We start from the raw sequence: 57,671 nt of genomic DNA on the forward strand, positions 1-57,671 counted from the left end.
ATATTAGAAATCGCAATCAAGAATTTGAGGGTCACGGATTTTTATTAGGGTTTTTAGCAAATTTTAGTCATCTCCACACGATAGATATTGACCTTGACTTGTCTACTGAAAATTCATGTGTTGTTTTCCTTGTACATCGTCAAGAAGAGAGAGAAAACATTCCTATCGTTATTAAGGATGGAGGACGCCTTCTGGTGCTGCATTAAATCGCGCTAGAGGTAATGCTAAGAGATTACATACTTCTTCATTTATACCTGTTCATACTGAATCAGGATATGCTGTTTGTGTTGGATTAAATTTTAATCCATATATAGATCTAGATCCTTTTAGTGTTGATACAGTAGAACTTCAACAGGATAGATTTCCTTTAGTAGAAAAATTATTTGAGCGTGTACGAAATAGACAAGACAGACAAATTCAAGAGGAAACTAGAAATTTTTTACTACATCATCTTCCACGCGAAATACCAATAGATGAAGGTAATCGCGATAGGAGATTTGATTATATGACTGGTTTTGCTTTTGGGAGTAGTGCTTTTGATATACACCCTGTACGACTAGAAGAAGATGATGAAGCATATGTAACAAAATACATATTTAGATACAATAATCAGAATTTAAGAAGAAGCGTTTTAACTATGGTCTTGCATGCTCAAGATTCTGATGTAGTTATACTTCATATTAGAGCCAGCAATGATATACAACTAGAGGCAATCCGTTTACCACAAGATAATATTGCTGCTGTGGGTGTAGTGACATACACACTTAATGATCGATCTGGAATAAATTCTAATGCAGTTAGATTTAATACACCGGAAGATTACCTGCTGGGGAATAGAGGTGATTTGCTTGGTGATCAGCTTGTAGAAATTCCCAATGCTGAAAATGTACATGGTATTTTAGAGGGAGTTATGAATGATGACTGGCAAGATGGTGCTCAGCACGGAGAACTATTTACGGCTATTTCCAGAGTATTAATGCCAGAAGATATGAATGGTAATGCAATAATAGATGTAGATAGCGAGGACAAGTTTCGGTCTATATTGCATGGTGTATTTTATACTTGTGACAATCCTGATAAAGTGATTGCTGGGTACAAGGTAGGTCAAACATATAGTTCCGATATAAGAATGGTAGGAGGAATAGTGGAGCGAGCAAATACAAGAGTTGCAGAGCATAGATTAGATCTCCTATTATTAAGGCAACCTACAGAGAATGATTCAGATACCATACGCGTCAAGTTAAGGAAATAAAGGTATGAAAGAGATAGAATAATAAGGTATAAGTTCTCCCAGATATACTTTTAGTGAGAGAACCAATGAATAAAATAACTTGCTTATCAAAAAAGCTCAAAGAAATTTTTAATGAAAAAGCAGAGAAAATCTCAATTACAACAAGGTTTATAAAAAGAAAGAGAAAGCTAAAAGGTTCATCATTCGTAAAAGCCATGGTCTTGGGTAATATAGGAGTTGATAATTGTAGCGTAGAAACAATGTGTCAATTACTAAACGAGGACTCGATAGATATAACAAAACAAGGTTTGGATTTTAGATTTACTGAAGAAGCAGTGGAATTTATGAAAAGGATGTATAATGAATCTGTGATTCTCTTTAAAAATATCTTGCAAGTTGATTGCAAAATCTTACAGCAATTTAATAGTGTTAAATTATTGGACAGTAGCTATATTACTCTACCTAACAGTATGGAAGAGATGTATAAAGGTTATGGTACTAGCTACAGTGGCTATGAAAGCAATACTAAGTCTGGAATAAAGTTACAATTAGTTTTCGACTACATGAATCAGATAATAGACCAACTTAATTTAACGGAGGGGGTAAGATCAGACCAGGGATATAGGAAACATTTAAGTAATATATTAAGCAATGATTTGCTAATATCTGATCTCGGTTATTTTGTGCCAAGTTCTTTTAAACAAATCAATGAAATAGGAGCTTATTTCATAAGTCGTTATAAATCCGATACCAACATATATGATGTAGAAACAAATCAAAAAATGGAGTTATTAGAATGTTTAGAGGATAAGTTATTTTTAGAAAACGAGGTATTGTTAGGAAAAGAAGCAAAAATTAGAGTAAGAATTATATGTCAGAAACTAACTGAAGAACAGTCTATGGCCAGAAGAAGGAAAGCTAATAGATTAGCAAGATCGCAGGGATATACATCCTCTAAAAGAAATCAAAAATTGTTGAACTGGTCAATATTTATAACTAATGTTCCAGAAAATAAAATTAGTGCTGAGCAAGTATTAACGATTTACAGAGTAAGGTGGCAAATTGAGTTATTATTTAAATTGTATAAAAGCCATATCAGGCTTGATAAGCTAAAAGGAAAGCCATGCAGAGTATTATGTGAACTATATGCTAAATTGTGCGCAATTCTTATATTTCACGGCATAGTTGGTTGCACAGAAGTGAAAAAGAATACAGAACTTAGCTTAACAAAGGCATTTATTGAGCTAAAAAGGCGGGTTAGAGAGTTATTTTTAGTATTAACCAAAATTAATAGTTTAAAAGCATTTCTTAAAAAACTCACTATAACTTGGTCGCGATTTTCATTAAAAGACAAACGTAGAAGGGCTAGAGTATCCACTTTAACCTCTCTAAATTTGCTCACAATCTCTTAACTTGACGCGTATGGTTATTATAAGCTTACTATTACCCACAAATATAAATGTTTGTTGCATAGCTCTTAATGGCATAACTTTTGCTTGAAATAACTGTTTATATGGTGCAATTTACAGCTTTTAGTTGCTAAAATTATAACTCTTAGTTTAATAATTTTAATCTAATAAGCTTTCAGGTTAATAAAATTAAATTATTTGAGTAAATACAATACTATGTTTTTATTTGTGGGTAATAGTAAGGTTATGATAAGGGGGCTGGCGGAGTTTGTCAAGGAAGTTTTTTTGTTTCTATTCCCAATAAAAGTTTGTTATATGGTTATGCAAGAAGTCTAATATTAAAAATGACACAACAACATAATTAAATTAGACTACTTTATTCTCTTAGTTACTTGCTTTTCTCTTGCTATTGCAAGGCTTTTTTCTGGTACATCCTCAACTATAACACTACCTGCTGCAATTACAGATTCATCATGAATATTAAGCGGCGCAATTAGTGAGCTATTGGCGCCAACAAAGCAATTGCTCCCTATATTCGTTTCATGTTTATTTTTCCCATCATAATTACAAACAATAGTGCCTGCTCCTATATTACTCTCCTGCCCTACTTTAGCATTTCCTATATAACTTAAGTGTTTTATTCTAGTGTTTTGACCAACTTCACTTGTTTTCACTTCCACAAAATTTCCTATTTTTGCCTTATTACCAATTGTTGTGTTTCCGCGTATTCTGGTAAATGGACCGACCTCAGCATTACTTTTAATTAAGCAGTTTTCTAAATGCGAAAATGGCAGTATTTTCGCACCAGACTCTATTTTCACTCCAGTACCGAAAAAAACATATGGGTAAATAACTGAATCTCTGGCAATTTGCGTATCAAGAGAAAAGAAAACAGTCTCTGGTGCAACAAGCGTTACTCCGGAGTCGGTAAAAATTTTTCTTTTATTTTCTTGAAAGTAAAACTCAGCTTTTATAAGGTCATTTCTGTTATTTATTCCCGTTGCTTCTTCTCCACCGGTAATAACGTAACCGACATTTAAATTACTCTTCACTGCAATGGAAACTATATCGGTCAAGTAATATTCATGAGTTGAGCTATTGCACTCTATTTTCTCCACCAATTCACGTAAATTCTTTGCACATGCAACCATTATTCCAGCATTTGCAAGAAATTCTTCATGATTATTTTTATCACTCTTTGCTTCTACGATTTCTCTTAAGGAACCATTCTCAATAATTAACCTACCGTATTCTTTATTGCTTGTCCTAAAACCTAGGCAAACTAGAGCCTTGCCTTCTAAATAACTAATCATTTTAGTTATTGTGCTGCTTTTTATGAGCGGAGTATCCCCATACTGCACAACAACTATGCTTGAATCTGGCAATTCTCTTAGGTTTCTCATCGCAGTTTTGACCGCATCTCCCGTGCCAAGTGTTAATTCTTGTGTAATTAACTGTATATCCTTAAAACACTTTAGTCTTTCAATTAAAGGCTGATCAACTACAACAGCAATATTTTCAGGATTTAACTGTTTTGCATTGTAAATGACATGCTGGAGCATGGAAAAACTGCCTATTTTGTGTAGGACCTTAGGCAAATCTGAATTCATCCGCCTGCCATGCCCTGCAGCAAGTATAACGAACGTATGAGTTTTACTTATCACTTATCTTAAAGATGAAAAATGAAAACCGTAATGATCAAGCCAGCTGATTTTGTTGTCATAAAAGCTCCTCAAGTCGCTAATTTGATATTTTAGCATTGCAAGCCTTTCTATACCAATGCCAAACGCAAAACCGTTGTATTTAGTATGGTCTATTCCAACATTTTGAAATACATTTGGATGCGTCATACCGCATCCCAGTACTTCTATCCATTTACTACCTTTATAACTTATGTCCACTTCCGCAGAAGGCTCGGTAAAAGGGAAAAAACTATTACGAAAACGTATCTTCAGCCCTTTATCGCCAAAGAACTTATTAAGGAAGTGATGAATAGTAAATTTTAACTGGCCCATATTGACATTCTCATCGACATATAACCCCTCTATTTGATGGAACATAGGGGTGTGAGTTGCATCAAAGTCGTTTCTGTATACTCTACCTGCGGCTACTATTTTAATTGGGAATTTTTTTGTTTTTTCCATGGTTCTAATCTGTACAGATGAAGTGTGAGTGCGCAGTACCATTCTTTTATCGTTTATTTTATTCTTTAAGTAGAAGGTATCTTGCTCCTCTCGTGCAGGATGATGACTTGGAGTATTCAGTGCATCAAATACATGAAATTCATCTTCAATATCAGGGCCATCAACTGCTTTAAAACCCATATGTGCAAAAATAAGCTTTACTTCATTTATAACCTTACTGAGTGGATGGACCTTGCCCATTTTTTCTGGTCTAACGGGCAACGTGATATCAACTGCCTCGTTCTGCAATTTAAAGTTAACTTCTTCTGTTTTTAGCACATTTTCCCTATTCATGATAAGATGATCTATCTTATCACGTAAAGCGTTAATCACTGCACCTAAATCACGCTTTTTCTCTGCATTTTCTATCTTTTTTAAGTTATCAAAATACGCTCTAACTACACCCTTTTTTCCCAAATATAATAGCCTAACTTTTTCTAAATCTTGCAAAGAAGAAGCATTCTCAATTTCGGAAACTGCTTTATCTTCAAGTGAAAGTATGTCATCTAATAACTCTTTATTCATCTTAAAAACGCTGGCTTAAACTTTCATTATAGTGAAATTTTAAATATCATCAACAATCCGAAAAATTGCCCTATTCTGATTATTAATTTATTGACTAATTAATCTTTTTTATTTACCTTTGCGTTGATGAATTTGCTGTATCAACTATGCACAACAGTAACACTGAAACTAAGAATAAGTATAAAATAGAGGATTTACCTAAGCTCTTTAAGGAAAAATCCAGAAACATAAGTAAAGCATTTTCTAGCGAAACAATTAAGATCAGTGCTATTCGCTCGAGAAGTATTGAAAGCAATATACAAAAATTTTCATTTGAGCTAACAGCAACAGATAAAGACACCTTTAATATAAGATTATTTCGAATAAACCCTTTAATTGATTTTTTCAAAATCTGCCTTTCCCGGGAAAAAAAATTTACAGCCAACATAAAAGTGCCCAAAGAAAGCAGTGAACTATATAATAACTACTGTAAAACTAACAGTTATAAAACTGTAGAAGAATTCGTAAATAGTGCTCCGCCTCAAATCCTTCTGCAGGGCACAACGATAACGCTACAAACAGACGTTGAAAACATTAACCTGGACAACTTGTACCAAATCGAGTTATTTCTAAATGAAAAGCTACAACATGCAGAAAAAACTGAAAATGAAGACAAAAAAGAACAGAGTGAAACTAACCAAAAAAATGCACAAAATAAACAAATCGTACCAGTTACAGGCCTGTTTGGCTATAATTTAACAAGTAGTAAAAAGCAAGTGATGCGGGTTCCAATAGTTGTTGCTGCAATGCGTGACAATTTTTTTTGGTTTGGATCTTCTTTTCGGCTATCCAATTTTTTTAATACAATACAATTCTTCTTTCAACAGCCACCAAAACTGTCCATACGAAACCAGAGGGCTTTGACTTACCATCCAACACTTCAAGAGACAAAACAGGACAAGGTAACACAAAAAGATGGAATCGACGAAAGAAGAATAGAAGACGTCACAATGCTTATTTCTGATTTCGGTCAAACTACTTCGCACACAGAGTATTTTAAGGCTAACAGAAAAAAGAAGTCAAAAAAGCAGACCAAAGAACTATCAGAGAAAGAAAAACCATTAGCCATAAAACAAGCACAAAATGATGCTAGAGTAGCTATGATAGATAACCAAATTGAGCACAGGGGGAAAAAACTCGATAAAATATTTATTGAAGTGATGAGTGGATACAAAAATCAAGATCCAGAAACATTTTGCAATATTTTCAGCTCAGTATTCAATATTGTTTACTTTCAAGATAAACAATTACATGCAATATTAGAGCCAGGCGAAATATCAGAAGTATTACAGATACTCGAAAGGCCACAACCTCTTAGTAACTCACTTTTAGGTAAAGAATATTTACAAAAACAAGTATATAGAAAAAAAGAGCAATTGCTTAAATTAGTTTCAGGTGTTTATATACAACAACCTTCTCCACAACATGAAAATACTCCTCATAAATCTACAAACCCTTTACCAATTAAAGATCTTTCACCAGCAACAAATGAAGCTAAAACTCTACCACCTACTAACATTACACTCAAATCACCGTTAAAAACTGTATTTTCCTCAAAAAAGGCTTATTTTTGTCTATTTATAATAGTAGCATCTGCATCAACACTTTGCTTATGGCATTTTCCATTAGGAAAAGTGTCAATGTTAAAAGGATTAGTGCCACCAGAAAAAAGGGAAAGTATTGGGTTAGCATTGAACATAGGGTTGCCAATATTAATCGCGCTGTGTATTTTGAATTTAGCTCGCTTTATATATTCTGAATATTCTATAGAATCTATTGAACAGAACAAATCTCCTTCTCGCATTTAAACTTACCCAAAATGTAAACAAGTTGTCCTAAGAGATCTTTCATGGTAAAATTATTTATTTTCACCATATGTTTAAAGGAATTATCACGGATATCGGGACTATAACTGATACTACCACTCACTCCAACTCTGATCAAATTTTCCATATCAAGACACAAAATTTATCCTCTATAAATAAAGGAGATTCAATAGCTTGCTCTGGTGTGTGTTTAACTGTTGTTGATATAATGAGCGATATATTTACAGTCCAAGCATCTCAAGAAACTATGAAGGTTGCTAACTTAAATACGTGGAGAATAGGAAAAAAAATAAATCTCGAACAAGCAATGAGATTAAGCGATAAGATCGATGGCCACCTGGTTCAGGGTCATGTTGATGGGATAGTAAAATTTTTAACAATTAATCAAAATTTAGATTCTCATGAAATCAAACTATCGTGCCCACAAGAATTAATTAAATTTGTTGCAAAAAAAAGCTCCGTTACACTAGATGGGGTTTCCCTCACAGTGAATTCAGTTATTAATCAGGAATTTACAGTAAATATCACTCCCTATACATGGGAAAATACAACTTTTCAGTACAACAAAGTAAATGATTATTTGAATTTAGAAATTGACATGATCGCTAGGTATTTAGATCAATTGATGCAGCATAAATACAATTAATTTTACAACCTTGTTATTTACAACTATTATATCTTGAAAACCATATAGATATAAAACATGCTTTTCGATAGCCTAATTATCTTCATTGTTGTTCTATGCGTAATAATCTCGGTAACTAGAGGCTTTATAAAAGAGCTATGCGCACTAATGTTTCTATTTTTATCGGTCTTTCTGACAGCTAATCACTATGATTTTTTCACTCCAAATTATAGTAAATATTTTGATTCTAAAGTTACACTAAACATACTTTCTACAATCTCTGTATTTATTATACTTAATCTTATATTCATGATAATAAATAACTGGCTAATGTACATATTATTACCCATAAGGTTGGGGTTTATCGATAGAGTTACTGGAATCTTTCTCGGAGTGCTTAAAGGAATATTGCTCTCTTATGTATTATTTTTTGCTGTGCACTTATATTGCTACACAGTATATGACAAAAAAGAGGGAGAGTATAAAATAGAAGCAGAAGACATATTGCCTAATTGGATAATAAATTCACACTCTTATCAGGCTTTATTTGTGACAGCAGAAGAAGTAATTGACATGTATGTACCAGAGTCGTTGATACTAAAAATAAAAGAGATCGGTGGAGAAATGGTTGATCAAGAAAAACCTAAAAACAATAAAAAAGAAGAGTAAATATTTATTTATAAATATTTTCATTGGGAGTATTCAAAAAGCCATATGTGTCAGGTTAAGAGCACAGAATTTTTTACTGGAAATATTAATTTTGTTTTAGCAATAAATCAACTTAAGGTCATAATATCTTGACATTTATTTAATGTTGCTATATAATGGCTATGTACATTTTGTGTACTATAGCAATAAAATTACCTTGTAATAGGTGTATTGGACCCGAGGGCAGTACTCGGCGCCTCCACCATGTTTTTTAATTATACGGGGGCGATTAAGGATCGACATGCATAGTAAAGATGGTAGCTTTGCTCGGTTAGACACCACCGCTAAGAGTTCATAATTTAAATGCAAACGATAATTTTGCTGCTGAAGAATATCGTGTTGCTGCTTAATTTAGCACAACCGGTTTATTACTAAAGCACGGTTTAGGGAACGCCGGGTAACAGAAGTTCCCCCAAAATTTACGTATGTGAAAGTTATATGGAGCAAACAGATTACAAAAAACTGCTTAATTCTGCTAAGTTTCAAGTTATCAAAAAGACTTTAGATGTTATATCAGGTAATGGTTTTATCCCTCACTTAGAAATATTATTTTTCACATATTTTAATGGTGTGACCATGCCAGATCGTTTGAAAAAGTCATACCCTACTCAAATGCTTATTATATTACAGCATCAATTCTATGATTTAAAAGTTTCTGAGGATAAATTTAGCGTCAGTTTGAGTTTTCAAGGAAAACAAGAGCGAATTACTATACCGTTTTTTGCTATTAGTGAGTTTCGTGATAAAATTTCAGGAGATGTTTTAATATTTGACAAAATCAGTATCGACTCTGATAAAGAATACAAAAGTGAAAAATGTACTGAAAAACTGTCAAACGGTAGTATTATATCCATAGATCAACTGCGTGATGAGTAACTGCTCATCTTTATAAACAAAAAATATTAATAGAAAAAAGTGGTCTAACTTAAGTAATAGAATAGAGGGTAGATAAGTATGCTAAATCTTTAATTATTTATTAACGCAGGTGGCAAAATTTTTCTTACATATCATCAACTTCCTTTATTGAAAAATTCAGAAAAATGTTGTATAATTATTAGTAGACTTTGGTAAAACATATGACAGATTCAGGAATTAGTATAACTTTTGACCCAAAAACTTCACATAACCTTACTAAGTTAGCTGAAATCACCAAGGAATCCGTTCAAGAACTAGCAAAAAGGTTAGTCATCGAAGGAATCGAGTGCGAAGTAGAAGATATTGCGTTATATAAAACTATTAAGGAATGTGAGGATGTAGACTGGAACACAGTACTATCTGAAAGGGAGAGGACATAAACTGAAATACGATATTGTCTACTCAAAAAACTTTACTGAAAGAGATTTTCTAAATCTTCCAAAAACAATAAGATCAAGGATTACAAAAGCGATAAACGAGCGGCTTACAACTGATCCAATTAAATTTGGTAAACCATTACGTGGCAGGCTAAAAGGGTATAGAAGAATAAGGGTTAGTGATTATCGAATTATTTATACTGTAAATATTGCAAAACATAAGGTGTTTGTTGCTACAGCAGGACATAGAGACACCATTTATGAGAAGGCTACTTGATAAACATTAAATATATTTTTATACAGCCCTCCTTCCTTTCTTTATTGAAAAATTAAAAAAAATGTTGTATAATTATTAGTGGACTTTGGTAAAACATATGGCAAATTCAGGCATTAACATAGCTCTTAGCGAAGAAACTTTAAAGCATCTTGCTGAATTATCTGAATTTACTAAACAGCCCGTTCAAGAATTAGCAAGAAAACTATTTAGAGAAGCAGTTGAGCTTGAAATGGAGGATTTTTTAGTATCTAAAATTTCTGATGAGCGTGATGTTGAAGGTGCAGAAACAGTTGATTTTGAAGATATTAAGTGGGATTAGAGCGTTACAAGGTTAAGTCTCTAAAGAGTGTTGTTGAAAAAGATTTACCAAACCTTCCAAAGACAATAAGGCTAAAAGTTCAAAAGGCTATAAAAGAACGTCTTACAGTTGACCCAATAAATTTTGGTGAACCACTACATCATAACTTAAAAGGACGTAGAAGGCTAAGAGTTGGTGACTATCGTGTAATTTACAGAGTAAATCAATTAGATCATATAGTAACTATCACAGAGATAGGACATAGAGATGATATTTATAAGAAATAAATATCAACATTAATATATATTATACACCCCTCCTTCCTTGTCCATTCTCTACTTTAGGTGGCTTTGCGCAGCTCAAAAAATGAAGTTTTTTTTGGTTCAGCAAAAACAACATTTTGAGTTTGAAAAGGCTAAATACTTGTCTTTTATATAACTTTCGTGTAATAGATATGTATGCATCCAATCATATATCTACTCAATACGTTACTTGATCTTTATAGCTTCATTCTAATATGTTGGGTTGTCCTAAACTGGCTGGTTAAACTTAATATGGTGAACATATATAATGAAACTGTCAGTAGCATAATGCACATCTTGAACCAATTGACATATCCACCACTAAAGATTATTAGAAGATATATACCACCGTTCAACGGATTAGATTTATCTATAATGATATTGCTAATAACAATTCACTTTGTAAAATATACAGTAGCTTACTACTTTAGGTAGATGTTAAAAAAATATCTAAAATCAGCAATATATCTATCCCTTTTAATATATATATATATATCAGTTTTTAGCTATAACTATAAAGATCCTTCCTTAAACACGGCTACAAATGAGGAAGTGACAAATTTAGGTGGAATAGTAGGTTCATATTTAGCTGATATATTGGTTCAATTTCTTGGATTAACTAGTGTTACAATAGCTACAACCATAGTTTACTTGTTGATCTTCAGGCCAGCAAAAATACTGCTGAAAATTCTCTATTTAATATTAATCAATTTAGGGGTATGTGCTATATTACCACAACTTTCGCTAGGCATCACAGCAAGGTACAGACACAGTGGAATAATAGGGAATGCACTCGTTAATAACTGCCCGTTTTATGTATTTGTGATAGTAACATTAATAGGTCTTGTAGGATCTGTTGGTTGGAAGAGAACAATTTACTCTCTATTCTTCTTATGTAAAAAAATAGCTTGCTTATTTGTAAATGTTCCATTCTTCAGATCACATAAAACTGCTGAATATTCAGTTGCACCATTAGTAGTAGAAGAAAAACATAAAACTAAAATCACTACTAAACAACAACCAAAAGAAAGACAGAAAAAAGCCACCAAAGAAATTTTCAGTGAGTTCGAATTTCCAAGCATTCATTTACTTTCCAAAGCAGAGGAGTCTTTGCAGAGAAAACAGCTGAATGAAATGGAGAGCAATAAAAATTTATCTCTGCTGGAACAAGTCCTGAGTGATTTTGGCGTGCAAGGAAAAATTATCAGTGTATGCTATGGGCCGGTTGTGACTTTATACAAACTTGAACCACAAGCTGGTACGAAATCTGCAAGAGTAATTGGCCTTGCAGATGACATTGCACGTTCGATGAGTGCACTCTCTGCACGTATTTCAATAATTCGTGGGCAAAATGCTATGGGAATAGAGTTGCCGAACAAGGAACGGGAAATTGTAATGCTGCGTGATTTGCTTGAATCACCAGAATACCAAAATGCAAACTTAAATCTTCCAATTGCGCTTGGCAAAGAAATAAGTGGAAAACCAGTTATTGCAGATCTAACTAAAATGCCTCACTTGCTCGTTGCTGGAACCACAGGGTCTGGTAAATCAGTTGCGATTAACACTATGATTCTTTCACTCGTTTATCGATTAAGTCCTGACGAATGCAAGATGATAATGATCGACCCCAAAATGCTTGAGCTTTCAATATATGATGCAATACCACATCTAATAACGCCAGTAGTAACAGAGCCAAAAAAGGCTGTAGTCGCTCTTAAGTGGATAGTGAAAGAAATGGAAAACCGCTATCGCATGATGTCGTATTTGAATGTACGCAATGTTATAAACTATAATCAAAAAATCACAGAAGCGATGAATAGTGGAATAGAATTGGAGCGCGTTGTGCAGATTGGCTTTAACTCAACAACAGGCAAACCTCTGTTTGAAAAAATACCAATCAAGATGGAAACATTTCCGTATATTGTAGTGATCGTGGATGAAATGGCAGATTTGATGCTTGTTGCCGGCAAAGAAATAGAGTGCTCTATTCAACGCTTAGCTCAGATGGCTCGTGCTGCAGGAATACACATCATAATGGCAACACAACGCCCATCTGTGGATGTGATCACAGGTGTGATAAAGGCGAACTTTCCAACGAGAATCAGTTTTGCTGTTACTTCTAAGATAGATAGCCGTACAATACTTGGCGAACAAGGGGCTGAACAATTGCTCGGCATGGGTGACATGCTCTATATGGCCTCTGGTGGTAAGATCATTCGAGTTCACGGCCCATTTGTAAGTGATAATGAGGTGCAAGATATAGTTGATCATCTGAAAATGCAAGGTGAGCCAAACTACATGGAGGAAATCACTAAAGAAGATGAAAATTCTTCTACAGAGTCACACGATGAAACGGAGGATGAAGAAAATGACCTCTATAACCAAGCAGTGGCCATCATTCAAAGAGATCAAAAAGTTTCAACCAGTTACATTCAAAGGCAGCTTAGAATAGGCTATAACAGAGCAGCAAACATCGTTGAAAGAATGGAAAAGGAAGGTATTGTCAGCGCTCCAAATTACTCAGGGAAAAGAGAGATATTGGTTGAATAACAATCTTGTAATACCTTAATTTAAATTTCCGCACTTTCAAAAAGCAAGTCAAACAAAATTATTAAAAGGTCAATACATAATGACAGTTAATTTAATAATAATTTAAACATTGGGAATGTAAAATTATAATATATTAATTAACTAGGGGGTTAAAATGGTAAAAGGAATTTTGTGCAATTGGTTAGGTGTAACAGAATTGCAAGAAAGTCAAAAAATTGATGCTGAGCAGTTTGAAAAAGTTTTTGGTGCATTAAAAGAATGGCAAGAAGCTCAAAAGATAGATGTTGAGCAGTTTGAAAAAGTTTTTAGTGCATTAGAAGACAAGATTGGTACTAAGCAGTTTCAAGCTATGCAAGAGCACTTAAACGGCCTGCAAGAAAAAGTGGAAACACTTGCAGAGGCAGTAGCAGATCAACAAAAAATAATGGCAATTTGTATCATAGTCAGTGCTGTTGCCGCAATAGCAATAACTAGTTTTGTTGCATTCTGTATCTATCAGGGAGTTAAGCTTGATAAAGAGAAGAAAAACGACTTATCTAAAGATACGCCAGACGCAAAACTTAGTAATGTAGATACTACCGATGGTACTGAAAAACTACAGAATAACTTAAAAGTTGCAAACATATAGCTGCATAACACTTTTCTTGAAAAGGTGTTACGCAACTTGTAACACCTTACTCTTCTCTTAGTCTGCGTAGGTTTTTTTGATAGCAAACATATCACTTTTTAGAAAAATATTTGTATTGTAAAGTTAGTAAAGATTCTGGTTTACTTAAAGTTTGTTAATTGCTATCTTTTAAAACACGATATTTACTATAGCACCATATGCTTAGGGTTTTTTCTAAAATTTTATTTATATTAATGTTTTTGGTTTCTAGCTTTTTTACTGTGCATAGTGCTGAAGCTAAATCTAAGCTCAGTAAGAGATACATACCTCCTGGTAACCCTGGTGGTGCAAACTTTCATACAGATGAGGATTTTGCTGAGTCATATAAACTGTATGAGAAGCGTAGGGAATTGCTCAAGAAAAAAAAATTACAAGATCGAGCTATAAATAAAGAAGATCTAATCAAAAAATTAAAAGAGAAAAAAATTGCTAGTCTTGATAATGAGCCAAATGACATGGAAGCTTGCATAGTCGACGATGAAGAGAGCACTATGATAAATCAGCATGGTATTAATATCGCACGTTTAAGGGGTGCTGTATTTATAGATCAAGAGTCAGTTTTCCAGTATGAAAATAAGCAGCATGAAAGTGAACAACAAGAAGAGAAGAAAGTTACTTCAACACGAGAAAAGAAAGTTTCTCCTATAAATGTCACTATAAAAGAAACTCCATCAAGAAGAACGTGCTCACATGATTCTATTGCTAATTTGGATAACGTAGATGCTTATAGTTTGAATGGTTCAAGTTCATTTGGCAGTGTAGCTGACACAGTAAAATAGTATCACAATATTGGCCATTAATAATATGCTAGATAAAGACCTGATATTGAATGATAATACATATGAATTATCGCAGATTTCCAGGCACAAAACTCATGTTGTAGAAGTTGGAAAAGTAAAGATAGGCGGAAATAATCCTGTAGTTGTACAATCTATGGCGCTTGGTGTGCATATAGATTCTGATAATATAAAAAGTAGCGCAAAACATTATGCAAAAGAAATAACAGAACTAGCGCGTACAGGTTCAGAATTGGTGCGAATTGCCTTGAACTCAGAGGAGGTAGCAAGAGCCATACCTTATATAGTAGAAGAGATAAATAAAGAAGGTTTTGACGGTAAAATATTGGTAGGCTGTGGTCAGTATGAGCTAGATAAATTAGTTCAAGATTATCCAGACAACATCAAAATGCTGGGTAAAATTAGGATAAACCCAGGCAATATAGGTTTTGGCAACAAACGTGATGAGAAGTTTGAAAGGGTTATAGAGTATGCAATAATGCACGATCTTCCGGTTAGAATTGGGGTAAATTGGGGTAGTCTTGATAAATACCTTTTGCAAAAATTGATGGATGAAAACTCTTCGCTTAGTAATTCAAGGCCTTCTGACGTTATACTGCGCAAAGCACTTGTAATGTCTGCTCTTGATAGTGCAAAAAAAGCTGAAGAAATTGGTCTAAATTCAAACAAAATAATCATTTCATGTAAAGTTAGCAAAGTACAAGATTTAATTTTAGTTTATATGGCACTTGCAAAATCTTCCAATTATGCGCTGCATTTGGGTTTAACTGAGGCTGGTATGGGCAATAAAGGTGTGGTAAATACCGCAGCAGGGCTTACTTATTTATTGCAAAATGGCATTGGAGATACAATACGGGCTTCTTTGACTCAACGTCCTGGTGAATCGCGTACTAATGAAGTGGTGGTGTGTCAGGAAATATTGCAGTCTATAGGCTTGCGACACTTTAACCCTCAGGTTAATTCATGTCCTGGTTGTGGGCGCACGAGTAGCGATCGTTTTCGTATATTAACTGAAGAGGTGAATGGCTATATAAAAACTCATATGCCGATGTGGAAGAAAAAAAATCCAGGTGTAGAGCATATGAACATTGCTGTTATGGGATGCATAGTAAATGGTCCTGGAGAAAGCAAACACGCAAATTTGGGAATCAGCTTACCTGGATATGGAGAAAAACCTGTTTCAGCAGTCTACAAAAACGGCAAATATTTCAAAACTTTACAAGGTGATAATGTCTCTGAAGAATTTAAGGCAATTATTGATAATTATGTGAAGAAGCATTACACGTAACCTTTCACGGTTAATTAATAGATAAATCGCAAATAAAAAAGAAAATTAAACCTTGTTTTTCTTTTTTCGTTGGGAATGTTCAAAAAAGCATACGCGTCAAGTTAAGAGATTGTGAGCAAATTTAGAGAGGTTAAAGTGGATACTCTAGCCCTTCTACGTTTGTCTTTTAATGAAAATCGCGACCAAGTTATAGTGAGTTTTTTAAGAAATGCTTTTAAACTATTAATTTTGGTTAATACTAAAAATAACTCTCTAACCCGCCTTTTTAGCTCAATAAATGCCTTTGTTAAGCTAAGTTCTGTATTCTTTTTCACTTCTGTGCAACCAACTATGCCGTGAAATATAAGAATTGCGCACAATTTAGCATATAGTTCACATAATACTCTGCATGGCTTTCCTTTTAGCTTATCAAGCCTGATATGGCTTTTATACAATTTAAATAATAACTCAATTTGCCACCTTACTCTGTAAATCGTTAATACTTGCTCAGCACTAATTTTATTTTCTGGAACATTAGTTATAAATATTGACCAGTTCAACAATTTTTGATTTCTTTTAGAGGATGTATATCCCTGCGATCTTGCTAATCTATTAGCTTTCCTTCTTCTGGCCATAGACTGTTCTTCAGTTAGTTTCTGACATATAATTCTTACTCTAATTTTTGCTTCTTTTCCTAACAATACCTCGTTTTCTAAAAATAACTTATCCTCTAAACATTCTAATAACTCCATTTTTTGATTTGTTTCTACATCATATATGTTGGTATCGGATTTATAACGACTTATGAAATAAGCTCCTATTTCATTGATTTGTTTAAAAGAACTTGGCACAAAATAACCGAGATCAGATATTAGCAAATCATTGCTTAATATATTACTTAAATGTTTCCTATATCCCTGGTCTGATCTTACCCCCTCCGTTAAATTAAGTTGGTCTATTATCTGATTCATGTAGTCGAAAACTAATTGTAACTTTATTCCAGACTTAGTATTGCTTTCATAGCCACTGTAGCTAGTACCATAACCTTTATACATCTCTTCCATACTGTTAGGTAGAGTAATATAGCTACTGTCCAATAATTTAACACTATTAAATTGCTGTAAGATTTTGCAATCAACTTGCAAGATATTTTTAAAGAGAATCACAGATTCATTATACATCCTTTTCATAAATTCCACTGCTTCTTCAGTAAATCTAAAATCCAAACCTTGTTTTGTTATATCTATCGAGTCCTCGTTTAGTAATTGACACATTGTTTCTACGCTACAATTATCAACTCCTATATTACCCAAGACCATGGCTTTTACGAATGATGAACCTTTTAGCTTTCTCTTTCTTTTTATAAACCTTGTTGTAATTGAGATTTTCTCTGCTTTTTCATTAAAAATTTCTTTGAGCTTTTTTGATAAGCAAGTTATTTTATTCATTGGTTCTCTCACTAAAAGTATATCTGGGAGAACTTATACCTTATTATTCTATCTCTTTCATACCTTTATTTCCTTAACTTGACGCGTATGGATACCACTACACTGTGAATTATACACCTAGTTCATATTTTTCTACGCTTATTTTATATTCCCTAAAACAGAAAAAGCCTTCCTCTTCCTACTCTTTCTTCCTTGGCTAATCCATAGTTAGCGTCTTTTGCACATGTGCGTTGCATTTTTTAATCTTCTTTAAAAACTTGACAATACATGACAACACTGGTATGTTAAAAATATAGTTTTTGTGAGGTATTTATGGTTAACAATAAAGAAAAACATCAAATAGCGTTTTGCGTTTCAGCCGTTACATTCTTAGCTGGGTTATCATTAATCGCAACTGCAATTGCAGTGGGTACCGTACCTGCTATAGCTGCTTGTCTAGTGATAGGAGGAATTTTGACTGTCTTGTCTGGTGTGCAAGCTTACTATTACCCATAAGTATATAAATAGTAAAAAAGCTGATATTTTACTAATTCAACTTTCTATTATAAATGGATCTATGGTCTAAAAATGGAATATATGATGAAAAGAACTATAAATACTTCAACTGGCGAATGGGCAGAAAGTGAATTTGGAATTGTTAATTTTGGTGATATAAGATTAAGTAAAAGGCTTCTAAAAATAGTTAATAGTTTTGCTGAATCGCCTGAGCGTTCAATAAATCAAGCTTGTGAAGATTGGCATCAAAGTAAAGCAGCTTATAGATTTTTCCAAAACGATGCCATTTCTGAGAGAAAGATATTAGAAAGTCATATAATTAAAACTGTTGAAAGAGCTAAAGAATACTCAACTATCTTAGCTATCCAAGACACGAGTTATATCTCATATAAAAATCATAAAAAGACCGAAGGATTAGGGATTATAGCAGCAAGATTAACATCTAAAACAACTAATTTTAAAACACATGGATTAGTGATGCATACAACGTTTGCAGTTACAACAGAAGGACTGCCTATAGGATTATTGGATCAAAAAATTAGTACTAGACCCTCCTTAGCTGAAGACCTAAAAGAGTTGAAAAGAAGAAGCCATAATACTGCTGTTCCCATAGAAGAGAAAGAAAGCATACGGTGGATAGAATCACTTAAATATTCTACTAATCATCCTGGATTAAAGGATATCAAGGTAGTTACCGTCTGTGACAGAGAAGCAGATATGTATGATTTATTTGAAGTTGCTTCCACTAATCAATCTCTTTTTGTAGTAAGAGGAAATCAAAACAGAACAATAAATAAGAAGTCGACTTATTCTGAAAAAGGTGGTGAAAGGTTGTGGGATCTGATGAATCGCATGTCTTGTCAAGGAGAAATACAAGTGAATATTCCTGCTCGCAATGATAAACCTCAAAGAACAACAGTTTTAGAAGTAAAGTTTAGCAACTTTGTGATGAATGCATCAAAAAATAACGCTAGACGTAAAACCCAAAAACTTCCTAATTTAAGTTTAAATGCTGTCTATGCTATAGAAAAATACCCCCCATTTGGCGAAGAGCCTGTGAACTGGATTTTGTTGACAAATATAAATATTAATAATTTTGAAGAAGCAGTAGAAAAAATACAATGGTATTGCTTAAGATGGAGAATAGAGGTTTTTCATAAAATTTTGAAATCTGGTCTTAAAGTTGAAGAATGTAGGCTCCAAGCAGCAGATAGATTAATCCGCTTTCTTACAATAATGAGTATAATTGCATGGAGAATATTTTTTATCACACTAGTAGCTAGAACAAATCCAAATCTTTCTTGCACTTTCATACTGACTGACGACGAATGGAAGGTTTTATATACCAAAATGCTTAAGACAAAAAACTATCCTGAGACACCACCACCTATAAGAGAAATTGTGAGGTGGGTGGCCAAGTTAGGAGGGTTTTTAGCTCGCAAAAATGACTTAGAACCAGGCCCTATAGCTTTGTGGAAGGGATGGAAACGTCTCTTTGATTTAGCAGAAGGATGGAAACTTGCTCATGAATTTTATACTTGTGGGTAATAGTAAGTTGTTAGCGGGATCTAGAGATACCGCGAATGAATCGCGGCATGACGTAGGACTGCTTTCATTCCAGTGCTTGACACTGGAATCCAGCCTTTCTGCAATCTCATCGAAAACGTTGTAACCACTTTCTATGCTAGTTTGCTTGTGAGCAACCTGGATTCCAGTGGGCTTTGTTGCATAGCAACTGAAAAAATCTGGTGGCTACTGACAAAATTCATTATAAAATAGCCATTTAACCTTGAAAGAAAAAATATGCCACAAAAAATGAGGGTCAGTAACCATAGCGAATATAACAAATTTCTAGAAAAAAGAGGAAATATTTTTCATTATATCAACGAAGCCATAGAAAAGTGGTACGAGAATGGTCCAAAAATACCAGTTGGCAACAATATTTATAGCGATAAAGTTGTAATTTTGGTGCACATAATAACTTGTTTATTTAGAATAGGCCTGAGGCAAACAGTTGGGTTTATAGCAGGATACCTTGAGCAAATTGGGAAAAATTTGCAAGTTATCAGCTATTCACAATCATCAAGAAGGTTTAAGAAACTCAATATTAAGATCAATGATTGCAGAAAATAATATGGAAGATATCGAAATTGCTATAGACAGTACAGGAATTAGTATATACAACAACACTCCTGGTCATAGCAAAGAAAATAGCGAAGATAGAAAGTATCGCAGCTATGAACAGACAAGAAAATTGCATGTAATGTTGAATACAAACAGCAAAAAAGCCATAGCTGTAAAATACAGTAACGGCTGATCACTATGGAGCTTGTGATTTGCTAAAAGAAGTCGATTTTCAGTATGTCATAAAAGTACTATATGCAGATAGGGCATATGACAGAGAAAAGCTCTATAAGCTGTGTAATCAATATGGTATAAAAACGAAAATTCCTCCGAAAAACAACGCAGCAGAGCATCCAAAGTTAGACTATATGGCTGAGAGAAATGCTGCAATTAGACTAATAAAATCATGCAGCGAAGATGGAATGGAGAGGTGGAAAAGGCAAACAAACTACGGAAAAAGATCTTATATAGAAAGTTTTTTCTCGCGACTGAAACAAACATTCGGGTTTAGTTTTAGGAATAAATCTGAGACAAATAGAGAGAAGGAACTACTTGTTAAATGCTATTTGCTCAATAAGTTCACTGATATTGGTATGGCTAAATTTGAGATAGCTTCATAAATTTATTGTGCGTTACCTACTATCCGAAGAGCGATGCAACAAAGCCATTCCAGTGTCAAGCACTGGAATGACACCGTTATAAAGGAACCAGTGTCAGCTACTTGAATGACACAGTCTTTGCTTAAACCCGTAACGTTCGTACATTTTGCTAAAAGTTCAAATATCAACATCATGCACATTAAGTGCATTGCTATTAATAAAATCACGGCGTGGTTCAACTATATCACCCATTAATATTGAAAATATGGAATCAGCTTCTTCACAATCTTTTATTTCAACCTTTAATAAAGTTCTAGCCTCAGGATTTAACGTAGTATCCCATAGCTGATCAGCATTCATTTCACCAAGACCTTTAAATCTCTGCAGAGTTAAACCTTTTTTACCATAGTCCATTATTATTTTTGCAAGCGTACTTGGAGAAGTGATTCTTATTTCAGTTTCTTGTGACTTTAAAAATGAATCACCATTAAATAAATTACTTATACCATCAAGCAAACTTAATATGTTTTGCATATCTTTGCCTTCAAGCATACTAAGTGCAAATATATATTTGTCTGCCAATCCTTGAAACAATTTAGAGATATGAATTTCTTTTTCTTCATCTTTTATTTCCACTTCCCAAGTGTATTCGCTGTACATTAACTTCAAATACTTTAATATCTCATCAGCCGATGATAGAGCATTCTTTTTGCTTAAAATTAGCAATGACTCTAGGAGATTTTGTGGTATTTCTCTATCATAATTTTTGCTAATATTAGAAGTGCTAACGCATTTATTCAAAATAAGGCGCAAGTCGTTAAATTCTGTAGCTGTACCACTTAGTGTTAGTCTTTTAACTGCTGAGTTTATTATATACTCTTCAAAAGTTTCGTCATCTTTAATATAAGTGTCTTTGGCATTCTTTGTAACTTTATAGAGGGGTGGCTGTGCTATGTATAAGTAACCTTTTTCAATAACTTCACGCATATGTCTAAAAAAGAAAGTTAGAATCAAAGTTCTTATATGTGAACCATCAACATCTGCATCTGTCATGATGATAATTTTATGATATCTAGCTTTTTCAATATCGAAGTGTTCACTCCCTATTCCAGCACCAATTGCAGTGATTAAAGAGCCTATTTCTGCAGATGAAAAAATACGATCTAAACTTACACGTTCTACGTTTAGAATTTTTCCTCTTAAGGCAAGCACTGCTTGTGTTTTACGATTACGCCCCTGCTTTGCAGTACCACCTGCTGAATTACCCTCTACTATAAATAATTCCGATAACTCAGGGGCTTTTTCCTGGCAATCAGCAAGCTTTCCTGGCAGAGTTGCAATATCAATATTGTTTTTGCTTTTAACTAACTCTCGTGCTTTTCTTGCGGCTTCTCTTCCTTTTGCTGACCTAATTGCTCTTTCTACTATGCTTGCTGCCAATTTGGGATCAGTTTCAAGGATTGTGCTCAATTTATCAGAAACTATACTTTCTACAACTGCACGTGCTTCAGAACTAACTAGTTTATCTTTTGTTTGTGAAGAAAATTTAGGATCAGGCATCTTGAGAGATAAAACACAAGTTAAACCTTCTCTAACGTCCTCTCCAGTTAAATTTACTTTTGCTTTCTTTAAAAACCCTTCATTAGTTGCATAGGTATTGATACATCTAGTTAGTGCAGATCTAAATCCTGCCAAATGCGTACCACCATCTCGTTGCCGTATATTATTAGTGAAACACAACATATTCTCATAGTAGGAATCATTCCATTCCATCGATATTTCCAAGCTGATGCCAAGATCGTCTGCATCTCCTTTCATACTGGCAATTTTAGTTACATGTGTCTTATTCTTATCTAAATACTGCACAAAATTTGCTGTACCAAAATTGTCTTTAGATTGATTGCTCTGATTGAAATGAGATTCTGTATATGGTTCATTGCGCAGATCACGTAAAGTAATGTCGATATTTGAATTTAAAAATGCTAATTCTCTTATACGACTTTCAAGCGTTGAGTAACTGAAATTAATGCCATTAAAAGTCTCTGTTGATGGCATGAACGTGACTTTAGTTCCTCTTTTGTTTGTATTTTCGTTGACTACCTTTAAAGGTTCAATAGACTCACCATCTTCAAAACGCATAAAGTGTTCTTTCTTATTGCGCCAAATAGTTAATTCCAACCAGCTTGATAATGCATTCACAACTGAGATTCCAACACCATGTAATCCCCCAGAAACTTTATAGGTATTACTGTCAAATTTACCACCAGCATGGAGTTGAGTCATTATTACCTCTGCTGCTGATATTCCTTCTTCTTCATGAATGTCAGTTGGAATGCCACGACCATTGTCGGTTACTGATACTGAACCATCTTTATTTATGCTAACTTCAATTTTATCACAATATCCAGCTAAAGATTCATCTATTGCGTTATCAACAACCTCATATACCATGTGGTGCAAGCCAGATCCATCGTCAGTGTCACCAATGTACATACCTGGACGTTTCCTTACAGCATCAAGACCCCTTAAGATTTTTATTGCATCGGCATTATAACTATTTTCCATGGTATTGCTTCGTTTATGAATGTTAATTAATATTACATTCATATATGCTGATTAGCAACATTTTTAAACTGATAACCCATATTAAAAGCACAACTTTACGAATGTTTATTTTTGAAGACAGCAAATAGTGTCATTCCAATGTGTCTTCCATAACTGTACGAACATTCATTTTTGAAGGTAAATTGCACAACAGATGATGTCATTCCAGTGCTTGACACTGGAATGGCTTTGTTGCATCGCTAGCTATGATGGATTAAAGATAAAAAAGATGGAGAATATCAGTAGCTTATTATTCTGGTATTTATAACAAGAACGGTCAGTGAATACCTAAATTTGAGTAAAAGAAATTTCACTACCACTCACTAATCCGGCTAAAATTCAAGAATTTCAATGCTTTAGCTATTTTCAATAGAATTAAATTTATTAATGTAAATAATAAATTACTATTCTTAAATTTGATCAGATTGATTGCAAAAAAACAAGATTTTCAATAGGTTACTTATAATCCTAACTATAGTTAGCCTTTCATAAGTAGCGATGCAACAAAGCCCACTGGAATCCAGAAATTTTGCTTATAACTGAGCTGATGAGCTAAAGGTAGTTGTCTTACGCTAAAACAAACGTTTTTAATTAAGTTGCATAGAAGCTGGATCCCAGTGTCTGGGCACTGGGATGACACCCCACTGGTGGGAATTGCTCCCAAACTACAACGTTCGTACAGTTGTGTGTGTCTTCCCATGGAGATTGCTCTCAAATCATAATGCTCATGCAGTTGCATGCTCGACTAATTAACAGAAAAATCTATAATTCAGTTTACGTATTTTCTTATCTCAGCCAAAATCTTATCAGATTGACTTTCGTCTGAATTTAAATCAGCTGCAAAGTGTGTAACATATTTTCCTCCAGGGCCAATAAGGTACATTATTGAAGAATGGTTGATTTCTTCTTCTCCACCAACTTTGCTAGCATATACTTTATACTTTGCAATTACTTCGTCTATTTTTTCTCTTTCACCAGTTAACATTTGTATTCTGTGGTCAAATTGCTGCTGAAATTCTTTAAGTCTTTCCGTGCTATCGCGCTCAGGATCGACTGTGATGAAGAATGTTTGTAGCTTGTTGTTAGTTTTCTCATCTAACTTTGCAAGTGTTTCTGAAATTATTCCAAGGTTCATAGGGCAAATTCTTTTGCATGAGGAAAACCCAAAGAAAATCATCATGTATTTATCTTTAAAATCACTACTGCGCAAGATCTGTCCGTCCTGATTAATTAAAGAAAAATCTCCGCCTATCTTAACTTCTGCGTTGTGAATCGCTGCTGGGGCAAATATGCCTTTTTTAGTGAAATAACAATAACCTAAAAAAACAACTGCTAATGCTACTAGCATATTAGATAACAATCTTATAAACCTTACCATTAGGGTGCTCTCAGTAAAATTAAATTGTATCTTTATTGGTTGATCTATTCAATATATTTATTCCAAAGTGTATTGTTAATTTTGTCTAACAGTTTCTTATGTTCATCAATTTCTTCACTATTTGGTGAATGTTCTCTGGGAGTTAGATTACGCACTTTATGCTGAACGAATGTAGAGTTACTGTCCTGATTGCATTCATTATCAAACAGAAAGGTTTGTAACCCTCCTGTAAGTTCAACATATACCTTTGCAAGCAATTGAGCATCAACTAGTGCTCCGTGCAATTCTCTATTCTCTAGCGATATATCAAAACGCTTACATAATGCATTCAAAGAAGCAGGTGATCCTGCGAATTTTTTCCTCGCAAGAGGTAATGTATCTAGCACTCTATCTGAGGAAATTAACCCAGCATTCAGCTTGCTTAGCTCCATGTTAAGGAACTTAACATCGAATTCAGCGTTGTGAATTACCAAAATATCATTAGATATAAAGTCAAGAAATTCAAGTGCAACATCTGAAAATAATGGTTTATCTTCTAAAAATTCTTCACTAATACCGTGAATCTTAAACGAGTGATAAGGTATATCTCTTTCTGGGTTAAGGTACCGATGGAATACTTTACCTGTTGGAATACGATTAATTAATTCCACACACCCTATTTCAATAATTCGATGACCAGATTCAGTGTCAAGACCTGTCGTTTCAGTGTCAAGTACTAGTTCGCGTAGCTTGCTTTCCATGGTTAACTCTAAATAAAACTAATCTTACTTGTCATTTGTCTTATCGTTACTTGTCTTTTTATAGTGAATAGAAACAAGCAACCAGCTTGGGTCTGATGAATTAACATTTTTTTTGAATTGCCATACATCCTCAACTTTATTAATAGTGGATGTACTACCTGATATGATATCTCCTTCATTGTTCTTAACGAAGTTAATTTGCTCTGAAAGGAAATATACTGCAATAAACACTACATTTTTTACTAGCTTTATTTCTAAAATCTTTTGTGAAACGATAGAAACAATGATAGACTCGTGCACCTCTTTACGATGTTTAATCTTCTCTGCAAAATTATCATATAAGTCTTTATCGAGAAGTGGTTTTAACTGAGACAAATTTCCTTGATTGAAATACTTTATTATTAATTCAAAAGCTATGCTTGAACCTTCTATAAAGTGGGAAATAGAAAAATCTTTATTTTTTTTTAATATTTGTTCATAAGTAACTTTTATTGAATTTTCATCATTGCTATCAATGTAACCCTCAATGTTTTCTACTACGTCTTCTCTACTTCGGCTTACATCCAATACACTAGTTAGCTTTTTTAGGTTGAGGTTGGCTGACCTTCCTAAAGAATTATACAAACGTGAAAAAATGAACGCCGCTAATAAAGCATATATTACAAGCTCTATCATAGTAACTCAACTCCTTGGCATATAAAGTATCCGAACATTATTAATTATTAATGAAAATATGTTTTTCATATCAACTTATAATCAGGTTTGCTATTCGTTTGTAAATGAATATATTATATAAGAAAGTATTAAATATCTCAACTTAATTAAAGGAGACGTAAGAAATGCCACAACAAAAAATGAGAATTCACGGTCAATATGTTAAAGATCTATCATTTGAGAATCCGAATTCGCCATTCCTTTCTTCTAGTAAAGCTCCAGATATTAACGTAATGGTTAATATCAATTCAGCAAAATTAGAAGGGACGAAAAACAAAGAAGAAGTGAATGAAGAAAAATCTTTCCATGAAATTACTTTGCATATAGAAGTCAAAGCAACGGTAAAAGATGAAGGCATAAAAGATGGCGTAGCTTTCATTTGTGAAACGAAATATTGTGGCATTTTTTCAATAGAAAATTTAAAAGAGTTGAGTAAGGAAGAAGTAAGACAAGCTTTGTTTATTGGCGGACCTACTTTTCTTTTCCCTTTTGCAAGAGAAATAATTGCAAGAGTTACAAGTAGTGGTGGATTTCCCCCACTGATGCTAGATCCTATAGATTTTGAAACTATGTATGAGCAGCAAGGTCAACAACAAAAAAGTAACGGTAGTAATTCCAATTTTAACTAATATAGTGTGATAGGATGAACAATTCTTTAAATGCAAAAACGACTTTAAACATTGACGGGAAGTCATACAACTATTTTAGCCTAAGTAGTGCTAGTGAATTTTTAGGAATAGATGTGACTAAATTGCCTTGCTCACTTAAGGTTCTGCTTGAAAATTTATTGCGCAATGAAGATGGAGTAAACGTAAAGCTAGATGACATAAGAGTACTAGCAGACTGCGTTAATAAACACACTAATCACGAAATTAGCTATAAACCAGCAAGGGTGTTGATGCAAGATTTTACAGGGGTTCCTGCTGTTGTTGATCTAGCTTCAATGCGGGACTATGTTAAGAAAAATGGAGGAAACCCAAGCAATATAAATCCGTCTGTACCGGTTGATCTTGTGATTGACCATTCTGTTCAAGTAGATAGTTATGGAAGTGTTTCTGCATTCAGTAAGAATGTTGAGCTAGAAGTAAAAAGAAATTTGGAGAGATATCAATTTTTAAAGTGGGGAGAATCGTCCTTCACAAATTTTAGAGTAGTGCCGCCTGGCACAGGGATTTGCCACCAAGTGAATCTTGAATATTTAGCGCAAGTTGTGTGTAATAATGATGGAGTCATATATCCTGATACTTTAGTTGGTACTGACAGCCATACTACAATGGTTAACGGATTATCAGTTCTTGGTTGGGGTGTTGGAGGCATAGAAGCTGAGTCTGTGATGCTTGGTCAACCAATTAGTATGGTGATTCCAGAAGTAGTTGGATTTAAATTAATTGGCAGATTGTCGGAAGGAGTAACTGCGACCGATTTAGTGCTGACGGTTACCAATATCCTAAGAACAAAAGGCGTTGTTGGTAAGTTTGTAGAATTTTATGGTGATGGTTTAGATTATTTATCTTTGGCAGATAGAGCCACTATAGCAAACATGGCCCCGGAGTATGGCGCAACTTGTGGATTTTTTCCAATTGATCAAAAAACGCTAGATTATTTAAGCTTAACCGGAAGGCCAGAAAAGCTGATTAAGCTAGTTGAGGCTTATGCGAAAGAGCAAGGACTGTGGCGTAGTAGTGACGAGTTAGCATTTTTTGACACACTAGAGCTTGATTTATCAAGCGTGGAGCCAGTAATGGCTGGTCCCAAAAGACCACAAGATAAGGTTTTTCTTTCACAAGTGGCAGAGTCTTTTTCTAAATCATTTTTAGTTAATGAGTCAAAGGAAAGCGATAAACTCCAAGATGGAAGTGTAGTTATTGCAGCAATAACAAGCTGCACTAATACTTCTAATCCAAGTGTGATGATTGCTGCAGGTCTTGTAGCTCGTAATGCAATTAAACTTGGATTAAAATCAAAGCCTTGGGTTAAAACTTCTCTTGCTCCAGGGTCACAAGTTGTAACAGAATATTTAGAAAAGTCTGGATTGCAGGTAGATCTAAATGCTTTGGGTTTTAATCTAGTTGGATATGGTTGCACAACTTGCATTGGGAATTCTGGTCCACTTAATAAAGATATAGAAGATGGCATTAAAAACAAAAACTTAACCGTTGCTGCAGTTTTATCTGGCAATCGTAACTTTGAAGGAAGAATTCATCCGTTAGTCAAAGCTAATTACTTGGCATCTCCGCCACTTGTTGTTGCATATGCACTTGCTGGTACTGTGCAAATTGATCTGACAAAAGATTCAATATGCAAAGATAAGAATGGAAATGATGTCTATCTCAAAGATATATGGCCAACAAACAATGAAATCGAAGATTGTGTTAAAAGTGTGGTAACACGTGAGATGTTCATACAAAAGTATAAGGATGTTTTTTCTGGTGATGAACATTGGCGAAAGATAAAGTGTGAAAAAAGTGAAATCTATAATTGGGATGCAAACAGCACTTACATACAAAATCTGCCTTATTTTGATAACTTATCACCTAAAAATAATAAAATCGATATAAAGGGTGCACAAATATTGGCAATGTTTGGCGATAGCATAACTACTGATCATATTTCCCCTGCGGGAAATATTGCCTCGAGTAGTCCTGCCGGTCTATATTTAAAAGGGCTTGGAATTGAACCACAGGATTTCAATTCATATGGGTCTCGCCGTGGTAATCACAATGTAATGATGCGTGGCACTTTTGCTAACATTAGAATAAAAAATGAAATGGTTAGCACCGAAGGTGGATATACAAAATATATTCCTTCTCAAGAAATTATGTCAATTTTTGATGCAGCAATGCGTTACAAGGAAAATAATGTACCTCTAATCATTGTTGCAGGAAAAGAATATGGCACAGGTTCAAGTAGGGATTGGGCAGCAAAGGGTACTTTATTGTTGGGGGTTAAAGTTGTCATTGCAGAAAGCTTTGAGCGTATACATAGGTCCAACTTAGTTGGTATGGGTGTTCTTCCACTTGTATTTCAAAATGGAATAACCAGAAAGATATTTGATGGTAGTAAGGTAATAAGCATAAAAGGTGAAATAGTGCCAGGTGGAAATCTAGAATGTATCATCAAAAGAAAGGATAATTCAAGGCAATCAATTCAACTCAAATGCTGTGTACAAACCGCAACTGAGACTAAATACTTGATGTGTGGTGGAGTGTTGAGCTACATACTTGCACAATCTTTTTGATTTAGTGAAGTTATTGCATGGACTTCTTTTAGCCAGCCCTGATCCCTTTGTAAATAGCAATTTGCTCTGCGCAAAGTTATGATATAATTTCACCATACATATGGTGTCGGAGTATTTTTTGGAGATAATTATATATGATAAGCTCTATACAAGAACCTAATGAACTCAGAAAACGTTTACAAGGATTTTATCGTACTGATGAAAAGAGTTATATACGTTATCTTGTAGAAAAAGCAGAGCTTTCGGCTGATTCAAAAAATAGAATTTATAATATTGCAAAACAAGTTATTGAAAAAATCAAACACAATAAATTAAGTATTGTAGATTCCTTTATGCAGCAATACTCGCTTTCCAATGATGAAGGAATAGCGCTTATGTGTCTTGCTGAGTCACTACTTAGAATACCAGATGATTATACAATAGACGAGCTAATCAAAGATAAAATTGCCAATCAAGAATGGAGTAAGCACTTAGGACATTCCTCTTCATTGTTTGTTAATGCTTCTACATGGAGTTTAATGATAGGGAGCAGTATATTGAGAGATAATGAAGGCGATTCGAAGTTCTATTACGCAATTTCTAAGTTACTTAAGAATTTAGGAGAACCGATCATTCGCAAAGCAGTAAAACAAGCAATGTCTATGCTTGGTAATCATTTTGTTGTTGGAGAAACCATAGAAGAAGCTTTAAGGTACGCAAAACTAGATGACAATAGTAAGTTTTTATACTCTTTTGATATGCTTGGCGAAGCTGCTCACACAACTGAGGATGCAGAAGAGTATTTTAATTCATACATGCACTCAATAAAAGCTATAGGTGAATCCACTGAAATAAATGATTGTTTTAAATCCCATGGAATTTCAATCAAACTTTCTGCTTTACACCCACGTTATGAATTTAGTCAATTTGGCCGAATTGCTGGTGAGATATTCACTAAGGTTTTAGAGCTCTGCCGCGAGGCAAAAAAATACAACATTTCACTATGCATAGACGCAGAAGAAACAGAAAGGCTTGAAATTTCCTTAATCTTGTTTGAACAATTACGGCTTGATGAATCACTTTCTGAGTGGGAAGGGCTCGGCTTGGCTGTACAAGCATATCAAAAACGTGCTTTATCTGTTCTTGACTTTGTAGAGGATGTTGCTATTCGATCAAAGCACAAAATTATGGTGAGGCTTGTAAAAGGTGCATATTGGGATTCAGAAATCAAGTGTACGCAAGAATTGGGATTAAATGATTACTCAGTATTTACAAGAAAAAGCTATACTGACGTATCTTACCTCGTGTGCGCACAGAAACTTTTGAGTAAACCAAACAGCTTTTACCCATGCTTTGGAACTCATAACGTCTATACTTTTGCTTCTATCATGGAACTTGCTGATAAAAACCACCCTGGATTTGAATTTCAACGCTTACATGGAATGGCAAAAGACTTATATGATTATGCAATGTCAGAGCTTGTAACAAATGTTAGCTGTCGTGTCTACGCACCCGTTGGGGAACATAGTGACTTGTTGCCTTATCTTATAAGACGCCTTCTTGAAAATGGAGCTAATAGTTCGTTTGTTAATCAAATAAGTGATCCTAACGTTAAAATCGATGAGTTAATTTCAGATCCACTGGAAAAAGCTATAAATTTTAATTATGAACCTCATCCAGGCATTCCATTACCACAAGATATTTTGGGACCAGAAAGAAAAAATTCCTTGGGGATGGATATTAGTGATTCTGTGATAGTCTCACAATTTGCAGATGATATAAAGGGTTTTAGTGAAAAAAAGTGGCAAGTTGGACCAATAATTGATGGAAAAGCACTATTTGATAATGCTGAATTTATCGAAGTAGTGAATCCTGCACATTTGGAAAATGTAATTGGAGAAGTGTCAAGTGCAACAAGCGATCAAGCTTTAAACGCTCTTGAAATAGCACATAGTGCTTTTGCTAAGTGGCAGAATGTTTCAGCAGAAGAGCGCGCTAAATGCCTTGAAAAAGCTGCAGATTTGCTTGAGGAAAGGATGAAAGAGTTAATTTACATTCTGATTGTGGAAGCAGGAAAAATTTTATCCGATGCAATAGCAGAAGTAAGAGAGGCAATCGACTTTCTGCGTTATTATGCAATGATAGCAAAAAATGAACTGAGCGACTGGAAAAAATTGCCGGGCCCAACAGGTGAAGATAACTTCATCTTTTTTGAAGGCAGAGGAGTTTTCTTATGCATATCACCGTGGAATTTTCCGCTCGCTATCTTCATTGGGCAGGTCTCAGCTGCACTTGCAGCAGGTAATGCAGTGCTGGCAAAACCGGCAGAGCAAACGCCGATTATTGCCTACGAAGCTGTTAAGATACTACATGAAGCTGGGATACCAAAGAATGTGTTACACCTCATTCCTGGGGATGGTGGATATTTAGGCAAAATATTAGTTCCAGACAATAGAATTGCCGGAGTAGCTTTTACTGGCTCAACACAAACTGCTCAAATAATCAATAAAATGCTTGCAAATAGGGATGGTCCTATCGTACCACTTATTGCTGAAACAGGAGGGCTCAATGCTATGATAGTTGATAGCTCTGCTCTCTTAGAGCAAGTGACTACGGATGTTTTGCTTTCTGCGTTTCGCAGCGCTGGCCAACGCTGTTCTGCGCTTAGAGTGCTGTTTATTCAAGAGGACATAGCAGAGAAGCAGATAAAAATGATATGCGGTGCAGCGCAAGAACTCAAGATTGGTGACCCAATACAACTTAGTACTGATATTGGTCCAATAATTGATAAAGCATCTATCGATATGCTCACTCAACATACGCAAAAAATGTCAGAGGATAAAGATTCAAATCTGTTATTTAAAGTACCCATGGATACAAATTCTCATAATGGTTATTTCTTTCCTCCATATATTTATGAGATACAAAAAATTTCGCAATTAAAGCAAGAAGTATTTGGTCCTATTTTACATATCATACGTTTTAACAAGTCACAATTAAATGAAGTTATAAGTGATATAAATAGTACTGGATATGGGCTTACGTTTTCTTTGCAGAGTCGTATACAAAGTCAAATTGACACTATAAGTAAAAAAATATCAGTTGGAAATGTCTACATCAACCGTAACCAGATAGGTGCAGCAGTTGGGATACAACCATTTGGTGGTAGAGGACTATCTGGCACTGGGCCAAAAGCTGGTGGTCCTCATTATTTACAGCGTTTTTCTACAGAAAAAGTTGTAAGTGTTAACACTACAGCATTTGGTGGTAACACTACACTTATGTGTTTGGATTAATTTGCGGGCCCTAATTTTTCTTACCCCTAAACTAGACGTTCGTGCAGTTATGTACACAGCGCTAAAATCCGAAAAGGACCAGCTCATGCACTGAAATAAATCGTATCCGTTCAGCCAATGGCGTCAACTTAAGAACTTTCATTAGCAAACTCTCCTAAAGACATGATGGCGTTTAGGCTTATCTACTTTATTGCGGCTGTCCCGGTCGGATTTTAACTTTAGCGCGTATACTTAAAAAGGGCTTGAAAGTTTTTTGGCGCAATAAGTACCTGATAGAGTTTCTGCCTCATTACACCAAATAAAACTGAAAAATTTAAACGATACTCAGTAATTTGATCTGGGTTCCAAGGCCCTTGTGCATCACATATATGAAGCGATAATATATTGCACATGACCAAGTTTGCCCAAAATTCTTGTAATACAGCCTCTCCAGAAAAATTCTCTAACTCTGCTCCTACTTTGAGTCGTTTATAGCACTCCTCTATGTGCCACCTTAACACATAAGCTTTGCTCCAAAGTCTCGGTCAAAAACTCTGTTTCTCAGTTGGCTAATGTCAGCACTATAACTCTTACTTTCTGTCCTTTCATTTTATTTTTTAGCTTTTCATTTTCTAATATAAAATCAAAATCTAATTCGCCAGCGTTCCCATAGCTTACTATAATTTCTTTTTTGCAAGCGAAAAATAAAATCTACTTCCAAATCATAATGCTGCTGAATGAATTTTACTGAAGACGATCATAGATAAATAATAATTTCTCTTGATTTAATAAACGCATTTGAGTGATAACTTCGGGTAATTGCTCTGCCGCCAACGTTTGTTCACCTATATTCCAAGCTGCAAGACGAGCACTACAAATCAGCGAAGTACACAAATCAACAAACAAATTGCCAATGGTGCCTGTTGTTCCATTTGGTTCAAACTCGGATACAATTTCCCCAGAGCTGGGTAATCTCATACCAGAACCATCTGCTGCAATAAGTCTATAGCCTCTCCAACTCAGGTTCATCCTGATAGGCTGTTTGGATGCTTAAATTCTTGAAAGCCTGTATGGCAAATCTTATACCTTGCTTTAGAAAAAGCTTGCTTTGAGGGTACATGTCAATGGCTCCATAAGTTCACATTCTATTCCCAAACTTTTTTTAACTAACTTTAAAATCATAGAAAATACTGTCGAAAAAGCTTGTTCGTGTAAAACTCAACACAATGGATTTTCTGAAAAGTTTTCGAGTATATTATATTTTTAATTTGTAGAATAAGGTTTTTTCCTTTTTGCATATTTCACCTAAAAAGGACACATTTTAGACTTCTTTGTTGAAATAAAACAGAAACAAAAGTGCTGTCCCTTGCACTCTTTGGATAATTTAATGATAAAAAATTTGGAGAGAAATTTTATACACAATCTCTGACATTTTTCCTTAAGTTGACGCCATTGTGTGAACGGTTACGGTTTCCCGTCTTCACCATGCTATATAGAAAAAAGTCTGGATTCCAATTTGCATGACAATATGGAGTATCTGCTTCTTTCATCCCAGTGGGATCTTTTATTCCATTTTATCAACAGTTTGTTTTGCAGTATCAAACAATTTTAATCCTATAATCCCGAATGTAACTAGAATAAAGCATATTACTTCGAATAAATTAACTGGTTCATCAAATAGGTAAACTCCAAGTATCGAAGCTCCTATAGCGCCCACTCCAGTCCAAATTGCATAGCATACTCCGATAGGTATAGAACGTGTAGCGAGCGAAAGTAAATATGTACTAAGAGCCATGGAGAGTATGCTAATTATTGATGGTACGAGATGAGTAAATCCATAACTATGCTTAAGTGTTATGACCCAGAACACTTCAATTAGTGACGATAAGAGTAAATATATCCAATTCATGCATAAACTTTAGGTTTAAATAGAGAGCTTTAGCCCTATGGTTCCTATTACAATTAAAACGATACATAAAACTTGAGATAAATTAATATTCTCTGTGAAAGTGGTTGCACCAATTATAGTTATTCCAATTGTGCATATTCCAGAGGAAACTGCATAGCATACTCTAATAGGTAGAAAGCATGCTGCAAGAGATAAAAAATAAATGCTAATGATCATAATTACCAATGTTGCAATCGAAGGCACAACTTTAGTAAAACTGTTACTAAACTTTAGTGTTACAGCCCACAGTATCTCTAGGATACTAGACAGCAACAAATATACCCAGCACATTTTCGTAACATTTCAATCTTGTATTGTAACAGAAATTGTTAGTTAAAACTACACTAAAGTGCAATAGATCTCTCTTTCGGAATTGCTTTAATATCAAACTTAAAACAACATCCTAAAAAACTTTTCTACGAAATTCAATTCCTGCACGTCATTTGCTGCATAAAGTGGTGTAGTTTGTTGCTCAATACCTGGTATTTCTACAAAAACTTTGCCCACTTCTTGACCTTTTTTAATGGGTGCAGGTATCATATCTTTATATTCAATACGCACCTTAATTTGGTCATGCAATTTGCGGTTGTAAGTTATGGTAACATCGTTTGCAACTGTAATAGGCACTTTTCTATCTTTTCCATAGAGAACATTTACTTCCTCAACTACGCTGTCTTTAACGAATATTTTCTTAGTGTTAAAATGATTTAAGGAATATTGTATCAATCTTTTTGCTTCTTCTATTCGCTCTTTCTCAGTGTTTAAACCATTTACGACAGCAAAAATTCTCCTATCATTTCGTTTTGCAGATGCTACAATGCCGTAACCACCAGCATTTGTATAACCGGTTTTTAAGCCATCAACCCCAATATCGTGAAAAAGTAGAAGATTTTTATTCTTTTGTACAATTTCATTATATGTCAAATATTGTTCGGAAAATAAATCATAATATTCAGGAAAATCGGTGAAAATCCTTTTTGCCAGCATTACCAAGTCTTTTGCGTTCATAAAATGATCTTCATCTGGCCACCCGCTTGAGTTGACAAAATGACTGTCATTCAGATTCAAATTTTGTGCAACTTCATTCATTTCAGCCACAAAATTCTCTTCTGATCCTGCAATGCCCTCGGCTAGTGTTATGCAGGCATCATTGCCTGAGACTATTGTAATTCCTTCAAGTAATTCCCTCACCGTAACGGATTGACCTTCTTTCAAAAACATAGAAGAGCCTCTCCTTTCCCACGCTTTTCTACTTACTCGAAATTTATCCTCCATGTGTATTATTCCAGCTTTTAGATAATCGAAGGCTATATATAAAGTCATTAGCTTGCTCATTGAAGATGGGGCCATTTTTTCATCAGAATTATGGTCAAAAATGAATGAGTCTGAAGCTAAATCTAAGACTACTGCTTGCTTTGCTTTGGTTCTAAACTGGTATGAGTATGAAGAAAAAGGAAGTATAAAAACTAATAGCAAAATTACCAATCTGCTTAACATATCTATAATTTTAAATTTATAGTGTACTAATTAATAGTATAATTTTACAGGGGCATTTCAATAGATCTCTTGCATAAAAATTCCTTGACAAACCTCGCCAGCCCCCTTATCATGAAACTGAAGCTATTTATTTATCTTCTCTGTACAGATTAAATGACAAAAAAACTCACGTATCTGGCGTCTCATGTTTAATTTTTTGCACTATGTGCACCTTATGTCTTTATAAAATTTCTAGGTTTTTACCTAATATAAGCTAAAATGCGCTTATAAAGCATTTAAAACATAAAAAAACGCCAACTTAAAAAATGGATAGTGAATAACTAGCTACCCTAGGGTTTCTTTTGCCTTTTTTTCTGTTTAGTAAATTTCTTAAACATTTATGACTAAAGGTTAGTTGCATTAAAAAGTAGCTAAATCGCGGTTATTAAGTGTTTAGAATAAAAAAACGCCATACTTGAAAGTATAATGTAAGTAATTAGCCAACCACGGGGCTTCTTTTGCCTTTTTTTTCGTTTGGTAAATTTCTTAAATATTTGTGGCTAAACGACAATCGTCATCCCGCTACGTGTTAGCGGGATCTATGTTAAGGTATGGCGGTTAAATAAGGGATCTATGTTAAGAGATACCGCGAATGAATCGCGGTATGACGGTTCGCGGCGGGATTCCAGTGTCTGGGCACTGGGATGACAGGAAAAGTGGCTACTTGGATTACAGCAGATCACCTCTTCACAAAAATTTTATCAGTAATACGCATATCAATGATACTCCAATCGCTGAAAGTAAAATCAGTTGTATTTTGCAAGTGGTTTAAATAGTCCCATGCACTATAAGGATTATCTTCAGGCAGTTTCACTGTGGAACCGTTATCAAATATGATATTCCATCTTCTATTCCCTATATAAGCAAAAGAGGAAATGTGGTCACTTAATTGAGTTTTACTCTCTAACACATCTTTAACAAATTCTAGGTTTGATAACGAGTTTTGTCCTGTAATTACAACAAGATCATCTACTGGATAGTCATCTACGATCACTTTGCCTTCGAAATCAATTACCGAGGTCTTGTTATTGTCTTTCCAGAGAGCAAACGGTTTATGTTCATCTATATTAATGTGTAGGGTATTAGGTAAAATTCTGTGAACTCTTACGTATTTTATCCATCTGCTTACGGATTGTATGTTACCGGCAAGTTTTGAAAGTGATATATACAGGATAGGTTGCGTTCTATCTGTCAAACTTAGAATATCCTTTTTGTTTGTAAATTTATTGCCGCTCACAACTACTTCGTCGATTGAAAATCCACTACTGAGTAATAAACTGGATAGGCAGTCATTATACCAAGTAAAGTAGTAATTAAATCGATTTATTATTTTATCAAGTGAGCTGTAGAGTATTAGTGTAAGAAAAAGTGCTGTGATAATAACCAAGGCACACTTGCGCAAAAAACTCCTTTGGCTTCTAGTAACATTGCTCAACATGACTTAAATCCCTAATATTTTTGTGCTGCTTCAATAATAATTTTAACTAATTCATTAAAATTGATTCCTTTTGCCAATTTTGCAATTTCTGGCACTAATGATAACTCAGTAAAGCCAGGATGTGTATTAATCTCAAGCATTTTTAAAGTGTTATTTTTGGGATTATAACGGAAATCTGAGCGGGAAATGGTTTTGCATCCTAAAAATTGATGAATTTTCAGTGCATGTTCCAAGGTCATTTTATATATATTGTCAGGAATTTCAGCAGGAAATATATGTTCTGCAAATCCATCTGTATACTTTGCTTCATAATCATAGAATTTATTTTTTGGTCGTATTTCTATAGTGCCAATTGCTTCATTTAGCAATACAGCAGTATGTAACTCTACACCTGGAATGTATTCTTCTATAATCATCTTTTCCATTATAGTAGAACTGTTATCTTTCAGTTCTAAGTAATCCTCGTGCGAGAAAATTATGTGCACTCCAATACTTGAACCTTCGTTAATTGGTTTTAAGACGTACGGATAATCGATTTTAATATTATTTTTTAGTACATCTTCTCGGCTAATTACATAACCTTTTGGAGTGTCGATACTAAGGGATCGAAATATATGCTTTGACATCACTTTATTCATAGCAACAGCAGAAGCCATAACTCCTGAGTGTGTATATTTTATACCTAAAATCTCCAGTAAACCTTGAATGCAGCCATCTTCACCATAAGGTCCATGCAGAGCGATAAAAGCAAGGTGGGGATTAATTTTTTTAAGCTTTTCAGCAATGTTGCTGTCAACATCTATTTCTATTGCATTATATGAAAGGCTATCAAGCGCCTTTTTTACTGCTTTTCCACTCATAAGCGATACTTCTCTCTCACAAGAAAACCCACCACTTAAAATTGCTATAGTTGGAATCATGGGCATTCTATGTTTTACTATATAGCATATATAAAAGATGCTCTTATCTTCAATAGAAAAAACGCTTTGAAAAATTCTATAGCTCTATCCTATGCACAACTGTACAGACATTGCAATTTGCAGGTGGTGTCATTCCAGTCTGAAATCCAGCTTTTTCATAATCATCAAAACGTTGTATTTTAACATAAAACGGCTACTTTTATGCTTACCAACTTAATAAAATTCCTGGATCCCAGTGGGCTTTGTTGCATCGCTCTTCGGATAGTAGGTAACGCACAATAAATTTATGAAGCTATCTCAAATTTAGCCATACCAATATCAGTGAACTTATTGAGCAAATAGCATTTAACAAGTAGTTCCTTCTCTCTATTTGTCTCAGATTTATTCCTAAAACTAAACCCGAATGTTTGTTTCAGTCGCGAGAAAAAACTTTCTATATAAGATCTTTTTCCGTAGTTTGTTTGCCTTTTCCACCTCTTCATTCCATCTTCGCTGCATGATTTTATTAGTCTAATTGCAGCATTTCTCTCAGCCATATAGTCTAACTTTGGATGCTCTGCTGCGTTGTTTTTCGGAGGAATTTTCGTTTTTATACCATATTGATTACACAGCTTATAGAGCTTTTCTCTGTCATATGCCCTATCTGCATATAGTACTTTTATGACATACTGAAAATCGACTTCTTTTAGCAAATCACAAGCTCCATAGTGATCAGCCGTTACTGTATTTTACAGCTATGGCTTTTTTGCTGTTTGTATTCAACATTACATGCAATTTTCTTGTCTGTTCATAGCTGCGATACTTTCTATCTTCGCTATTTTCTTTGCTATGACCAGGAGTGTTGTTGTATATACTAATTCCTGTACTGTCTATAGCAATTTCGATATCTTCCATATTATTTTCTGCAATCATTGATCTTAATATTGAGTTTCTTAAACCTTCTTGATGATTGTGAATAGCTGATAACTTGCAAATTTTTCCCAATTTGCTCAAGGTATCCTGCTATAAACCCAACTGTTTGCCTCAGGCCTATTCTAAATAAACAAGTTATTATGTGCACCAAAATTACAACTTTATCGCTATAAATATTGTTGCCAACTGGTATTTTTGGACCATTCTCGTACCACTTTTCTATGGCTTCGTTGATATAATGAAAAATATTTCCTCTTTTTTCTAGAAATTTGTTATATTCGCTATGGTTACTGACCCTCATTTTTTGTGGCATATTTTTTCTTTCAAGGTTAAATGGCTATTTTATAATGAATTTTGTCAGTAGCCACCAGATTTTTTCAGTTGCTATGCAACAAAGCCATCCCAGTGTCTGGGCACTGGGATGACATCATAGGGACACTGGGATTACACCCTGACAATCGTCATCCAGCTACTTGTTAGCGGCTAAGAGATACCGCGAATGAATCGCGGTATGACGGTTCGTGGCGGCATGACGATAACCTCGTCTCACTGCCATTAAGTTAAGGAAAAAAGATAGATTTTATGGGATAATGATGTATACCAATAAGTTTAAAGGTAGTATGAGTAAAAAAGGCAGTAATAAAATTTATTCAAAATGAATTGGCAAGTCTAGAATTTATAGAATCCCATAAATCATCTTCAAAAGATTTTATGAGAAAGAGGAAGTTATCTTTTATTGACATATTTATCTTAATTTTAAGAAAAAGTGTAAAGTCGCTGCAAGTAATACTAAACGAATTTATTTTATATAGGAAAAAAGACTATACCGTTACTGCTAGTGCTTTTAGTCAAGCAAGAAAAAAAATGAAACACAGTGCATTTTCAGAAATTAACGAAGGTGTGGTTTCCTTGTACTACCAAGACCAAAAATTTAAAACTTGTTTTGGCTTTAGAGTGTTAGCTCTTGATGCCTCCAAAATCATTTTACCAACAAGCGTTGAAATAAAAAATGAATTTGGCTCAAGAAAAATACGTAACCAAAAACCAAAAGATTTAGGTGATTATGCAAGTGCAACCTTTGCGGTTTGTTAAGATGTGCTAAATAATGTTGCCATAAGGTCAGTGTTAGATAGAGGTAACACTCATGAAATTAACTTAGCAGATGAAATGCTTAAAGTTGTAAATACTAATGACTTACTGATTTGTATATTTATCTTATAAATTTCTTTCTAGCCTTACAAAAAGAAAAATTGCTTATGTCATTCGATGTCCCAGATCATCTTTTAATGAAGTGAATGCTATGTTTGAAGAAAAAAGCCCATCTAGTGTTGAGGTTACCATATGTGCTCAGCGTAAGATAAAACAAGAAAATAGTGGAATAACGCTTCAAAGTGGTACTGCCATCTGGTGAAATTGAAGTGTTAGCTACATCATTAATGGATGAACAAAAGTTTCAAACTGGAGGATTTAAGGAGTTATATTTTTTACGCTGGGGAGTTGAGACATTTTTTGCAAAACTCAAAGGAAGACTAAGTCTAGAAAATTTTACAGGAAAAAGTGTTGAGTCTGTTAAACAGGATTTTTGGTCAGCTATCATTATTAGCAACCTAGAAAGTGTTATGACAGAAGATGTAGAAGAAGCGTTGAATATGGACTTAACCGATGATAAGCTTAAGAGGAGCATTAACAAATCTGTCTCATTTAACGCGATCAAAAACTTGGCTTTCGACATTTTTGCTACGGAATCAGATACTGACTGCATTATGGATCAATTATCAAAGCTATTTTTGATGAACACTTTGGCGGTAAGAAAGGGAAGGAAAGTTGATCGTCATAAGGTACCTTATCTTCGTTCGTTCAATTACCAAAAAAGGGTTAGAAAACACATATTTTGACTAGAGGTAGTATTCATATCTTCTGATAATAACTGGGTAGCTTATTGCCATAGCTCCTGTAAAATGACTTCTAAACAAACTGTTTCTTAAGTAATTTACACTTCAGAGTTTATCTGCTTTAAAGTTTACTCTATTCTGTTTCAGCATTTGTCATAAATCCTTAATTATTTCTGACTTTTTAGTTCAGTTTTTAACCATTCTTTCCTTAACTTAATGGCAGTGAACCTCGTCATCCCGCTACTTGTTAGCGGGATCTCTTGTTAGCGGCTGAGATACCGCGAATGAATCGCGGTATGACGGTTCGCGGCGGTATGGACGTAGGAAAACCTTTCTTGGGTCAGCTATAGAGACTCTCATCTTTAGCGAGCTTCAAGGTAATTGGTTGCTATTTGCGAAAATATTCGCATAATTTAAGTAACATTACTTAATAAAAATTAACTATGGAGCTTAATAAGATTGCAGCATCGATTTTACTTTCTGGGCTAATCATTATGATAGTTAGTAATGTAGTTGATATGCTTTACAGTCCAGAAGAATATAAGATTGAACACCAAACGATAGTAGCTGCTGGCAGCAATGAGTTCCAGCAAAAAATCGAGCAAGTGGCGCTTGATATTGGAGCGCTCATGCAGAATGCTAGCTTTGAGAAAGGTAAATCAGCAGCAAAAAAATGTATAGCCTGCCATAGTTTTGAGAAAGGTGGAATGAATAAAGTAGGACCAAACTTATGGAACATAGTTGGAAATAAAAAGGCCCATCTTGGTAACTCATTCAATTACTCAAAAGCAGTGCTTGAAAGAGGTGGAAAATGGGCGTATGAGGAGCTATTTGCCTTTTTAAAGAACCCAAAAGCCTATATAAAAGGTACACGTATGGCATTTGCAGGTATTTCCAATCCACAAGAAATTGCAGATCTAGTTAGTTATTTGCATCAATTGAGTGATAGCCCGGTTGCTTTGCCAAAGTAGTATGGATTATTGTAAATTGTTTGATGGAAATAATGGTCACATAGCATATCGAAAGCTACAAGGAAAGAAAGCTTCTGTAGTTTTTTTCGGTGGATTTGCATCCAATATGGATGGAACTAAAGCAACTGCTATTTACAAATTTTGCCAAGAAAATGACGTAGCACTTGTGCTATTTGATTATTTTGGTCACGGTCATTCAAGTGGTAATTTTATTGATTACACGATAAGTGATTGGCAAAAAAATTGTGCTAAAGTAATGAGTGAATTAACTAGCGATAAACAAATAATTATAGGTTCAAGTATGGGAGGATGGCTGATGTTGCTCACTGCCCTTCAATTTCCAGAAAAAATTGCAGCACTAATTGGTATATCGTCTGCTCCCGATTTTACTGAAGATTTGATATTCAAGCAATTGTCAGGCAAGCAAAAAGAAGAACTAGATTCTAAAGGTGTAATAGATTTTACTTCAGAGCATTGTACATACAAAATAACTAAAAATTTGATCGAAGATGGCAGAAAGAACCTTCTTTTAAACAAAAAGACAATAGATATAAACTGTCCTGTGCGCTTGCTGCATAGCATTAATGATAAAGATGTTCCTTATCAAACTTCATTGAATTTAGCTGAAAAAATTAAGTCAACCGATGTTGAAGTACACTTAATAAAATCAGCAGAGCACAATATGTCTGACAATCATTCACTGGAAGTTTTATTTAAGACCATTAGAGAATTTTGTAACCAGAATGCATTCTGTGATTTTTAGCAAAACACGATTTTTCATTTGAGCTTTCTTCAACTTAAAATAAATACAGAAAATTGCTGCCTATAGCTAAACTGACTTAGATTTACCGACAATTTGAAAAACCGTCATCCCGCTACGTGTTAGCGGCTGAGATACCGCGGCGGTATGACGGTTCGCACCATCACACTTTGGAACCTTACAGATATTGAGCAAATCCAATAATATCCTTGATTTCTTTTATATTATGGGTTGCAATTTCTGCTGCTTTCTTTGTGCCTTTTTTTAATATTTCATGTAAATGGAATTGGTCTTTTAAAAGATCATTCATTTTCTCACGTATGGGTGATATAACACTGATAATTAAATCAGCTAACTCTTTTTTGAAGTGCTTCATGTCATGTTTGTTCACTTCTTCACATACTTTTTCTGCATTTACATTACTAAGCACTGAATAAATGTTTATCAAATTGCTTATTTCTGGTCGGCACTTTAAAGTAGCAAAGCCTAGAATTGAATCTGTTTTTGCTTTTTCTATTTTTTTGACAATTAAGTCATCCGTATCATCAAGGTTAATGCACGAATGTTCTGAAGGATCAGATTTACTCATCTTGCTTGTGCCATCCCTTAAGCTCATTATCCTTGATGTGCAATCCAAAGTTAAGATTTCAGGTACGATGAAATAATCCAGCTTATAATGATTGTTAAAAGCTGATGCAATATCACGTGCAAGCTCCAAATGCTGTTTTTGATCATCACCAACAGGAACGTATTTAGTTTGATACAACAATATATCTGCAGCCATAAGTACTGGATAACTATATAATCCAAGAGAGGCTTTTTGTTTATCGCTGCCAGCTTTATCTTTAAATTGAGTCATGCGATTAAGCCAACCAATTGGTGTATAGCATCCAAGCAGCCAGCCCAGTTCTGCATGACCACTAACTGTGGACTGACTAAAAATAATGGACTTTTCTGTATCTATTCCGCATGCAATATAAGCTGCTGCTGTTTTGAAAATATTACTTTTTAATTCACTTGCGGGAAGCTTATTTGCTGTGATTGCGTGTAGGTCGACAATACAAAAAAGAGATTTGTATTTATCCTGTAAGTCTATCCACTGTTTGATTGCACCAAGATAATTACCTAAATGTAGTACGCCACTTGGCTGGATACCTGAAAAGACAATACTTGTCATTATACATTTACCTCATGCTAATCGCTTCCACAATCAGCAGATTTCTTAGAAAGAATAACCATTGCAGGACGGAGCAACCTATTTTTGATAGTATAACCAGTTTGTAGTACTTCTACAATGGTGCCAGGCTTTTTTTCATTGTCTTCTCTTTCCACAACAGCTTGGTGTAAATTACTATCAAAAAGCTCACCAAGTGGATCTACTTCCTCTATTCCATGTTTTTTTAGATCATTTATAATTTTTTGATAAGCTACTTTAATCCCCTCATGAACAGGATCACCGTCTTTCAAAATTTCCATTACTCTTTTTAAATTGTCGCACGAGTCGATCATATCACGTGCAAGTTTTGTGACTGCGTAGTCACTTGCATCGCTAATTTGCTTTTGCATTATACGTTTGACGTTTTCATTATCTGCAACAGCACGGCGTAAATGATCTTCAAGCTGAGCTGCACGTTCTCTTAATGTATTGAGATCTTCATTTAAATCATCAGTTTGCTTATGGTTATCACTTTGTTGGTCGTCACCTTTCTGGCTACTTACCATATCAGCAAACTTCTTCTTTTTCTCCTTACTGCTATCTGACATATCATTACCCTTAAGAATCTAATAAATATATAACAATTAATCTGAAAATATCAAGCGCCAGCTACATTCGTCTTTCTATGCTCGCATTTAAAAAGTTAATTAAAGTAGTTTTATAAAAAGAATCAGAAAAAGTACTAATATCATTTTGTGCCATATTAATGTAGTGTCTAGCTTTTTCCATAGAAAGCTGAATGGCATTATGGTGATTAATATAGTGTAATGCTTGGTCAAAATTGTGTCTAGCTGAAGAAAAGCATTTTTCCCAGAATTTTTGCTCTGCTGGACTGCCCTTTTCGTATGCTATAATAGCAGGTAAGGTGACTTTACCTTCGAAAAAGTCTTTTCCGATTTGCTTTCCAGAAGTGCCTTGACTAGCAGTATAATCGAGCATATCATCAACTATTTGAAATGCCATACCAAAATTAAAACCAAAATTCTTTAGCCTCTCTGTTTCGTCATCTGTTGCACCAGATACTGTAGATGCAGCTTCACAGCATGCAGAAAATAAAGACGCTGTCTTTTCTCCAATGATATCAAAATAATTTTCCCTGATTGTGTGGGGGTCAAAACGTGTTGTCATCTGCTTTATTTCACCCTTCACAAGTAAATACGATGCTTTAGATAAAATAGAGAGAATATTTAAATTTCCACACTCTATAAGCCATCTAAATGCTAGTGTCAACAATAGATCACCAACTAAAATGCTTGATTTATTTCCCCAAATCTTATTCGCTGTTTTAACTCCATGGCGTGCCTCACTTTCATCGAGCACATCATCATGAAGTAAAGTAGCATTGTGTATAAACTCTACCGATGCAGCAACATTGATCCTATTCTCCCCAGAATAGTTTAGCATTTTACATATAATAAAAACTAGTTTAGGCCTTATTTTTTTTCCACCTGACCTAACAAGATGAGATATAATATCAGTAGCAAGCTTAGCATCTTCATCATTGACATTTTTGAAGACAAAGTCATTCATAGCTGACAAATCAGAAGATACAATATCGTCTAATTTATCGCTGTTTGTTATTAGCATTTTAAGAGACTTATGCCTCTTGCCCTTGTGCTTTCTCGTTCTCTACTTTCTTCTTTTCTGTTTTCTTTGGTTCTGTTTCTAAAGTTACTATGCCTTTTTTGATAAACCACAGTACTCTTTCAGTTGCTTGCGCGCCTACGCTTAGCCAATGTTTTAATCTATCAGCCTTCACCACAACACGATTTTTATTGTCTTTTGGTAACATTGGATCATATTGTCCTATTTTCTCAATAAAACGCCCATCTCTTGGTGCTCGTGAATCAGCTACAACTATCCTATAAAAAGGGCGTTTCTTTGCGCCAAACCTCGCCAACCTTATTTTAACTGCCATGTTAACCTTTATTCATATATTAGCCACAATTTTATACAATGAGCCGTTTTAAGTCAAATGAATTATACAACTTTTGCACCTTATAATATAATTACCAATAATGTAGGGCAGTGCCGGGCGCACAGCTATACGAACATTCATTTTTGAAGGTAAATTGCACAGCAAATGGTGTCATTCCAGTGCTTGACACTGGAATGGCTTTGTTGCATCGCTCTTCGGATAGTAGGTAACGCACAATAAATTTATGAAGCTATCTCAAATTTAGCCATACCAATATCAGTGAACTTATTGAGCAAATAGCATTTAACAAGTAGTTCCTTCTCTCTATTTGTCTCAGATTTATTCCTAAAACTAAACCCGAATGTTTGTTTCAGTCGCGAGAAAAAACTTTCTATATAAGATCTTTTTCCGTAGTTTGTTTGCCTTTTCCACCTCTTCATTCCATCTTTGCTGCATGATTTTATTAGTCTAATTGCAGCATTTCTCTCAGCCATATAGTCTAACTTTGGATGCTCTGCTGCGTTGTTTTTCGGAGGAATTTTCGTTTTTATACCATATTGATTACACAGCTTATAGAGCTTTTCTCTGTCATATGCCCTATCTGCATATAGTACTTTTATGACATACTGAAAATCGACTTCTTTTAGCAAATCACAAGCTCCATAGTGATCAGCCGTTACTGTATTTTACAGCTATGGCTTTTTTGCTGTTTGTATTCAACATTACATGCAATTTTCTTGTCTGTTCATAGCTGCGATACTTTCTATCTTCGCTATTTTCTTTGCTATGACCAGGAGTGTTGTTGTATATACTAATTCCTGTACTGTCTATAGCAATTTCGATATCTTCCATATTATTTTCTGCAATCATTGATCTTAATATTGAGTTTCTTAAACCTTCTTGATGATTGTGAATAGCTGATAACTTGCAAATTTTTCCCAATTTGCTCAAGGTATCCTGCTATAAACCCAACTGTTTGCCTCAGGCCTATTCTAAATAAACAAGTTATTATGTGCACCAAAATTACAACTTTATCGCTATAAATATTGTTGCCAACTGGTATTTTTGGACCATTCTCGTACCACTTTTCTATGGCTTCGTTGATATAATGAAAAATATTTCCTCTTTTTTCTAGAAATTTGTTATATTCGCTATGGTTACTGACCCTCATTTTTTGTGGCATATTTTTTCTTTCAAGGTTAAATGGCTATTTTATAATGAATTTTGTCAGTAGCCACCAGATTTTTTCAGTTGCTATGCAACAAAGCCCACTGGAATCCAGCCTTTTTTTAATCATTAAAACGTTGTATTTTAACATAAAACGGCTACTTTTATGCTTACCAACTTAATAAAATTCCTGGATCCCAGTGTCTGGGCACTGGGATGACATCCTTTCTAGTGAAGATTGCTCTCAAATCGCAATGTTCGTACAGTTGTGTGTCTGGGCACTGGATGCGTTTGAAGCAACTTATAAGATTTTTGACTATATATCATCAAGTATAGCGTGATTAACTTCGACTTTATACTTTGATTCCAGATAGCTAATTAATTGCTCTTTTAGCGATATCATCACACGTTTTCCAGTGTCAAGCATGTTTAATTTGCCATTTGATGAATGCATTTCTTTTAGAACACCTATTATAATTTCATTATTGTATTGAATAGGATCTGTCACTGAACCAGTTGTTTTCATATTGAAAATCTCTTCTACAAAAGAAAAGGGGTAGTTTTGTTGATCCACTTTATTGCGGTGCATCTGCTGACCTTTAACTAATTCCACACCTTGAATTTCTTCCAAATCTGTTTTTTCTCTTAGTTGAACTGCAACCTCTTGCCCGAATTTAAACATTCTTTCTTTTATAAACTCACTACGCCAAAGCTCTACCGCTAATGCCCTGCCTTCTTCAAAACTTTGTGATTTAGGTGGAACGATATCGATGATTTTTACACTAACAACAGCGTCCCCAACGCCCTTAAAATAACCTTTCTGATCCTTTTCTCGCGAAAAAATGAAAGAAATCAAATCACCAGAATCTCCTACGTTATTACCGCTTTGATCTTTTCCACTCGCATCTACTGGACCAATAGTTTGTATAGGTAAATTATATTCACTCAATATTTCTTCAATTTCTGAACCATTGTATATCTTATAGTTCACTTGGTTTATGAAATCATTGACTCTTTCAAAAGACTTTTGGTTAGTTAGAACTGACTTTATGTCTTTTTTTAAATCAACTAAGTCTTCATCAGAGATTTGATGCGCACTTTCCACTTTTACTATGTGCCAACCAAAACTGCTTGCTAAAACTTCACTTACTTCACCTACTTTAAGAGCAAACACCTTCTCTCTCACGTCTTCTGGTAAAAAATCCTTAGTTATATTATTTACTCTAGTTTCCTCAAGTTTTGCTTTGCCAAACTCTTCTACTATCTGTTCAAAGCTTGTTTTACCCTCCTCAAATGCTCTTCTTGCTGTCTCAGCTTCTTCTTTGGTAGAAAATATTGCATTGAATATATCTCTTTGATTTTTAAGTTCTTGTTGTTCTATTATACCATCAACTTCTTCATCTGAGATCTTGATTTGATCTTCAAAATACTTTTGGCCTAGGGAAATATATTGCGCAGTTCGATACTCAGGATAATAAAAATGGGATTTATTTCTTTCGTACAAATCAAGTAAGGCTTGATCATCTGGTTCAGGAATGTTTGTAACTGCATCTTCAGTTATTTTAACAATATCAACTACTCTAGTTTGGTAGCGACTTTTGTATATCTGCTCATCAATTTTCTCGCCAAAAGTTACTGGATAATTATCTTTAAATAATGAAGTCATGAACATCATTGCAGGCAGGACTTTCTCTAGCTTTGCTATATACTCTTTCTCTGTCATATGCAGGTCATTTAGCGTTTCATAGAATTTATTTTTGTCAAATTCACCTTTATCATTTTGAAAGTATTTGGTGTTTTTAATATGGTTTTTTATAGATTCTTCTCCAACTGTCAACCCCAGCTCACTAGTTAGGTTAAACAATAGTTTTTGCTCTATAAGTGCGTTAAGCAAATCATATTTCAGCTTTTTTACTTGTTCTCTACTCGCATCAGATCCAGAAATTTGTTTTCCATAATTTTGATATAGCGACTTATACTCATCTGACGTTATAACTTCTTTTCCAACCCTAGCTACCTCTTCTTTTTCATCATCACCTGATAAAAGGTTGCCAACTCCCACAAAGATTAACAAGCAAGCTAAAAGGACAACGGTTATTTTAGTGAAAAAATTTTTAACATTCATTTTAAACTCAGTTAATTAATGGTTAATTATAGAATAGTGATAATTTAATACTTGTAAACCTGTTGCTTTATTAGATAATATATATAATATATTAACTTAAAATTTAACTCTCTAATCTTAAATAGGAACATATGTTTAACTGAGTTATACTATACCTTAGAAAGGGGAAATATTTTGTTTGAAATATGCTTAAAGGTAAGCGCATTTAATTAACTTAAGAGGTGGGAAGTGACAAACAAAAAGTTATTGAATGACAGAATTAATGCTTTTTTAGTTTTAATAGTTTATATTTTAGCTCTGTATAACAGTAAGGGATACTTTAAATGGGAGATGCTTTTTTGATGTCAATGGAATCTTCTAAGGGCAATAACGATAGAAATAAACAGTTTCTAGTGCAAATAGCTGCTTGGTTAGTAGACAACACTGGTTTAACTTTTAATCAAATAGCACAATGTTGCAGATTGGCCCTTGAAGAAGTACAAGACATAGCTGATGAGGAAATAGAAGTAGAAAAATATAACCCTATTATTTCTGGAATAATTACTGAAAAAGAAATCGATGATTGCAAAAAAAATCCAAATCGTGTACCAAATTTGATTATAAAAAATATAAAAAAAAGGAGTAAAGCGATTGGTAGCATTCTTGGCTTTGCCTCTACGGCAAGACGTAGAGATAAACCTGATGCGATTTATTATTTAGTAAAAAAATTTCCTATCTTGGACAATAACGTTATAGCTAAATTAATTAGTACAACAAATTACACAGTTGAGCAGGTAAGAGATGGATCTCATCATAACATGCAAAATATAAAACCCCAAGATCCTGTACTACTCGGCTTATGTAGTCAAGAAAATTTAGAAGCAGAAGTGGAAAAAGCAAAAGTAGAAGAGGAGAAGCAAGAAAGGTTAAAAAAATATAAAGAATAGCTATTGAAAATCCTCAAATTTTTGTGTTTTGTTAACATTAAATTAACTTGACTTGCTAGTGTTTATTAGTATAATGTAAGTAAAGTACGGGGTTTAATGATAATTAAGCTTAATACGCACTGAAACTAACTCAGCCTAATTTATTATCTTATAGTCACATTTTAGGTTAGTAAGCATCAATTAAAATTTTTGGAGGATTATGACAACAATCAATGAAGATGTTTTGGCAAAAGGAAAGGTTACAGCTCAACCTGAAAAAAGTGAGCAAATTTACAATAACGATACAGTAAAACAGATGGTCAATGAAGGTACTGAGAAAAACAGAAAAACATTAGATCTGAGCGAATTAAAAGAGAAAACAGCAGAAGAATTGTTAGAGTTAGCTGAAGAAAGAAAAATTTCAACTAACGGTAAAAGCAATGGTAGAATGCTAAAGCAGGAAATAATATTCAGCTTAATGAAAAAAATGAGTGAAGAAGGAGGCATAACCACAGGGAGTGGAATAGTGGAAATATTGCCTGATGGTTTTGGTTTCTTACGTTCAGCAAGTGCAAATTATGCCCCAAGTACCGATGATGTTTATATTTCTAACGGGCAAATAAAGAAGTTTAATTTACGTACAGGAGATATGGCATATGGAGAAATAAGGCCACCTGGTGATAAAGAGAGATATTTTACTTTAACTAAGGTTCAAAGTATAAACTCTACTGAAGTAAGTGAATTAAGAAAGTACGTCCATTTTGATAATTTGCTTCCTCTTTATCCTGAGGAAAGCATAGTACTTGAGTGTAATAATGGTGATGATAAAAAAGGCTTAAGCATGCGTGCTATAGATATAGTAGCTCCTCTTGGAAAAGGGCAAAGAGCGTTAGTAGTTGCTCCACCTCGCACAGGAAAAACAGTATTGCTTCAGCAAATGGCTAACTCTATAGCTATAAATCACCCTGAAGTAGAATTAATAGTGTTACTTATAGATGAAAGACCTGAAGAAGTAACAGATATGATACGTTCTGTAAAAGGTGAGGTAGTAAGTTCTACATTCGATGAGCCTGCTTACCGTCACGTACAGCTTGCTGAAATAGTAATAGAAAAAGCTAAAAGAATGGTTGAGCATAAAAAAGATGTGGTAATTCTACTTGACAATATTACTAGACTTGCACGTGCTTATAATGCGGTTATTCCTTCGTCTGGGAAAGTTCTAACTGGTGGTGTAGATTCAAACGCACTGCAGAGACCAAAACGCTTTTTTGGAGCAGCTCGTAATATTGAGAATGGGGGTTCTTTAACTATAATCGCCACAGCTCTTATAGAGACTGGTTCAAAAATGGATGAAGTTATTTTTGAAGAGTTTAAAGGTACAGGAAATGCTGAGATCATACTTGATAGAAAACTTTCTGATAAACGTATATTTCCAGCTATTGATATTACAAAATCCGGAACAAGGAAGGAAGAGCTATTAGTTGATAAGGCTATACTAAATAAAATATGGGTGGTGCGTAGGATACTCAATCCTATGGGACCCGTTGAAGCAATGGAATTTTTACGTGACAAACTACTTTTAACAAAGAGCAATGCTGACTTTTTTAACTCCATGAATCACTAAAAGTAAGCCAGTTATGATGGATATGCTGAGCAAAAAGTAAAACGCTCTTATAGCTAAAATAATTTGGATTTACCAAAATATATTTATAGTTAAGTTGGCAATTTACCTTAAGTTAGCGCGTGACACTGGAATGACACCCTTGGTGGCAGACAGCTAAAGGAAAATATCAACTAGGTTTATAATCTATCACTACCGTGTTTGCAATTTTGTCGTGAAAAGCTTGTTTATGTTCATCACCTACTGCACATACTAAAACTAAGATTAGTATAGCTAAGAATAAAATGGGATTACAAAGTGATATGCAATAAATTATAAAAAGAGCTATAGTCCTTTTCATTGCTTGCATTGTAGTGATTGACTCAAATGTATCTTTGTCTTTTACACGCATGCTAAATAACAAGTGTCCTGGAGTGCCGCCAAATTTTACTAGCATGAATATATGAAATATACATGGTATCATTAAAAATAAAGAAAATACAATCGTGGTGATTACAATTATTGCACCCATGATCCCTTGTATTGCGTGTGTAAGTGAGAAACCCACCGCCATTAAACCAAATGGTATTGCGATAAATAAAATACAATCAACTATAAATGCTAGAGTACGTCTTGTCATCGTTGAGTAGTTTACTTTTTTATCCATGTACTACCTATAAAGAAAAATATCAACTAGATTTATAGTCTATCACTACTGTTTTTGCAATTTTATCGTAAAAAGTCTGTTTGCGTTGATCAAATACTGCAAACAAAAATAAAATTAGCACAATTAAAAGATATAGAAAAGTATAACCATGATAATGCAGATGAAGCAAAAAGCGAAAAATAATCCAGATGCTTCCCTTAGAAATACATCTTATTGTTGCTTGCATAAGGGTAACATTTGTAAATGTATTAGCATCTTTAATATGCATACCACACAATAGTTTTCCTGGGGTACCACCAAGTTTTGTTACCATTAATATTTTGGATATTGTTAGTACTAATGTTGCGACCACTGTAGAAACTATAAATGGTATTTCTGTTGCTAGTTGTGCAAGTTCCTGAAAAGAGTCTTTATCTTTATCTTGATCTTGATCTTGTAATGATACGATGAATACACCATAGATAAAACCGAAGATAAAATGAGGGGAAAATATGATGAGGTCAAGTATTTCTGCTACAATACGCCTTGTAAATCCTACATAATTTACTTTAACATTTATTTCAGTATTCATAACCCCACCTATATTTCATAATATCATCATATGATATAAAAATACGTTATTAAATAACCGTAAATATACTAACTTGGGTAATATTAGCTACTTGTGCCACTCTATTATTTAAATTAATATTAAATCATTTATAACTAGGGAAGTTATGTCAACACTAATCACAGTTGCATATGGCGACGGTATCGGACCAGAAATCATGGAAGCGGTGCTGTCGATATTGCGCGAAGCAGAAGCGGAAATCTCAATAGATATTATTGAAATAGGGGAGCGTGTTTACAGTAAAGAATGGTCTCACGGAATTTCTCCAAGTGGTTGGGAATCAATTGAAAGGACAAAAATATTATTAAAATCTCCGACAACAACTCCTCAAGGTAAAGGGCACAAAAGCTTAAACGTTGCACTCAGAAAAAATCTAGGGTTGTATGCAAATATCAGACCATGCATTTCATATCATCCTGTTATAGAAAATAAATTCGATAAGTTTGATATCGTAGTGATACGTGAAAATGAAGAGGACGTTTACACCGGAATAGAGCATAGGCTCACTGGTGACTCTTACCAATGCACTAAAATTATTACTAGATCTGGCTCAGAGAAGATATGCAGGTACGCTTTTGAATATGCAAAAAAACACAACAGAAAAAAAGTAACTTGCCTGACTAAAGATAACATCATGAAAATGACTGACGGAACTTTCCATGCCGCGTTTGATCGCATTGCAAAGGAATACCCAGATATAAAGGCAGAACATTATATAGTTGATATTGGAATGGCGCGTGTTGCAACAGAACCGGAGAATTTTGATGTTATAGTAACCGAGAACTTATATGGCGACATATTATCAGATATAGTCGCACAAACCTCTGGATCTGTGGGGCTTGCCGGAAGTAGCAACATCGGGAATGAATACGCAATGTTTGAAGCAGTGCACGGTTCTGCCCCTGATATTGCAGGAAAAAACATAGCCAATCCTTCTGGTCTTTTAAATGCTGCAGTGCATATGCTAATTTACATAGGTCAAGTGGGTACTGCAAAACTAATCTACGATGCATGGCTCAAGACTTTGGAGGATGGAATACACACTGCCGATTTATATAAGGAGAAAAGAAGTAAACAGAAAGTTGGTACCAAAGAATTTGCAGAAGCTGTTATAGATAATTTAGGAAAGAAACCTGCTGAGCTTATAATTGGCAGTGGTTCGGATAGTAAAATAAATTTGGATAGTAAAATAAATAAAGTACAAGACAATTACGAACAAGATTACAAAGTTAAAAAGCTAGTGGGTAGTGATATAACTCTCGCTTGGGACAAATCCAGTAATGTTGATCAAATAGTAGGATTATTTGAATCAAGTAATCTGCAAATGATAGCAATATACTCAAAAGGACTTGCGATTTGGCCAGGAAACTCAAAACCTTCAAGTGACCAAATAACCTATAGGTTTATCGCAAATAATGAAAAGCAAGCTATTACAAATAGTGATGTAAATAACTTGCTAATCAAACTCGAAGAACACAATTTTGACGTGGTGAGAATGGACAAATTGTATTTGTATGATGGGAAAGAGGGGTTTTTCTCTTAATGATCGTTTGACATTCTTATGATTGCATAAAACATTTAAATAGATTATACTAGAGATATAATTTATTTATGTGAGATGTAGTAATGGGTCAACATTTTAAGTTAACTGGTCAGAAGTTTTGTGATAATGCTGATCTGTTCAACGTATTGGAAATAGAAGCTAAGCAAGTTATAGGTAAGGATCATCAAGAGCTTAGTAGCGTTTTAAAAAAACAATATAGAAAATTGATTCTTGTACACCACCCTGATAAAGGTGGAAATGAAGAAAGATTTAAAAATCTTGACAAAGCTTATAAAGAATTAAATGCATATATTGAACCTTTAAAGTCAGGGGACCCTTGTGTTAAAATTAGCGTTGATGCTGAAAGTGATGGGCATTTAACAGCGCGTGAATTCCATTATAGGAAGAAATTATTTGAAAAATTGAATATCACTGAAGAGGAAGTTAGAGGAAGGAATTTTGCTGAGCTTGCTTCTATACTTGAAAAAAAAAGCAGCTCGCTAATACAGGATCTGCAACACCAAAATAAATTAATCCATTATATAAATTCTTGGACAAGATATAGCTCACTTTTCGATGATAAACTCAACCACTATCGGCTGAGAGCCGAAAGGTTGGATATAGCGCTGGAAGCGCGGTGAGAAGCTAAAGCTACTCCAATCTTATACTAGATATAGAATGAGGCTGATGTGCATCTGTATGTTTATTGATGTACTCATTAATGACTTCATCTGTGATATGTCCGCTGGTAGCACTAAAGTATCCTCTTCCCCAAAAACGCTTTCCCCAGTACATTTTATTTAGCTCTGGAAATTCTTGTTGAACTTTGCGTGAAGACCTGCCTTTGGCTCTTTGAACAAAATCACTCACAGCTATATGAGGAGGTATTACTACGAATAAATGTAAATGATCTGATGATATTACTCCGTTTTCTATCTTAATCCCCATTTCTTCAGATACTTCTGCTATGATTGTTCGTATTCTCTCCTTCATAGCCTTAGTTAATACTCTGTACCGATATTTTGTAATCCAGACTATATGGTACCTATGATAAAATACAGTGTGTTTTCCTTTGTCATATTCCGTCATAACTATACTTTATAAAGTACAGTTATGACATTGACAAACTAAAGTTTCTCCACCTAGAAGGTGGAGGCTTGTACCATCTTATGGAAAGTCAAAGAGCTGAGAAATGAGCTTGACGAACACTTGCTTAAACCTAACATACAATTATTTAGTTATATCGCCCCTTTAACAAAGAATGGAAGTTTAATAAGGGAAGACAAACAAGCGCTAATGCAAAAGTTTATAAAGCGTAGAGACGATTTGCTATCTAGTACTTTAAAGAAAAAAGTAAATACTTTACTTTTTTTAGCTTTTGCTGAAGCAATTTATTGCTATTGTTTCTTGCCTACTTGGTTAATTGCCAGTGATACCTTGATGTGTTTATGCTTGCCACTAGTAGCATTAAATCTTATTATGACAGAGATTTTATCTGCTTTAACACAACATTACGAAAAAAAATACAAAAACTCTGAAATTTCTACTGATCAATATGTAAATAGAATAAATTGTATTTACTTATGCTATAAGCTTTTTGTTTTTTACCCTTTGCCTGTCTTTTTTACTTCTTTAATGATAGAGGGTTTTATCTCTGGCAGTTTTTATGTTGATGTGACAATATTTGGTACTTTGTCATTGTTAGCACTGCTAGCTACTGAGATATTTAGTCCTACATTTTCAAAGGCTTGTGAAATATACACTGAAAAACACATGAAAGATTTACTTGAGGAAGATCTAAGAGATAGAGTGCAAAAGGAAACTGATCTGTTAGGACGGTATGATCCACGAAGGCTATTAATGCCAATAATTATGCCTCTTGTTAGAAAGTGTTTTACAGAGGTGGCAAGCGAATTTGCTGAGAGGAATTTCGATGAAGTGAACACTAATATGTCTGATGTTAACACTGAACAGCCACCTAGACCTCAAGCGGTTGAATTTGCATAGTAGAATATTACGGTATAGTATAAACTTTTAGCTCTATGCATGGACTCAAAAAAAGTAGAACTAATATTTGAAAAGTTTCAACAATCAAATCCTGCGCCAAAAATAGAGCTAAATTATACCAATCATTTTACGTTACTGGTTGCGATAGTTTTATCAGCGCGGACAACTGATGTAAGCGTTAATAAAATTACAAGAGAACTATTTAATATCGCTGATACGCCAGAAAAAATGCTGAGCTTTGGGCAGAGTGAGCTGAAAAAATGCATAAGCAGTATTGGTTTATATAATTCCAAAGCAAAAAATATAATCGGGCTTAGTAAAATATTGGTAGAACGATACAACAGCAAAGTACCTACTAATTTTGATGATTTGGTGTCTTTGCCTGGAGTGGGGAGAAAGAGCGCTAATGTGTTCTTAAATTCAGGGCTTGGCATTCCAACATTGGCAGTTGATACTCACGTTTTGAGAGTGAGCAATAGAATTGGGCTTGTGAAAGAAAAAGATGTGTTTAAAACAGAGCAATCTCTTTTAAATGTGGTTCCCAAAAAATACCTGCTTTATGCTCATCATTGGCTAGTTTTGCATGGTAGATATGTTTGCAAAGCACAGAAACCTTCGTGTGAAACGTGCATAATTCATGATTTATGTGAATTTGAGTGCAAAAGGTATAAAGTCTAGTATTTCTTCTTTTGTCATCCAAGTAGCTATAGAAACGAAAAAACTTACTTGACACATTTTGCTGGAATGATACAAGTTATTATTCAAACAACAGTTATGCAAGAGATCTGATTACATCTAAGCTAACAATGGACCACTAGATATATTACTAACCACGTTGACCTGATTCAATATTTTATTAGTGGGATTGAAATAATTTTCTATAAATTCCTTATATATAGCTGTTAACTTGTGTATATCGTTTACTGATACGCATTCGTTTATCTGA

At 34.4% G+C, this 57,671-nt stretch carries 49 protein-coding genes, 1 other RNA gene and 6 pseudogenes (2 of these 56 running past the window's edge); 32 read left to right on the forward strand and 24 right to left on the reverse strand.

Annotated features, from left to right (window positions below):
- The 3 genes from OPR50_RS02935 to OPR50_RS02945 all read left to right on the forward strand — a co-directional run.
- On the forward strand, positions 1-206 hold the 3' portion of the coding sequence (locus OPR50_RS02935) for a periplasmic heavy metal sensor (protein ID WP_265024247.1). 847 nt of this gene lie to the left of the window's left edge; 206 of the gene's 1,053 nt are visible here — the last part of the coding sequence; its start codon lies off the left edge, out of view; it ends in the stop codon at positions 204-206.
- Between the two features lie 299 nt (positions 207-505).
- Complete coding sequence (locus OPR50_RS02940; RefSeq protein ID WP_265024248.1) at positions 506-1,252, forward strand: hypothetical protein; 747 nt, start codon at positions 506-508, stop codon at positions 1,250-1,252.
- Between the two features lie 65 nt (positions 1,253-1,317).
- A complete protein-coding gene (locus tag OPR50_RS02945) occupies positions 1,318-2,643 on the forward strand; it encodes an IS4 family transposase (RefSeq protein ID WP_265023871.1) in 1,326 nt (441 codons plus the stop codon).
- Between the two features lie 368 nt (positions 2,644-3,011).
- On the opposite strand, the gene glmU is transcribed toward OPR50_RS02945, so the two are convergent.
- Positions 3,012-4,304 (reverse strand): bifunctional UDP-N-acetylglucosamine diphosphorylase/glucosamine-1-phosphate N-acetyltransferase GlmU, encoded by a 1,293-nt coding sequence (gene glmU, locus OPR50_RS02950; protein ID WP_151808042.1) that lies wholly within the window; start codon positions 4,302-4,304, stop codon positions 3,012-3,014.
- Positions 4,305-5,348, reverse strand: coding sequence for a phenylalanine--tRNA ligase subunit alpha (gene pheS, locus OPR50_RS02955; protein ID WP_265024249.1), 1,044 nt, complete (start codon positions 5,346-5,348; stop codon positions 4,305-4,307).
- A 146-nt stretch (positions 5,349-5,494) separates the two neighbouring features.
- On the opposite strand from pheS, the gene OPR50_RS02960 reads away from it, so the two are divergent.
- The 14 genes from OPR50_RS02960 (at position 5,495) to ispG (ending at position 16,017) form a co-directional block, all read left to right on the forward strand.
- Positions 5,495-7,195, forward strand: a complete 1,701-nt coding sequence (locus OPR50_RS02960; RefSeq protein ID WP_265024250.1) for a hypothetical protein — start codon at positions 5,495-5,497, stop codon at positions 7,193-7,195.
- A gap of 67 nt (positions 7,196-7,262) precedes the next feature.
- Positions 7,263-7,859 carry a riboflavin synthase gene (locus OPR50_RS02965; protein ID WP_151808045.1) on the forward strand — a complete coding sequence of 199 codons (597 nt, stop codon included), beginning with the start codon at positions 7,263-7,265 and terminating at the stop codon, positions 7,857-7,859.
- 57 nt (positions 7,860-7,916) lie between these two features.
- Positions 7,917-8,507 carry a CvpA family protein gene (locus OPR50_RS02970; protein ID WP_015588828.1) on the forward strand — a complete coding sequence of 197 codons (591 nt, stop codon included), beginning with the start codon at positions 7,917-7,919 and terminating at the stop codon, positions 8,505-8,507.
- A 124-nt stretch (positions 8,508-8,631) separates the two neighbouring features.
- Positions 8,632-8,961: a transfer-messenger RNA gene (gene ssrA / locus OPR50_RS02975) on the forward strand.
- Positions 8,962-8,984: 23 nt separating this feature from the next.
- Positions 8,985-9,422, forward strand: coding sequence for a ClpXP protease specificity-enhancing factor SspB (locus tag OPR50_RS02980; RefSeq protein WP_006279412.1), 438 nt, complete (start codon positions 8,985-8,987; stop codon positions 9,420-9,422).
- 200 nt (positions 9,423-9,622) lie between these two features.
- Positions 9,623-9,841, forward strand: coding sequence for a hypothetical protein (locus OPR50_RS02985; RefSeq protein WP_006279413.1), 219 nt, complete (start codon positions 9,623-9,625; stop codon positions 9,839-9,841).
- Positions 9,842-9,854: 13 nt separating this feature from the next.
- Entirely contained in the window at positions 9,855-10,115 is a 261-nt protein-coding gene (locus tag OPR50_RS02990; RefSeq protein ID WP_255324035.1) for a type II toxin-antitoxin system RelE family toxin, read from the forward strand.
- A gap of 97 nt (positions 10,116-10,212) precedes the next feature.
- Positions 10,213-10,434 carry a hypothetical protein gene (locus OPR50_RS02995; protein WP_265024251.1) on the forward strand — a complete coding sequence of 74 codons (222 nt, stop codon included), beginning with the start codon at positions 10,213-10,215 and terminating at the stop codon, positions 10,432-10,434.
- A complete protein-coding gene (locus tag OPR50_RS03000; protein WP_264723710.1) occupies positions 10,425-10,700 on the forward strand; it encodes a type II toxin-antitoxin system RelE family toxin in 276 nt (91 codons plus the stop codon). Before OPR50_RS02995 ends, OPR50_RS03000 begins: the two co-directional genes overlap by 10 nt.
- A 171-nt stretch (positions 10,701-10,871) precedes the next feature.
- Positions 10,872-11,150, forward strand: coding sequence for a YggT family protein (locus tag OPR50_RS03005; protein WP_006279515.1), 279 nt, complete (start codon positions 10,872-10,874; stop codon positions 11,148-11,150).
- Positions 11,151-13,265 (forward strand): FtsK/SpoIIIE family DNA translocase, encoded by a 2,115-nt coding sequence (locus tag OPR50_RS03010; protein WP_182309617.1) that lies wholly within the window; start codon positions 11,151-11,153, stop codon positions 13,263-13,265. It begins immediately after the preceding gene.
- Between the two features lie 154 nt (positions 13,266-13,419).
- Entirely contained in the window at positions 13,420-13,893 is a 474-nt protein-coding gene (locus tag OPR50_RS03015; RefSeq protein ID WP_265024252.1) for a hypothetical protein, read from the forward strand.
- A 197-nt stretch (positions 13,894-14,090) separates the two neighbouring features.
- Entirely contained in the window at positions 14,091-14,711 is a 621-nt protein-coding gene (locus tag OPR50_RS03020; protein WP_070356736.1) for a TRP75-related protein, read from the forward strand.
- A gap of 25 nt (positions 14,712-14,736) precedes the next feature.
- A complete protein-coding gene (ispG, locus tag OPR50_RS03025) occupies positions 14,737-16,017 on the forward strand; it encodes a flavodoxin-dependent (E)-4-hydroxy-3-methylbut-2-enyl-diphosphate synthase (protein WP_264339243.1) in 1,281 nt (426 codons plus the stop codon).
- A 101-nt stretch (positions 16,018-16,118) separates the two neighbouring features.
- Here the strand turns inward: ispG and OPR50_RS03030 are convergent, their stop codons facing one another.
- On the reverse strand, positions 16,119-17,444 hold the full coding sequence (locus tag OPR50_RS03030) for an IS4 family transposase (protein ID WP_265023871.1): 1,326 nt from the start codon (positions 17,442-17,444) through the stop codon (positions 16,119-16,121).
- A gap of 312 nt (positions 17,445-17,756) precedes the next feature.
- Between OPR50_RS03030 and OPR50_RS03035 the strand changes: the two genes are divergently transcribed.
- The 3 genes and pseudogenes from OPR50_RS03035 (at position 17,757) to OPR50_RS08755 (ending at position 20,683) form a co-directional block, all read left to right on the forward strand.
- On the forward strand, positions 17,757-17,939 hold the full coding sequence (locus OPR50_RS03035; protein WP_265023843.1) for a WD_0736 family protein: 183 nt from the start codon (positions 17,757-17,759) through the stop codon (positions 17,937-17,939).
- An 81-nt stretch (positions 17,940-18,020) separates the two neighbouring features.
- Positions 18,021-19,487, forward strand: a complete 1,467-nt coding sequence (locus OPR50_RS03040; RefSeq protein WP_264339584.1) for an IS4 family transposase — start codon at positions 18,021-18,023, stop codon at positions 19,485-19,487.
- A 255-nt stretch (positions 19,488-19,742) separates the two neighbouring features.
- A pseudogene (locus tag OPR50_RS08755) lies at positions 19,743-20,683 on the forward strand (IS5 family transposase).
- 156 nt (positions 20,684-20,839) lie between these two features.
- Here OPR50_RS08755 and gyrB read toward each other — a convergent pair.
- The 4 genes from gyrB to OPR50_RS03075 all read right to left on the reverse strand — a co-directional run bounded on the left by gyrB (position 20,840) and on the right by OPR50_RS03075 (position 26,059).
- A complete protein-coding gene (gene gyrB / locus OPR50_RS03060) occupies positions 20,840-23,227 on the reverse strand; it encodes a DNA topoisomerase (ATP-hydrolyzing) subunit B (protein WP_265024254.1) in 2,388 nt (795 codons plus the stop codon).
- Between the two features lie 808 nt (positions 23,228-24,035).
- Positions 24,036-24,644: an SCO family protein gene (locus OPR50_RS03065; RefSeq protein WP_155968286.1), complete on the reverse strand. Its 609-nt coding sequence runs from the start codon at positions 24,642-24,644 to the stop codon at positions 24,036-24,038.
- A gap of 44 nt (positions 24,645-24,688) precedes the next feature.
- Positions 24,689-25,384: a DNA polymerase III subunit epsilon gene (dnaQ, locus tag OPR50_RS03070; RefSeq protein WP_006280142.1), complete on the reverse strand. Its 696-nt coding sequence runs from the start codon at positions 25,382-25,384 to the stop codon at positions 24,689-24,691.
- A 24-nt stretch (positions 25,385-25,408) separates the two neighbouring features.
- Positions 25,409-26,059 carry a Tim44/TimA family putative adaptor protein gene (locus OPR50_RS03075; protein WP_006280141.1) on the reverse strand — a complete coding sequence of 217 codons (651 nt, stop codon included), beginning with the start codon at positions 26,057-26,059 and terminating at the stop codon, positions 25,409-25,411.
- Between the two features lie 164 nt (positions 26,060-26,223).
- Here OPR50_RS03075 and secB point away from each other — a divergent pair, with 164 nt between their 5' ends.
- The 3 genes from secB (at position 26,224) to putA (ending at position 32,611) form a co-directional block, all read left to right on the forward strand.
- The gene (gene secB, locus OPR50_RS03080) at positions 26,224-26,727 is read left to right on the forward strand and encodes a protein-export chaperone SecB (protein ID WP_264339294.1); all 504 of its coding nucleotides are present in this window, start codon (positions 26,224-26,226) and stop codon (positions 26,725-26,727) included.
- 14 nt (positions 26,728-26,741) lie between these two features.
- Complete coding sequence (acnA, locus tag OPR50_RS03085) at positions 26,742-29,336, forward strand: aconitate hydratase AcnA (RefSeq protein WP_265024255.1); 2,595 nt, start codon at positions 26,742-26,744, stop codon at positions 29,334-29,336.
- A 134-nt stretch (positions 29,337-29,470) separates the two neighbouring features.
- Positions 29,471-32,611 carry a bifunctional proline dehydrogenase/L-glutamate gamma-semialdehyde dehydrogenase PutA gene (putA, locus tag OPR50_RS03090; protein ID WP_264339296.1) on the forward strand — a complete coding sequence of 1,047 codons (3,141 nt, stop codon included), beginning with the start codon at positions 29,471-29,473 and terminating at the stop codon, positions 32,609-32,611.
- A 141-nt stretch (positions 32,612-32,752) separates the two neighbouring features.
- On the opposite strand, the pseudogene OPR50_RS03095 reads toward putA, so the two are convergent.
- From OPR50_RS03095 to OPR50_RS08760, 7 genes and pseudogenes are all read right to left on the reverse strand, one after another.
- Positions 32,753-33,888 (reverse strand): annotated as a pseudogene (locus OPR50_RS03095) (transposase).
- A 266-nt stretch (positions 33,889-34,154) separates the two neighbouring features.
- Positions 34,155-34,499 (reverse strand): DMT family transporter, encoded by a 345-nt coding sequence (locus tag OPR50_RS03100; RefSeq protein WP_006279756.1) that lies wholly within the window; start codon positions 34,497-34,499, stop codon positions 34,155-34,157.
- Between the two features lie 15 nt (positions 34,500-34,514).
- Positions 34,515-34,814, reverse strand: coding sequence for a DMT family transporter (locus OPR50_RS03105; protein ID WP_244262397.1), 300 nt, complete (start codon positions 34,812-34,814; stop codon positions 34,515-34,517).
- A 114-nt stretch (positions 34,815-34,928) separates the two neighbouring features.
- The gene (locus OPR50_RS03110; RefSeq protein WP_010082605.1) at positions 34,929-36,035 is read right to left on the reverse strand and encodes a D-alanyl-D-alanine carboxypeptidase family protein; all 1,107 of its coding nucleotides are present in this window, start codon (positions 36,033-36,035) and stop codon (positions 34,929-34,931) included.
- A gap of 718 nt (positions 36,036-36,753) precedes the next feature.
- Positions 36,754-37,512, reverse strand: coding sequence for a cell division protein FtsQ/DivIB (locus OPR50_RS03115; protein ID WP_264339297.1), 759 nt, complete (start codon positions 37,510-37,512; stop codon positions 36,754-36,756).
- Positions 37,493-38,438, reverse strand: a pseudogene (locus OPR50_RS03120) (D-alanine--D-alanine ligase). The gene OPR50_RS03115 and the pseudogene OPR50_RS03120 overlap by 20 nt, the downstream one beginning before the upstream one ends.
- A 278-nt stretch (positions 38,439-38,716) precedes the next feature.
- Positions 38,717-39,657: pseudogene (locus tag OPR50_RS08760) on the reverse strand (IS5 family transposase).
- Between the two features lie 326 nt (positions 39,658-39,983).
- On the opposite strand from OPR50_RS08760, the pseudogene OPR50_RS03140 reads away from it, so the two are divergent.
- The 3 genes and pseudogenes from OPR50_RS03140 (at position 39,984) to OPR50_RS03150 (ending at position 42,970) form a co-directional block, all read left to right on the forward strand.
- Positions 39,984-41,239 (forward strand): annotated as a pseudogene (locus tag OPR50_RS03140) (IS4 family transposase).
- 440 nt (positions 41,240-41,679) lie between these two features.
- A complete protein-coding gene (locus OPR50_RS03145) occupies positions 41,680-42,207 on the forward strand; it encodes a c-type cytochrome (RefSeq protein WP_265024256.1) in 528 nt (175 codons plus the stop codon).
- Position 42,208: 1 nt separating this feature from the next.
- The gene (locus tag OPR50_RS03150) at positions 42,209-42,970 is read left to right on the forward strand and encodes an alpha/beta hydrolase (RefSeq protein WP_265024257.1); all 762 of its coding nucleotides are present in this window, start codon (positions 42,209-42,211) and stop codon (positions 42,968-42,970) included.
- A gap of 175 nt (positions 42,971-43,145) precedes the next feature.
- Here the strand turns inward: OPR50_RS03150 and trpS are convergent, their stop codons facing one another.
- The 6 genes and pseudogenes from trpS to OPR50_RS03190 form a co-directional block, all read right to left on the reverse strand.
- Entirely contained in the window at positions 43,146-44,144 is a 999-nt protein-coding gene (gene trpS / locus OPR50_RS03155) for a tryptophan--tRNA ligase (protein ID WP_006280207.1), read from the reverse strand.
- Between the two features lie 17 nt (positions 44,145-44,161).
- Positions 44,162-44,731, reverse strand: a complete 570-nt coding sequence (locus OPR50_RS03160; protein ID WP_265024258.1) for a nucleotide exchange factor GrpE — start codon at positions 44,729-44,731, stop codon at positions 44,162-44,164.
- 61 nt (positions 44,732-44,792) lie between these two features.
- Positions 44,793-45,770, reverse strand: a complete 978-nt coding sequence (locus tag OPR50_RS03165) for a polyprenyl synthetase family protein (protein WP_264339502.1) — start codon at positions 45,768-45,770, stop codon at positions 44,793-44,795.
- Between the two features lie 10 nt (positions 45,771-45,780).
- Positions 45,781-46,101, reverse strand: coding sequence for a 30S ribosomal protein S16 (rpsP, locus tag OPR50_RS03170; RefSeq protein WP_006279266.1), 321 nt, complete (start codon positions 46,099-46,101; stop codon positions 45,781-45,783).
- Between the two features lie 242 nt (positions 46,102-46,343).
- Positions 46,344-47,284: pseudogene (locus tag OPR50_RS08765) on the reverse strand (IS5 family transposase).
- A gap of 300 nt (positions 47,285-47,584) precedes the next feature.
- On the reverse strand, positions 47,585-49,393 hold the full coding sequence (locus tag OPR50_RS03190) for a peptidylprolyl isomerase (protein ID WP_264339500.1): 1,809 nt from the start codon (positions 49,391-49,393) through the stop codon (positions 47,585-47,587).
- Positions 49,394-49,716: 323 nt separating this feature from the next.
- On the opposite strand from OPR50_RS03190, the gene OPR50_RS03195 reads away from it, so the two are divergent.
- Both OPR50_RS03195 and rho read left to right on the forward strand, forming a co-directional pair.
- Complete coding sequence (locus tag OPR50_RS03195) at positions 49,717-50,319, forward strand: cell cycle transcriptional regulator TrcR (protein ID WP_010082495.1); 603 nt, start codon at positions 49,717-49,719, stop codon at positions 50,317-50,319.
- A gap of 199 nt (positions 50,320-50,518) precedes the next feature.
- Positions 50,519-51,922, forward strand: coding sequence for a transcription termination factor Rho (gene rho, locus OPR50_RS03200; protein ID WP_007549497.1), 1,404 nt, complete (start codon positions 50,519-50,521; stop codon positions 51,920-51,922).
- A gap of 166 nt (positions 51,923-52,088) precedes the next feature.
- On the opposite strand, the gene OPR50_RS03205 is transcribed toward rho, so the two are convergent.
- Complete coding sequence (locus OPR50_RS03205; RefSeq protein ID WP_006279800.1) at positions 52,089-52,565, reverse strand: RDD family protein; 477 nt, start codon at positions 52,563-52,565, stop codon at positions 52,089-52,091.
- A gap of 22 nt (positions 52,566-52,587) precedes the next feature.
- Entirely contained in the window at positions 52,588-53,136 is a 549-nt protein-coding gene (locus OPR50_RS03210; protein ID WP_265024260.1) for an RDD family protein, read from the reverse strand.
- 145 nt (positions 53,137-53,281) lie between these two features.
- Between OPR50_RS03210 and icd the strand changes: the two genes are divergently transcribed.
- Both icd and OPR50_RS03220 read left to right on the forward strand, forming a co-directional pair.
- Complete coding sequence (gene icd, locus OPR50_RS03215) at positions 53,282-54,718, forward strand: isocitrate dehydrogenase (protein WP_155969097.1); 1,437 nt, start codon at positions 53,282-53,284, stop codon at positions 54,716-54,718.
- Positions 54,719-54,801: 83 nt separating this feature from the next.
- Positions 54,802-55,359, forward strand: a complete 558-nt coding sequence (locus tag OPR50_RS03220; RefSeq protein ID WP_265024261.1) for a DnaJ domain-containing protein — start codon at positions 54,802-54,804, stop codon at positions 55,357-55,359.
- A gap of 10 nt (positions 55,360-55,369) precedes the next feature.
- Here OPR50_RS03220 and tnpA read toward each other — a convergent pair whose 3' ends face one another.
- Positions 55,370-55,807: an IS200/IS605 family transposase gene (tnpA, locus tag OPR50_RS03225; RefSeq protein WP_006279552.1), complete on the reverse strand. Its 438-nt coding sequence runs from the start codon at positions 55,805-55,807 to the stop codon at positions 55,370-55,372.
- Positions 55,808-55,867: 60 nt separating this feature from the next.
- On the opposite strand from tnpA, the gene OPR50_RS03230 reads away from it, so the two are divergent.
- Complete coding sequence (locus tag OPR50_RS03230; RefSeq protein ID WP_265024262.1) at positions 55,868-56,725, forward strand: molecular chaperone DnaJ; 858 nt, start codon at positions 55,868-55,870, stop codon at positions 56,723-56,725.
- A 39-nt stretch (positions 56,726-56,764) separates the two neighbouring features.
- Positions 56,765-57,403 (forward strand): endonuclease III, encoded by a 639-nt coding sequence (nth, locus tag OPR50_RS03235; protein WP_265024263.1) that lies wholly within the window; start codon positions 56,765-56,767, stop codon positions 57,401-57,403.
- Positions 57,404-57,520: 117 nt separating this feature from the next.
- Here nth and dapE read toward each other — a convergent pair whose 3' ends face one another.
- Positions 57,521-57,671: the 3' portion of a succinyl-diaminopimelate desuccinylase gene (gene dapE, locus OPR50_RS03240; RefSeq protein WP_264339498.1), read on the reverse strand. The gene runs 1,055 nt beyond the window's last position; 151 of the gene's 1,206 nt are visible here — the last part of the coding sequence; its start codon lies off the right edge, out of view — the gene reads right to left on this strand; it ends in the stop codon at positions 57,521-57,523.

Origin of the sequence: Wolbachia endosymbiont (group A) of Epagoge grotiana, from assembly GCF_947251775.1 — a bacterium.
In the GTDB taxonomy this organism is placed as follows: domain Bacteria; phylum Pseudomonadota; class Alphaproteobacteria; order Rickettsiales; family Anaplasmataceae; genus Wolbachia; species Wolbachia pipientis.

What these genes read in the sequence shown, in the direction of transcription:
- OPR50_RS03040 (WP_264339584.1), top strand. Translation starts at nt 18,021, where the DNA reads ATGATGAAAAGAACTATAAATACTTCAACTGGCGAATGGGCAGAAAGT.
- OPR50_RS03075 (WP_006280141.1), bottom strand. Translation starts at nt 26,059, where the DNA reads ATGATAGAGCTTGTAATATATGCTTTATTAGCGGCGTTCATTTTTTCA.
- OPR50_RS03005 (WP_006279515.1), top strand. Translation starts at nt 10,872, where the DNA reads ATGCATCCAATCATATATCTACTCAATACGTTACTTGATCTTTATAGC.
- OPR50_RS03145 (WP_265024256.1), top strand. Translation starts at nt 41,680, where the DNA reads ATGGAGCTTAATAAGATTGCAGCATCGATTTTACTTTCTGGGCTAATC.
- OPR50_RS03160 (WP_265024258.1), bottom strand. Translation starts at nt 44,731, where the DNA reads ATGTCAGATAGCAGTAAGGAGAAAAAGAAGAAGTTTGCTGATATGGTA.
- tnpA (WP_006279552.1), bottom strand. Translation starts at nt 55,807, where the DNA reads ATGACGGAATATGACAAAGGAAAACACACTGTATTTTATCATAGGTAC.
- gyrB (WP_265024254.1), bottom strand. Translation starts at nt 23,227, where the DNA reads ATGGAAAATAGTTATAATGCCGATGCAATAAAAATCTTAAGGGGTCTT.
- OPR50_RS02960 (WP_265024250.1), top strand. Translation starts at nt 5,495, where the DNA reads ATGCACAACAGTAACACTGAAACTAAGAATAAGTATAAAATAGAGGAT.
- OPR50_RS02985 (WP_006279413.1), top strand. Translation starts at nt 9,623, where the DNA reads ATGACAGATTCAGGAATTAGTATAACTTTTGACCCAAAAACTTCACAT.
- OPR50_RS03035 (WP_265023843.1), top strand. Translation starts at nt 17,757, where the DNA reads ATGGTTAACAATAAAGAAAAACATCAAATAGCGTTTTGCGTTTCAGCC.
- OPR50_RS02965 (WP_151808045.1), top strand. Translation starts at nt 7,263, where the DNA reads ATGTTTAAAGGAATTATCACGGATATCGGGACTATAACTGATACTACC.
- secB (WP_264339294.1), top strand. Translation starts at nt 26,224, where the DNA reads ATGCCACAACAAAAAATGAGAATTCACGGTCAATATGTTAAAGATCTA.
- trpS (WP_006280207.1), bottom strand. Translation starts at nt 44,144, where the DNA reads ATGACAAGTATTGTCTTTTCAGGTATCCAGCCAAGTGGCGTACTACAT.
- rpsP (WP_006279266.1), bottom strand. Translation starts at nt 46,101, where the DNA reads ATGGCAGTTAAAATAAGGTTGGCGAGGTTTGGCGCAAAGAAACGCCCT.
- OPR50_RS02995 (WP_265024251.1), top strand. Translation starts at nt 10,213, where the DNA reads ATGGCAAATTCAGGCATTAACATAGCTCTTAGCGAAGAAACTTTAAAG.
- OPR50_RS03010 (WP_182309617.1), top strand. Translation starts at nt 11,151, where the DNA reads ATGTTAAAAAAATATCTAAAATCAGCAATATATCTATCCCTTTTAATA.
- OPR50_RS03165 (WP_264339502.1), bottom strand. Translation starts at nt 45,770, where the DNA reads ATGCTAATAACAAACAGCGATAAATTAGACGATATTGTATCTTCTGAT.
- OPR50_RS03020 (WP_070356736.1), top strand. Translation starts at nt 14,091, where the DNA reads ATGCTTAGGGTTTTTTCTAAAATTTTATTTATATTAATGTTTTTGGTT.
- ispG (WP_264339243.1), top strand. Translation starts at nt 14,737, where the DNA reads ATGCTAGATAAAGACCTGATATTGAATGATAATACATATGAATTATCG.
- putA (WP_264339296.1), top strand. Translation starts at nt 29,471, where the DNA reads ATGATAAGCTCTATACAAGAACCTAATGAACTCAGAAAACGTTTACAA.
- OPR50_RS03190 (WP_264339500.1), bottom strand. Translation starts at nt 49,393, where the DNA reads ATGAATGTTAAAAATTTTTTCACTAAAATAACCGTTGTCCTTTTAGCT.
- OPR50_RS03220 (WP_265024261.1), top strand. Translation starts at nt 54,802, where the DNA reads ATGGGTCAACATTTTAAGTTAACTGGTCAGAAGTTTTGTGATAATGCT.
- OPR50_RS03210 (WP_265024260.1), bottom strand. Translation starts at nt 53,136, where the DNA reads ATGAATACTGAAATAAATGTTAAAGTAAATTATGTAGGATTTACAAGG.
- OPR50_RS03065 (WP_155968286.1), bottom strand. Translation starts at nt 24,644, where the DNA reads ATGGTAAGGTTTATAAGATTGTTATCTAATATGCTAGTAGCATTAGCA.
- pheS (WP_265024249.1), bottom strand. Translation starts at nt 5,348, where the DNA reads ATGAATAAAGAGTTATTAGATGACATACTTTCACTTGAAGATAAAGCA.
- OPR50_RS03030 (WP_265023871.1), bottom strand. Translation starts at nt 17,444, where the DNA reads ATGAATAAAATAACTTGCTTATCAAAAAAGCTCAAAGAAATTTTTAAT.
- OPR50_RS03205 (WP_006279800.1), bottom strand. Translation starts at nt 52,565, where the DNA reads ATGGATAAAAAAGTAAACTACTCAACGATGACAAGACGTACTCTAGCA.
- OPR50_RS02945 (WP_265023871.1), top strand. Translation starts at nt 1,318, where the DNA reads ATGAATAAAATAACTTGCTTATCAAAAAAGCTCAAAGAAATTTTTAAT.
- nth (WP_265024263.1), top strand. Translation starts at nt 56,765, where the DNA reads ATGGACTCAAAAAAAGTAGAACTAATATTTGAAAAGTTTCAACAATCA.
- OPR50_RS03195 (WP_010082495.1), top strand. Translation starts at nt 49,717, where the DNA reads ATGGGAGATGCTTTTTTGATGTCAATGGAATCTTCTAAGGGCAATAAC.
- acnA (WP_265024255.1), top strand. Translation starts at nt 26,742, where the DNA reads ATGAACAATTCTTTAAATGCAAAAACGACTTTAAACATTGACGGGAAG.
- OPR50_RS02940 (WP_265024248.1), top strand. Translation starts at nt 506, where the DNA reads ATGACTGGTTTTGCTTTTGGGAGTAGTGCTTTTGATATACACCCTGTA.
- OPR50_RS03110 (WP_010082605.1), bottom strand. Translation starts at nt 36,035, where the DNA reads ATGTTAAGCAGATTGGTAATTTTGCTATTAGTTTTTATACTTCCTTTT.
- OPR50_RS03150 (WP_265024257.1), top strand. Translation starts at nt 42,209, where the DNA reads ATGGATTATTGTAAATTGTTTGATGGAAATAATGGTCACATAGCATAT.
- OPR50_RS02970 (WP_015588828.1), top strand. Translation starts at nt 7,917, where the DNA reads ATGCTTTTCGATAGCCTAATTATCTTCATTGTTGTTCTATGCGTAATA.
- OPR50_RS03115 (WP_264339297.1), bottom strand. Translation starts at nt 37,512, where the DNA reads ATGTTGAGCAATGTTACTAGAAGCCAAAGGAGTTTTTTGCGCAAGTGT.
- OPR50_RS02980 (WP_006279412.1), top strand. Translation starts at nt 8,985, where the DNA reads ATGGAGCAAACAGATTACAAAAAACTGCTTAATTCTGCTAAGTTTCAA.
- icd (WP_155969097.1), top strand. Translation starts at nt 53,282, where the DNA reads ATGTCAACACTAATCACAGTTGCATATGGCGACGGTATCGGACCAGAA.
- OPR50_RS03015 (WP_265024252.1), top strand. Translation starts at nt 13,420, where the DNA reads ATGGTAAAAGGAATTTTGTGCAATTGGTTAGGTGTAACAGAATTGCAA.
- rho (WP_007549497.1), top strand. Translation starts at nt 50,519, where the DNA reads ATGACAACAATCAATGAAGATGTTTTGGCAAAAGGAAAGGTTACAGCT.
- OPR50_RS03100 (WP_006279756.1), bottom strand. Translation starts at nt 34,499, where the DNA reads ATGAATTGGATATATTTACTCTTATCGTCACTAATTGAAGTGTTCTGG.
- dnaQ (WP_006280142.1), bottom strand. Translation starts at nt 25,384, where the DNA reads ATGGAAAGCAAGCTACGCGAACTAGTACTTGACACTGAAACGACAGGT.